The following is a 56,709-nucleotide window of genomic DNA, read 5'->3' as shown; positions in this document are numbered from 1 at the left end:
TGCTGGACTGGCCCATGATGACCTTCTCCAGGATCTCGCGCTCGCGTGCCGTGAGCGTTTTCAGGCGCGCCTTCAGTAGCTGGCGGCGCTCGCGCGCCTGCATGTTGCCGGCCACGTGCTTGAGCGTCATCTGGATGCGTTCGAGCATCTGCTGCGAGTTGTAGGGCTTTTCCAGGAAGTCGACCGCGCCATTGTGCAGGGCGCGCACCGACATGGGGATGTCGCCATGCCCCGAGACGAAGATCACGGGGATGTCGGCCCCGATTTCCTTGAGGCGATCCTGCAGCTGGAAGCCGCTGATCTCGGGCATGCGCACATCCAGAATCAGGCAGGACAGGCTGTTGGCGTCATAGGCCTTGAGAAAGGCCTCGGGACCCTCGAAGCATTCGGTCCGGATATTGACCGAGCTCAGCAGCCAGGCCAGCGAGGTCCGAACGGCCTCGTCATCGTCGACGATGTAGACCACCGGCGGGTTGGTTTCCATCTGCACTCCTCGTCTCGTCAAAATGGAGCCGGCTTGCACCGGCACTATTTCCGACCCACTCGATGTCTTGATGGACTGGTCGGCACAAATCAAATCCTTGCGCTTTGACTTATGCAAAAAACAGGCCTGAAATTCTTGGGATCAGCGCCACTGTAAAACCCTCCTCCTGACGATGGTCTAGGTATTTTTACCTAGATCTTTTGCCGCAATCCCCTGTGGGGCGGGCGTGTGGCCCGGATTGTCTGCACCATGCTCATGCCTTAACCTGCTGTCATCGAGCGCCGTGCTTCATCGGCGTGCATCACAGGGAGATTCCATGCACAGCACCGCCATCCAGAAAGAAAAAACCGCCGCACCCATCGCCCGCGCCGCCCTTGCGCCCGAGCAACTGGAATTTCGCAATGCCATGGCGCATCTGCCGGCGGCGGTGTCCATCATCACCACCGATGGCGAGGGAGGCCGTTGCGGCATCACTGCGTCGGCGGTCTGTTCGGTCACCGATACCCCGCCCACGATCCTGGTCTGCATCAATCGCGGCAGTGCCATGCACGACGTGTTCAAGAAGAATGGTCGCCTGTGCGTGAACGTGCTCTCCGACGAGCTGGAACAACTGGCCATGCACTTCTCCGGTGCTACCAAGGTCCCGATGGAAGAGCGCTTCGGCTGGGATATCTGGGAAGAACCCGGCGAACTGGGGCAGCCGGTGCTGGCCGACGCGCTGGTCAAGCTGCAGGGACGCATCCGCGAGTTCAAGGAGGTGGGCACGCACTCGGTGATGTTCGTGGAGCTGGCCGAGGTCAAGGTCAATGAGAAGAAGGACAGCCTCATCTACTTCAACCGGCTGTTCCACAAGGTCAAGCGTACGGCGCTGTAAATTCTTTACCCGTCATCAAAGATGAATGCCATTCAGCACAATGCTGAATGGCATTCATGCTTTTGCGTCCGGCTATTTGAGAACAGTGTGCGCGCAGAGTGTGCGAAAAACCGTTCTGACCAGGACAGACGCCAGTGTGTGCGTCAAAGATCCAGCACCAGCATCCCCGACCTGGCCCGCGAGACACAGGTGCAGATCTGGTCATTGGCCGCCTTTTCCTTCCTGGACAGGCAATTGTCGCGATGATCCGGCTCGCCCTCCAGCAGCGGTACCACGCAGGTGCCGCAGATGCCTTCGCGGCAGGAGGTATCGATGACGATGCCCTCGCGCGCCAGGATATCGACGATGGGAATACCTACCGGAATCTGCACCACCTTGCCCGAGCTGGCCAGCTTGACTTCGAAGGCAGCATCACCACCGACTTCGGCAGAAGTGGCCGGGGCCGCCGGTGCGGCGAAGTGTTCAAGGTGGATCGCCTCTTCGCTGCGGCTGGCCGCTGCGCACTTGACCACCGCCTCCATGAAGGGCGCCGGGCCACAGGTGTAGACGTGGGCTTCCTTGCTGCCGGCTTCCAGGCAAGCCGTGAGGTAGTGCGCCATCTGCGCCGGCATCACCGCATAGTGGAAACGCACCTGCGCGGCGAAGGGGGCATTGTCCAGCAGATCGGCAAAGGCCGCATGCTCGCGTGCCCGCACGAAGTAATGCAGTGTGAAGGGCTTCTGGTCAGCCCAGAGGCGATAGGCCATCGCCAGCAGAGGGGTCACACCGATGCCTGCACCGAAGAGCAGATGTTCCGGTGCGCTGGTGTCGAGCGCGAAGAGGTTGCGCGGCGTACCCACTTCCAGTTCCATGCCCGGCTTGACGGCATCATGCAAGGCCGCCGAGCCGCCGCGCGAAGCCGCTTCACGCTTGACCGCGATGGTATAGCCGCAGCGGTCTTCCAGCGGGCCGCACAGCGAGTATTGGCGCATGATCCCGGTCGGCCCGGTGACGTCGATGTGGGCCCCCGGCTCGTAGGCTGGCAGCGGGGCGCCATCGGCGCGCACCAGGCGGAAGGAACGGATGTCGCCGGTTTCATCGGTGAGGGTGTCTACGATCAGTTTCATGAGGCCAATACTCGTCGGTTCATTTCAAGTGCGAAAGTGCGGTGCGCAGGCTCAGAGCAGGAAGCCCAGCGCGTTGAGGCTGTCCATGGAGTTGATGAGGCGGATCACCTTCTGCTCGATCTTCGGACCCTGGGGCGTGAAGCGCAGGCGATGCGTGAGGTTGGCCACGAACATCGTGTGCTGCTGGCGCTTGTAGCCCACCAGCACCTGGGCCGAGGTGATTTCGACCAGCTCCTCCGACAGGTGCACCGGGACGAAGCGCGACACCGTGCGCACGGTCGCCGCCGCATCCACGGCCGACATCGCGTGGCCCGAGGTCAGGCGTTCGATGCGGATCTTGCGCATGTGGGCATTGTCGTAGGCGTAGTTCAGCGTGGCCGCATAGTCGGTGGTCTCGGGATCGATGGGCACCACGTAGTAACCGTCCTCGGTCCACAGGGACTGCCAGGCGGCATAGTCCTTTCGGTCCAATAGTTCAGCTTCCTTCCAGATGAAGGCGATGGCACGCGCCATGGGCGCGGGGATGCCTTGCAGAGTGTCTTGTTGGTTCATATCGATCATTTCTCCATCATCTTTTTCCACATGGCATAGGCTTCGCGCATGCCGGTTTCATCGGTCGAGTGCGACACCTTGTCGCCGTTGTCGTCCACCCATTCGCGGTTCAGGCCGCGATTGACCAGGATGGGCGCATTGCGACCGGCGTAGGAGCCGGTCTGTACGCGTTCCCAGGCTTCGGCGTCATCGGGGCTGCCAAAGCCGAACGGACCCTGGAAGTGTTCGTGGATGCGCAGGCGTTCGCGGTTGGCGATTTCGGGGCCGCCGTCCATGCCCAGGGCCACGTGGCGGATCTGTGTCTCGCCCACCGACACCGGATGCAGCACCCGGAAGAAGGACATCGACATGGCCACATTGGGGAACAGGTTCAGGTTGAAGCCGGCGCCGTGCAGCGAGCGCACGATGCGGCGCACCTGTTCGGGCGGCATGGTCCTGGAGAGTTCTTCGGTGACGTGGGCGAAGCGCTCCTGCAGTTGTTCGCTGCCATCGTCCACATCCAGGTCCACGTGTTCCGGCACCATGATCATGACGCTGTGGCCATTGCCCAGCGAGCGGGTGATGGACTGGTCATCGGTCATGAAGGAGAGCATCTCGGAAGTTTCTTCATCGACCGACGACAGGAAGGTCTTGTGCACCACCGGGAAGTGATAGCCGTCAGTGGTGTTTTCCAGCTGGATCTTCCAGTTGCCCTTGAAGCTGAACTTGTGCTCGCCCTGGACCTTGATGGGGAATCCGGCCCCTTGCTTCATGAACAGGTCGATCCATTTCTTGGCATGGCCGAGAAAGTCCGACAGCGGTTCGATCTCCTGGTTGAAGGAGGCGAAGATCATGCCGTTGTAGCTCTCCGCACGCAGGCTCTGCAGGGGCAGGTCGGCCTTTTCGATGACCTCTTCATAGCCTTCCGGATAGGGCAGGCCGCGCAGCTTGCCATCCAGGCCATAGGACCAGCTGTGATACGGACAGGTGAAACCGGTGGCATTGCCCTTGTGCTTTTCGCACACGGTGGCGCCGCGGTGGCGGCAGCGGTTTTCCAGCACGTTGACCTTGCCGGTCTTGTCGCGTACTACGATGACCGGCTGACGGCCGATCTGGGCAGTCTTGAAGTCGCCCGGGTTCCTGATCTCGCTTTCATGGGCGACCCAGATCCAGGTCTTGTAGAAGATCTTGTCCATCTCCGCTTCGAAGATGGCCGGATCGGTGTAGAGCGAAGGATCCACCACCGCATCCTGTACCAGATCGGCATAGGAGGAATCGGTCTTGCGCGGGTGGAAGCGTAGCGGTGCATTCATGGCTTTCTCCAGTGGCTTGCAGTCGTTGTCAGTGTTGATCTTGGCGAGCTGATGTGATCGGTGATGCTCATGCCTGCTGGCTGAGCACGCGCTCCAGGTGCAGGCCGAGCGCGCAGATGCGTTCGTCATCGCCCTTGCGGCCCACCAGTTGCAGCCCGGCCTTGAGCGGGCTGCCGGCGATGGGCACCGGAATGCTCAGGGCCGGATGGCCGGACAGGTTGAAGGGCCGCACCAGCGAAGACAGCATCAGCACCGAGGCTCCCTGGCCGATCGCCGCCAGCGTCGGCGGCAGGGCCGGCAGCGTCGGCAGCAGCAGCGCATCGGCGTCAGCCAGCGCAGCATCGACTTCGGCGCTGAAGGCGGCGCGCACGGCTTCGGCCTGGGCCACGGCTTCATCGCTGGTGGTGGCCGCCGCCGAGAGGCGTTTCTCGATATCCGCCCCCAGCTTGCCCAGGCCCAGCAGATGACCGAAGGCATCATGGGTCTCGCGGTTGATGAGGGTCATGCCGGCTTCAAAGGCGGCGTGCATGTGGTGCGGGGTCCAGGCAGCGCCTTGCCAGCCGCTGGCGGCGAAGGCGGCGGCGACGGCCTCTGCGATCTCGGGATCGGCCTGTACCGTCACCAGTTTTACGCCGGCCTGTGCTACCGCTGCGGTAGCGGCAGCGCGGTCGAAACCGGGGGCGATGCTGGCCATGGCGCTGATAATGAGGTCCATGCTGCGCGCAAACGGGCCCACGCAATCCAGACTGCTCACCGTCGGATACGCCCCGGCGCGGCTGACGCGTCCAAAGGTCGGCTTCAATCCGATCACGCCGCAGCAGGCTGCGGGCAGGCGGATCGAGCCGCCGGTATCGCTGCCGATGGACATATCCACCAGCCCCGCGCCCACGGCCGAGGCCGAGCCGCTGGAGGAGCCACCGGTCATGCGGCTTGCGTCCTGTGGATTGACGGCGGTGCCGTTCCAGTCATTGATGCCGGTCATGCCATAGGCCAGTTCGTGCATGTTGGCGCGGGCGGTGATTTGCCAGTCGGCCTCCAGCAACTTGCGGACCACATCGGCGTGGGCCGTGGCCGGTGGTGCGTCGGCCAGCGCGGCGCTGCCGCCGCAGGTGGGTTGGCCGGCGATGTCGATGCAATCCTTGATGGCCACCGTCGGGCCGCTGCCCCCCAGGTGGAAGCGCGAGAGCAGGGCGTTGCCGGTGCCGGGGACGGTGCGCGGGGTGGCGTTGCTCATCCTGCGGCTCCCAGGCAGACGATGCGGGCCTGTTCTTGCAGGGTGGACTGCTCGCGGCGCTTGCGGGCCGAAACAGGGGCTGACACTGTCGTCTGCCGGGGAGAGGAAGACATGGGCTGAGGGTTCATGGCGCTGCCGTTCAAATGGGGGCGTACAGGCTGGCAATCCACGCGGGAAGCGGGATGCAGGCGGGTTCCTTGGCTGATATGAAGCATTCTAAAAGTCGCCTTAAAATAGATCAAATTGATGTAAAATATTTTTCACATAAGCGGCATGGATAGTGATGGCCGCTTTTCCTTGATATCGCTGATCGGCCCCAGGCCCTGCGCGACCCCTTCCGGAGACTGCTATGGCGACCTTCAACAACATGGACCTGAACCTGCTGCGGGTCTTCCAGGCCATCGCCGACGAACGCAGCCTGACTCTGGCCGGCAATCGCCTGCACCTGTCACAGCCAGCGGTGAGCTACGCCCTGGGACGGCTGCGCCAGATCTTCGATGACCCGCTCTTCATCCGCACCAAGGAGGGCATGCAGCCCACCCCCGCCGCGCTGGAACTGTCCAAGCCCATCAATCGCGCGCTGCAGGCAGTGCAGGATGCGTTGCGCTATACCGAGCGCTTCGATCCGGCCGCCAGTACGCGCGTCTTTCGCGCCTCGATGACCGACGTGGCCGAAATGATGTTCCTGCCGCAGCTGTGCGAACTGCTGACGGCGCAGGCACCGCACACGCGACTGCAGGTGGAGCAGGTGTCGCCGGCGCATCTGGAAGAAGCCCTGCGCACAGGACAGCTCGATTTCGCCTTCGGTAACCTGCCGGCCCTGAAGGCGGTGACCTGCCACGAACTGCTGTTTCGCGAAACCTATGTCTGCATGATGCGCAAGCGGCCTGCGCTGCCTGCGCGGGAACAGTTGCAGCTGGACGAATTCCTGTCGCTCTCGCACGTACTGGTGGAGTCCGCCGAGAGCAGTCATCACCAGGTCGAGAACTCCTTCCGCAATCTCGGGGTGCAGCGCAAGATCAGCCTGTCGATCCCGCACTTCACGGTGCTGCCGCGCATCCTCGGCAAGTCCGATCTGGTGGCGACCGTCCCGGCGCGTATCGCCAGGCTCTTTCACAGCGAACACCCGGATGTATTCCTCTCCTACGAACTGCCGGTCAAACTGCCGGCGGTGGACATCACCCTGCACTGGCACCCGGCCTTCGATGCCGATGCCGGCAACAGCTGGTTGCGCCAGATCGTCATCGACATGCTGCAGAGCTACGGTCGCAGCAGCTGATCGCCTCCCGTGCAAGGCAGAAGGCCCGCCAGTGCGGCGGGCCGTTCTCCTGCGGGAAGACCGCCGGATGTCGGCCGCGGTCTTCCCTCCTCAAGTCGTCCGTCGTCGTCCGTCGTCGCTCGTTTCAGAAGCGATGACGAATGCCCAGGCGCACTGCGCTCTGGTTGCCGGTCGATGACTGGATGCCGCCACCGAAGACCGGATAGGCGTTGTAGCCCTTGTCGCGGTCATACACGGCGCTCAGGTACAGGTCGGTGCGCCTGGAGATCTTGTAGTCCACCGTCGCCACCAGCGCCTGGGCATTGCCCACGGCCTGGTTGCGCTTCTGGAACTGGTAGGCCGCTGCCAGATCCCACAGCGGCGTCAACGCATAGACCGTGCCCAGTTCATAGGTGGTGGCCTTGGCACTGGTGCTGGTGTTCTTGACCTGAGTGAGGACGCCGAAGGGTGTGAAGGCACCGATCTGGTAGCGCGCGCCGCCGCCGTAGATGCGCGTGGAGAAGCTGCCGGTGCTGTCCTTGACGTCGGTGTAGGCCAGTGCACCGCTGAAGGCGCCGCTGTCGTACTGGCCCACGGCGCTGACGGTGCGGCCCGCATTGTTGTTGCCAGCCGTTTCGCCCAGGCCGACCATGGCACCGAAGCTCAGGCCACCGAACTTGGCGCTGTTGTACTTGATCGAGTTGTTGGTGCGGTCGCCGCCATAGATGTGGTTGTTCAAGGCCGTGCCGTGGGCGGCATCGGCATGCAGGCCCCAGCCCAGGGAGCCGGCCGGCGACAAGGCGCCCATTGCGTACTGACCACCGATATTGGCCATGAAGTCATACTGGCGGCCCACGCTGATCGATCCCCATTGCTTGCTGCCCAGGCCGACGAAGGACTGGCGGCCGAACAGCAGGCCACCCTGGCCGAGACTGCCGTCATCGGCACCGAAGCCGGTCTCCAGCGTGAAGAAGGCGTTGAGCCCCCCGCCCAGATCTTCTGTGCCCTTGAAGCCGATGCGGCTGCCCTGGGCGATGCCGCTATCCATGCGCAGCAGCGAAGCGCTGCCGCCGCCGGACTTGGTGGCGTTGGAGTAGTAGGTCAGGCCCAGATCGATCAGGCCATAAATGGAGACGCTGCTCTGTGCATGTGCCATCCCCGTGCCGGCCGCGAGCAAGGCGGCGGCCAGTAGTTTCTTCTTCATGTGACAAGGCTCCCTGTGGTGTTGCGGTGTGATGGTCGCGCTGCGTGTCGGAGCAAGCCGATCAGCAGCGACGAACGCAGCCTGTAGTGGTGGAGGTCTGCGTGGCGTGCATGACATCTCGTCATGTGCAGCCATCATAGGAAGCGCATTTGCGTCAGATCAAATTGATGCAGCCGATAGCGGGAATAAGCGTCATTCATGCACGCGGCCGATGTGGCATCGACTCTCGAATCCGGTGCATGAATCGGCCTTCAGGCGGGACAATCGTGCAGAACCTCACCATGCAAGTGCGCGCAATCACCAAGCCGGCGCGTCGCTTGTGAACCCTAAAGCTATCTTTAGGTGTGGCGTTGGACCAACGGCAGCGTGAAGCAGAAGCGAGTGCCGCGTGGCTTCTCCTCTTGCACGTGCGCTGCTGCACCCTGCACCTCTCCGGGTTGTGCCCAGATGTCGCCGCGATGGCGGGCAATGATGTTCTTGCACAGTGCCAGGCCGATGCCGTTGCCGCTGACCTTGGAAGAGAAGAAGCCATCGAAGAGCCGCTCGCGATGACCGGCATCGATACCGCGTCCTTCGTCGGCCACGGTCAGCAAGGCATTGCCGCCGCTACGGGCAGTACCGATGCGTACATGGCGCGCACCCTCGGGGAATGCCGTCATCTCCTCGATGGCATTGAAGGCGAGATTCAAGATCACCTGGCCGATCAGCACCTTCTCGCAACTCACCATCAAGGGCTGCGTCTGCGTTTCGATGTGCAGGTGTACCTTGCTTTCGGCGGCTTTCATTTCGATGAACCAGCGCACCTCCTCGAGGACCGCGTTGAGGTCGATGAGCCCCTCGCTCTGCTCCAGTCGAACCACGTATTCGCGCACGCTCTTGATGATGGTGGCCGCGTGGTCAACCTGGCGGCTGGCGCTTTCCAGTCCCCACACGATCTGCCCGGCCTGTTCGCCCAAAGCCTGGCTGTGGCGGATGCGCAGGACCGAGCCTTCGAGGAAGTTGCGGATCGCCGCCAGCGGCTGCGACAGCTCATGCGCGATGGCCGTCGCCATCTCGCCCATGGCATTGTGACGCGCCAGGTATTCCAGCGCGGCCTGGTCGCGGCGTCGCGCCTCCTCGGCCTCCACCTGGTCCGTGATGTCATGGAAGTGCAGCAGGTGGCCCTTGAGGTCGTTTTCGATCTCGATGTAGCGGCACACCGCATGATGCCAGCGCACCAGCCCATCCTTGCGCAGGATCTGGTAGCGCAGCGGGAAGCTGATCGCGTCCGGCAGCGACAGCGTGAGCAACTCCAGCAATTCCTCGCGCGACTCCGGCAGGCATTGCTCGACGAAGTTCTTGGGCGGATTCTGGCCCGGCCGCACCCCCAGCAGCTTGCGCCCGGCGTCGCTCAGGTATTCGATGCCGCCGTCGGAACGCAGGACCGTCACGCCCTCGTCGGAGTCCTGCATGAATTCCTTGAGGCGACTCTCGAGCTTCTTCATCTCGCGCCGTATCTGTTCCTCGCGCGCAATATCGCGGAACTGCACCATGATGACGTCGCGCTCGGTCAGCGGCACCAGCGTGGCAATGGCTTCCGACAGGATCTCGTCACCGTTCTTGGCGCGGTAGCACCACTCGACCATGTTGCTGCCATGGAGCACGGCATCGTGCAGCCACTTGCGGCCGATCTCGCGGCGGTATTCGTGCGACTGCCGGCTCATGTCCGGGGCCTTCAGGGGCAGCAGTTCTTCCAGCGTGAATCCCAGCACCTGGCAGGCCGAGGGATTGGCCCAGAGGATGGACTTGGTGCGGGCGTCATGCAGGATGATGCACATGGGCAGCGCCTCCATCATGCGGCGGAAATCGTCGAGCCCGAAGCGGATGGTGTCCTCGGGCAGAGCAGGGGAAGGTGGGGCGGCGGATTGTTCGGACATCGCTTCTCTCGGTCATCGCTTCATGATCTGCCGGAGGGTGTTTGCTCCATGGATGCGTTCACGCAAACAAGGGCACACCGGCTTCGCAGTTCGGGAACAGGCCTAGGGGTTTTCTTTAGAAGACTTCACCTATTCCCCTAAAAAAAACTGCAGCGCTCCCGATTGAACCGGGAGGGGCCGCTCCCTACACTCGACTTCATTCTGATGCAAGCCACCTGGAGAATGCAATGTCCGTGATGGAAAACCCGGCCGCGCTGGCGGTCCGTGAAGAAGATGCCCTGGTCCCGCTGCTGGCCGAGATCCGCGCACGCCGCGACGAATTCGCCGCGCAGCGCTTCGTGCCCAGGGATTTCATCGCGCAGTTGAAGAAGGTCGGGGTCTATCGCGCTGCCACCCCGCAGTGCTTTGGCGGCAGCGGCATGTCGCCCATGGATTTCCTGCAACTGATCGAACGGATCTCGGTGGCCGATGCGTCGGTGGGTTGGGTCGCCAGTTTCGGTTCGGCCTCGGTCTACCTGGCCGCCTTGCCCAAGCAAACGCAGGCCAAGTTGTACGCCAACGGCCCGGACCTGACCTTCGCCGGTGGCCTGTTCCCGCTGCAGCCAGCGACCCAGGTTGACGGCGGCTGGATGGTCAATGGCACCTGGAAATTCGGCAGCGGCTGCAAGGGCGCCGATGTCCTGGGCGTGGGTATCGGAGCGGCCATGCCCGGCCAGGCCGGCTCCAAGCCGCGCACCGCCGTGCTGCCGCCGGAGCAGGTCGAGATCATCGACAACTGGGACGTGATGGGACTGGTCGGCACCGGCAGCCATGACCTCAAGGTCAGCCAGCAATTCGTTGCGGATGAGTGGACCTTCATCCGTGGCGGTGCTGCCACCATCGATGAACCGCTGTACCGCTATCCGACCATCGCCTATGCCGCGCAGGTGCTGGCCGTGGTGAACCTGGGCGTGGGACGCGCCGCCATCGACGAGATCAACCAGATCTCCGGCGGTCGTGTGGCCATCACCGGTGCGCCCAAGCTGGCCGACCGTTCCTATGTGCGCATCGAGGTCGCCAAGGCCGAAGCGAAATTGCGTTCGGCGCGCGCCTTCCTCTATGACGCCACCAGCGAAGTCTGGAATTGCATCCTCGCAGGCAACCCCGTCACGCCCGAGCAGGTCAGCCTGCTGCGTCTGACCGCCGTGGAAATTGCCAAGGTCGGCAATGAAGTCACGCAGGCCATGTTCGGCCTGGCCGGCACCACTGCCATCTACAGCAACCACCCGCTGCAGCGCTACCTGCGCGATGCCGCCGTGGTCAAGCAGCACGCCTTCCTGGGCGAGGGCATCTATGACGGTGCCGGTGCGGTCACGCTGGGCGTGCCGCCGATGCCGGGCTTCCTGTAAGCCGCTGCCTTCTCGCATTTTTATTCTCACGTTTTCAGCCCGGAGCCTCCATGAGCCAAATTCCAGACAATGACAAAGAACCGCTGCGCGTCCTCTTCTGTGTCGGCGTGACGCAAAACTTCTTCGACCTGCCCGCCACCGAGACCGGTCCGGTGTGGCAGGCCTATGGCCAGATGATGACCGCCCTGGCCACCATGGACGGCATCAAGGTGCTGGGCACCATGGATGACGATCGCCTGATGGTGGGCAAGTCCGACGACGCTCCCTGGACCTTCTACATCATGGCCGACGTGGTCGACCTTGATACGGTGGTGGCTGCCTGCAACCTGTTCCGCACCACCATGGTTGGTGAACACCGTCTGTGGAAGTACGGCAAGATCGAAGCCCGCGTGGGTCGTGCCCTGATCATTCAGGGCGGCTGATCATGGACAAGAAGATTGCCCTGGTCACCGGCGCCGCACGCGGCCTCGGTGAAAGCATCGCGCGCAAGATGCACGCGGCCGGCTACAAGGTGGCGCTGGCCGACATCGACCTGGAGCAGGTTTCGGCAGTGGCCGCCAGTCTCGACGCAAGCGGCGCCACCGCCATGCCGCTGGCGCTGGATGTGCGCCGCAAGCCCGACTTCATCGCCGCCTGCGATGCCATCGAACTGCGCTGGGGCGGGGCGGCGGTGCTGGTCAACAATGCCGGCCGCTCGCGCGTGGCACCACTCATGGAGATCACTCCCGAGGAGTGGGACGAGGTCACGGCCATCAACATGAAAGGCACGTTTCTTGCGTGCCAGGTGTTCGGCAAACGCTTTGCCGATCGCGGCTACGGACGCATCATCAACATCGCCTCGCTGGCCGGACAGAACGGCGGTACCGCCACCGGTGCGCACTATGCCGCGGCTAAGGGAGCGGTGCTGACGCTGACCAAGGTCTTTGCACGGGAACTGGCGGGGGCGGGGGTGACCGTCAACGCCATCTCGCCGGGTCCGCTGGATTTGCCCATCGTGCGCGAGATCGTCCCGGCCGACAAGCTGGCCGCCACCATCGCCACCATTCCGGTCAAGACGCTGGGCGAACCCGACTTCATCGCCGACGCGGTCCTGCTGCTGGCGTCGCCCGAGGCGGGCTCGGCCACCGGTGCCTGCCTCGACATCAATGGCGGGCTCTACATGCGTTGAGCGGAGCGGCCCTGCGCCGATGTCAGATTGCTGTCCCAGATCGGTGGCGTAGTGGGAAAGCCCGCCATCATCTCAACCAACAAGGGAGAAACACATGCTGCACAAACGTCTGATTGCCACCGCCGCCACTGCCGTCCTGGCCGCTGCCGGAACCCTCGCCAGCGTCGCCGGCAATGCTGCCTTTGCCCAGGTCAGGATCGGGGTCGTGACCTCCTCGACCGGGCCGGTTTCGCTGGTGGGTATTCCGCAAAAGAATACCGTGCCGCTGCTGCCGACCAAGGCCGGTGATCTCAAGATCGAATACATCTCGCTGGACGATGCCAGCGATCCGACCAAGTCGGTCACCGAAGTCAAGAAGCTGATCTCCGAATACAACGTCGATGCCATCATCGGCCCCAGCGGTTCGCCCAATGCCATGGGCGTGATCTCCTTTGTCGCCGAGGCGGGCGTACCCCTGCTGGCCCCGGTCGGTACCGCCGCCGTGGTCCTGCCGATGACGGAGCAGAAGAAGTGGGTCTTCAAGACCACCCAGAACGATGATCTGATTGCCAGCGCGCTGGTGGCGCAGATGGTCAAGAGCAAGATCAGGACGGTGGGTTTCATCACCATCAACGATCCCTTCGGTGAGAACTGGGCCAAGGTCTTCAGTGAGCTGGCCGCCAAGAACAACATCAAGATCGTCGCCAACGAGCGCTATCAGCGCACCGATACCTCGGTGACCGCGCAGACCCTGAAGATCCTCGCGGCCAATCCCGATGCGGTGCTGGTGGCCGCACCGGGTGCCGCCACGGTCCTGCCGCAGACCACGCTGTATGACCAGGGCTACAAGGGCAAGATGTACCAGACCCACGGCGCGGCCTTGCCGGCCTTCCTGCAACTGGGCAAGAACAAGGTCGAGGGCACCATCCTGGCGGCCAGCCTGATGCTGGTGCTGCCGGAGATCCCGGACAGCAATCCCTCCAAGAAGGTCGCCACCGACTACATCGACGCCTACAAGAAGATGTACAACGCCGTGCCCGCCACCTTCGGCGCCAACGTGTATGACGCCGGCCTGCTGCTGGAGAAGGCCATTCCCGTCGCCGCCAAAAAGGCCAAGCCGGGCAGCAGGGAATTCCGGGCCGCCCTGCGTGATGCACTGGAGAATACCAGGGAAGTGGTAGGCACCCAGGGCGTCTACAACATGAGCCCGGCCGACCACAGCGGGTTCGATGAGCGCGGACGCGAACTGATCACCGTCAAGGGTGGCAACTGGACCCTGCTCAAGCCATAAGGACCTTGCCTGCTCCGTCGGCCCCGGCCTCCACGCCGGACCGCCGGAGCGTTTCACCTCCACACGCATCCCGAACCTGGCGCGTCGTTTCCGCTGGATGGCAGCGCGCGCCGGCTCCACAAGGAAGTCGCAATGAATCTCCAAATCGTGGCGCTGCTGGGACAGGACGGCATCACCAACGGCGCCATCTATGCGCTCCTGGCGCTGTCCATTGTCCTGGTCTTCACCGTCACCCGTATTCTGCTGATCCCGCAGGGAGAGTTTGTCTCCTTCGGTGCACTGACCATGGGCATGATGCAGAACGGCCAGCCGCTGACCGTGGCCTGGCTGCTGGTGGCCATGTGCCTGGGCGCCTGCGCCTTCGATCTCTACGACATGTGGCGCACCAGCCGCCGTCGGCCCGGTCTGTGGCTGCCGGCCAAGCTGGTCTATGCCCTGGTCGTGGCGGGTGTCGCCCTCAATGTCAACTTCTCCACCCTGCCCATGCTGGCGCAGATCGTCATGACCCTGCTGCTGCTGGTGCCGATGGGGCCGCTCATGTACCGCATGGCCTTCCAGCCCATCGCCTCAGCCTCGCCGCTGGTGCTGCTGATCGTCTCCATTGCCGTGCATGTGGCCCTGGTCGGGGTGGCGCTGCTGGTGTTCGGCCCCGAAGGCGCACGCACTGCTCCCTTCACCGACGCCAGTCTGGAAGTGGGCAGCCTGCGCTTGTCCAGCCAGGCGCTGTGGGTGATCTGCGTATCGCTGCTGTTGATCGTCGGGCTGTTCCTCATGTTCGAGCGCACGCTCTATGGCAAGGCTCTGCGCGCCGCAGCGCTGAACCGCATGGGCGCGCGCCTCATGGGTATTTCCCCGGTGTTCGCGGGCAAGGCCATGTTCCTGCTGGCCTCGCTCATTGGCGTAATGTCCGGTGTGCTGATTGCCCCCATCACCACGATCTACTATGACTCGGGCTTCCTGATCAGCCTCAAGGGCTTCGTCGGGTCCATCATCGGCGGGCTGGTCAGCTATCCGGTGGCAGCCCTCGGTGCGCTGGCCATCGGTCTGATCGAATCCTTCTCCACCTTCTGGGCCAGTGCCTACAAGGAAATCATCGTCTTCGTGCTGATCATCCCCATCCTGCTATGGCGTTCTCTGTCGACCCGTCACGTGGAGGAAGAAGAATGAAACCCGCTGCTTCCGCCTCTTCTTCCAAACGTCCGCAGGCACGCTTGTCCTCGCGCATGGCGCTGGGCCTGTTCGTGGTCCTGCTGGCGACCGCCCCGTTCGTGCTGCCGCCGTTCACCATGACCTTGTTGAACAACATCGGCCTGGCCTCGCTGGTGGTGCTGGGACTGGTGCTGCTGACCGGTGTGGCCGGCCTGACCAGCTTCGGGCAGGCGGCTTTCGTCGGTCTCGGTGCCTACTTCTCGGCGGCGCTGTCGGCCAAGATCCTGCCGCTGCCCGCGGCCCTGTTGTGGATGCAGTCGCCCTGGGTGGCCCTGGTGGTGGCACTGGTGCTCACCGCCTTGCTGGCCTATGCCGTGGGCAGCGTCACGCTCAAGCTCTCCGGCCACTACCTGCCGCTGGGCACCATCGCGTGGGGCATCAGCCTGTATTTCATCTTCGGTACGCTGGAGAGCATGGGCGGCCAGACCGGCATGTCCGGCATTCCCTCCATCAGCTTCTTCGGCATCGTGCTCAGTTCCGACCGCGCCATGTTCGGTCTGATCTGGGTGGCCGTGCTGTCGGGCGTGGCGGCCTTGAGCAATTTGCTGGATTCGCGCGAGGGCCGTGCCATCCGCGCGCTCAAGGGTGGCATCGTGATGGCCGAGGCCATGGGCATCGATACGGCGCGCATGCGTATCGTGGTGTTCGTCATCGCGGCCGTGCTGGCGGCGCTCTCGGGCTGGCTGTACGTGCACATGCAGCGCTTCGTCAATCCGTCTCCCTTCGGCCTGGGCTTTGGCATCGACTACCTCTTCATGGCGGTGCTGGGCGGGGCCAGCCATGTCTGGGGTGCGGTGCTGGGTTCCACCCTCATCGTGGTACTCAAGGAGTGGCTGCAGGGCATCCTGCCGGTGGTGCTGGGGCGCTCTGGCAACTTCGAGACCATCGTCTTCGGGCTCTTGATCGTGGTGCTGCTGCAGCGTTCGCGCGATGGCCTTTGGCCTTATCTGGCGCGGCTGGTGCCGGTGCGCAGCCGGCGGCTGGAGATCGATCCGCAAGCCGAAGCGCTGCCGCGCCGCCCCATGCCTGCACCGCAGGAGGTGGTGCTGGATGTGCGGGAGGTGACCCGCAAGTTCGGCGGCCTGGTGGCCAACAACAACATGAGCCTGAAAGTGATGGCCGGTGAAGTGCTGGCCCTGATCGGCCCCAATGGCGCGGGCAAGTCCACGCTCTTCAACCAGATTTCCGGTGTCGATACACCGACCTCGGGCAGCGTGCAGTTCCGTGGCCATGAGGTCACCGGTCGCGGTTCGCGTCATATCGCCGGGCTGGGCATGAGCCGCAGTTTCCAGCACGTGCGCCTGATGCCGCGCATGACGGTGCTGGAGAACGTTGCCATCGGTGCCTACCTGCGCGGCCAGCGTGGGGTGCTTGCCTCCATGCTGCGCCTGGATCGCCAGGAAGAAGCCCGCATCCTGGCCGAAGCCGCCCGCCAGATCGAGCGGGTCGGCCTGAAGGCGCAGATGTTCGAACAGGCGGGTGCGCTCTCGCTGGGTCAGCAGCGCATCCTGGAAATCGCCCGTGCCCTGGCCGCCGATCCCTGCCTGCTGCTGCTCGATGAGCCCGCTGCCGGCCTGCGCCTGGGAGAGAAGCAGGCGCTGGGCGAGCTGCTGCGCAAGCTGCGCGGCGAGGGTATGGCCATCCTGCTGGTGGAGCACGACATGGATTTCGTCATGGAACTGGTGGACCGCATCGTGGTGATGGACTTCGGCCAGAAGATCGCCGAGGGCCTGCCGGAAGAGATCCAGAACAACCGCGCCGTGCTGGAAGCCTATCTGGGCGTGGCCGACGAGGAACAGGCTGCGCCCGCCGACACGGCCATGGGCCAGGCCATTGCAGCAGGAGCACATCATGGGCAATAAGGTATTGGAAGTGCGCGATCTGTCGGCCGCCTATGGCCGGGTGCAGGTACTGACCGGGATCGACCTGTCGGTGGAGCAGGGCAAGATCGTCACCGTGATCGGCCCCAATGGCGCGGGCAAGACCACGCTGCTCTCGGCCATCATGGGGGTGCTCCCCTCGCGCGGCGCGATGGCCTTTGACGGGACCATCCGCCATTCGCCGGAAGTGGAAGAGATGGTGGCTGCCGGCATGACCCTGGTGCCGGAGAAGCGTGAGCTGTTCGCGGAGATGAACATCGAGGACAACCTGATGCTGGGCGCTTTCCAGCGTTACCGCACCGGCCAGCGCGATCACGCGGCCACGCTGGAAGAAGTCTATTCGCTCTTTCCGCGCCTGCGCGAGCGCCGTAGCCAGCAGGCCGGCACACTCTCCGGCGGTGAGCGCCAGATGCTGGCGGTGGGCCGTGCACTGATGGCCAAGCCGCGCCTGTTGATGCTGGATGAACCGAGCCTGGGTCTGGCGCCGCTGATCGTGCGCGAGATCTTCCGCATCATCGCCGAGCTGCGCCGGCGGGGCGTTTCCATCCTGCTGGTGGAACAGAACGCACGGGCTGCGCTGCAGGTGGCCGATTACGGCTATGTGCTGGAAAACGGCGAGATCCGCATGCACGGACCGGCCAGCCAGCTGGCCAACGACCGTCGCGTGATCGAGGCTTACCTGGGCTTGTCCGGCAAGCATCAGGACAAGCTGGCTGGTTGAACATCTTCCTGATTGATTGAGTGATTGCCATGAGCAATGCAACTTTCCCCTCTGCTGCATCACCTGTTGCGCCCTTGCGCATCTGCGTCGCCGGTGCCGGCGCCATCGGCGGCACCCTGGCCGTACGCCTGTCGGCAGCCGGTCATCAGGTCAGCGTCTTGGCGCGCGGCCAGACGCTGCAGGCCATCCGCGAGCGTGGCCTGAGCCTGCATGACCTGCACGGCACCACGCACGCCCGTCCGGTTGCCAGTGACGTCCCGGAGTTTGGCCAGCAGGACGTGATTTTCCTGTGTGCCAAGAGTCAGGACATGTCAGCCTTGCTGCCCCGGATCGCGTCCATGGTGGGCGAAGAAACGGTAGTGATCCCGACCAGCAATGGCGTGCCGTGGTGGTATTTCCATCGCGAGGGCGGGCGCTTCGAGGGCGAGACCGTCAAGGCGGTTGATCCCGACGGGGCTCTTGCGCGTGCCGTTGCGCTGGACCGCTTGATTGGCAGCGTGCTCTTCATCACGGCCGAGGTCGAGAGCCCGGGCGTGATCCGTTGTGTCAATCCGCACCTGATGGTGCTGGGCGAGCCTTCCGGCGAGATGAGCGAGCGGCTCATGCGCGTGCGTGCGGCGGTGGAGGCCGCCGGGATCGAAGCCCGCGCTACGGATCGCATCCGCGACAAGCTGTGGACCAAGATCATCGCCAACATCAGCACCAATCCTTTATCGGTCATCACGCAAGGCACCTTGCAGCAACTGTACGGCTTGCCGGAATTGCGCGAGGTAGTCAGCCAGATCATGCGCGAGACCCTGCTGGTGGCCTCCAGCCATGGTGCACGGGTGGATATCGATCCGCTCACCTTCGTGCAACTGGGCGAGGCCATGGGGGCGTTCCGTACCTCGATGCTGCAGGATCTGGAACGGGGCCGGCCATTGGAACTGGCGGCCATTGGCGATGCGGTGCTGGAGATGGCCGAGCGTTATGGCATCCCGATGCCGATCACGCGCGCCATCGTGTCGCTGGCGCGTTTTCGCGGCGAGGCGGCGCAGCAGCATAAAGAGCAGACAGGACAACAGAGAGCGCAGCAGACACAACAACCGCAGCCGGCGGCACGGGCCGCCTGAGCGCGATCACCTCATTTACGGATTCAGGAGTCAAATCGATGAATATCATGCAATTCAGCTATGGCGCAGATAAGCCATCCCACTGCAGCGACGAGGAATGGGCGCTGCGCATCCAGCTGGCGCACTGTTACCGGCTGGTGGATTACCTGGGCTGGACGGAGATGATCTTCAACCATATCTCGGTGCGCGTGCCGGGGCCGGAGCATCATTACCTGGTCAATCCCTTTGCGCTGAACTACAACGAAGTGACGCCGGCCAATCTGCTCAAGGTAGGGCTGGATGGGCAACTGGCCGAACCCTCGGACTACAAGGCCAATCCGGCGGGGTTTGCGCTGCACAGTGCCATCCATGGTGCACGCGATGACTTGCGCTGCGTGATCCATACGCATACCACGCCGATCTCGGCGGTGACGATGAAGAAGAGCGGCTTCGAGCACAACGATTTCTATGGGGCGCAACTGTTCGGGCGGATCGGGTATCACGAGTTCGAGGGGATTACGCTGTTTGCGGAGGAGAAGGAGCGCATGCTGCAGAGCCTCGGGGACAAGCACATCCTGGTCTTGCGCAATCACGGGGTGGCGGTGTGCGAGAGCGATATCCAGCGCGCCTTCTTCCTGTTGTGGACGGTGCAGCGGGCGGCCGAGATCCAGGTGGCGGGACGGTCGATGGCGGGTGAGGATCAGCTGTTGCCGGATGAGGTAAGGCAGAAATGCGCGGACCTGACGCAGCAGCTCATTCGCAATGACGGGTTTGCGGTGATTTTCTTTGAGGCGATTGTGCGCAAGATGTTGAAGGGGGTTTATCAGGTCGGTTGATTTTTGAGGCGGATTAATGGGGCGGCTGGGCTGGTGGATCTGGACAGCCAAGCGTTGGTGCAGGCCACTGCGGCCGCCCTTTGTTCGAATTCGCTTTGACTTTTTCCAAGGTTATTGACTCGATTTTTTGTTGACCCTGTTTCCTACCTGGATCCATAAAGCTTTAACGTCCGAGAGTTTCGTTATTTGCTTGCGTTTTACGTGGTCTGATAAGTGAAACAGGCTGTAGATGAAGACGCCTTTTCGCATCTCATACAAAGCGTTGTGGCATGTGCTCGTGGCGCGATAAACGGGACCATCCTCCATGTAGCAGTCCGATTCTGCGGCGTAATTCTTGATCGGCTTCAGGATAAATGGCGTCATTGGGTAGAGGGAGAGGGGCGTGACGCGCCAATAGCCGACTTCATATTTGCTTCGGTCGGCCCAGTCTTCTTCTTCGGGGACTTCATCGCGAATTCCTACATCAGAAATATATTCCTTGTTGATGGTCAGGCACAATTTTCCGATCCATTGTTTTGTGATCTTTGAATGGAAAATCGCACAGTAAGTATTTGGATAATTTTGATTCTGTTGCTTCATGCTCTTTGCCAAGCGCCATGTATTCGGGATGGTCATGTCTCGCATTAGCTCGGTCGCCTCCGCCAGGGTGATGATTTGGGAAAATGCAGGTTGAATGCTTATCAGCAGATAAAGAAAGACAAGTATTTTGATGGCTTGCATATACGTCCGGTTCGTTGTCTGTGGCGTGCGCTGTCTTGGGTTATCGTCTGGCGCAGAGGGGGGCGGGGCTGCCCATTTCTTCATTCATGGCTTGGATCTTTTGCTGATCTTCTTTCCGACGTGAGTCCACAGGTTTTTGATGTCCGAGACATAGGCCTTGCGTTGGCGATTCACGTCATCGGAAATATGGAAGACGCTGTGCAGGAAGACACCCTCGCGCAGTTGATAATAGGCGGTGTGGCAGGTGCTGGTTGGCCGATTCCCCCGCTCATCAAGACTACAATCCACCTCGGCCGCATAATTCTTTATGGGATCGAGGATGAATGGCGTCATCGGATAGATGAACATGGGGGTGACGCTCCAGTAACCAATTTCTTCTTTGCTTCGGTCACCCCAATGCTCTTCATCAGGTACTTCGTCCCAGACACCCATGTCAAAGCGAGCCTCTTCGCTAGAAGAAATGCAGAAATTTCCAAGCCATTTTTTTCGCTCTTTTGACAAGAAGACCGTGCAATATGTATCGGCGGACCTGGTGTTCCATGGAGAAGGTTTTTTCGAGATGATCCATGTCTTGGGAATATTCAGGTCTTTTTTCACCAAGGTCAGATCGTCGGGAGACAAAGTCGCAGTTTTGCCGGAATTCATTAGGGAGATCCCGAGAAGAAGCAGGGAGTACGTGGACGTGCGCATTTGATTTTTTAGTTGCTAATTGTTGATGGCGTTTGCCGAGAAGGACTTGATCGACAGAGGGGATTTGTAGAGCCTGCTGAATGTGGTATCAGCGGCTGGATTGTTTTCTTGCCTTATTTCCCACCTGAAACCAGAGGGCACGGATGTCCGAAATTTTTACCTTCTGCTTGCGCTTCACGTTGTCAAATACGTGAAAGATGCTGTAGATGAAGACCCCTGGACGCATCTCATAAAGCGTGGTGTGGCACATGCTGGTGGCGCGATAGACTGGACCGTCTTCCATATAGCAGTCCGATTCTGCGGCGTAGTTCTTGATCGGCTTCAGGATGAATGGCGTCATCGGGTAGATGGAGAGTGGTGTGACGCGCCAGTAGCCGACTTCGTATCGACTGCGATCGGCCCAGTCCTCCTCCTCCGGGACTTCGTTCCAAATGCCCATGGTTTGGATGAAATCTTGGTTTGATGTGAGGCACAGTTCGCCGAGCCATCGTTTGCTCTTCCGTGATGAAAAAACTGTGCAATAAGTTTCGCGAAATTCCTTTCCTAGTGGTGCCATATTTTTTTTAATATGCCACGTGGCTGGAATATGCAGATCGTGCCTTAGTAGGGCTGAATCCTTTGTGGAAAGTTCTTTTGCCGAAACTGGTGGAACAAACGCCGCGAGGAGAGTGAAGAAGAGAATTCGAATTCTGTTCATTGTTTGTCATCCATCAATATGTTCTGTGCCCAGATAGTCTCCTTCAGGCGCTCGTCCAGTTGATTGGGCTTTCCAGTAGTTTTGTTAATTCCGTTGATCGCCGCTGCCACAGCTTGGACGGTCGTCTGACTGATAGTTGAAGTTGTTAACTTCAAGTTGATGGTCTTGAATTTGTTGTCCTGTGCACCAGCCGTCCAATACCATCCGCCTGAATCCACTGCGTTATAGACATTGATCGAAAGTCTTTGCGGGGCCGGGATTTTCGGCGCCTTTTGGGGCTCGGATGGTTTCCACCAAGTTGTCGAAAATGAGGTGGGAGATAGCCATCCCCGATACACCCAATACTTCCCGTAATTCTCCCTTCCCGTCAGTTGCTTGATCCCACGCCCTCTGAACTTGGGCCCATCTTCGGGCTCGATATTGCCGAGCTTTCCCGCCAGATATTTGAGATAGCCGGGTTCCTTGGGCGCATAAAACCCTGCGTCCTCAGGCTGAAAGCTTTCATGCGTCGGATTCTTGGCGAAGCTCACCGATCCCTCCGCCATCATCACGAGATAGTTGCATTCAACCGCCCCTTCCCCGAGAAAATGCGTCATCCGCACCGGTGAATTGATCAGGTACTTGCGCATCACCTTGTTGATGTCATTCCGGTAGGTTTCCCGAATAGAGGCCGGGGTGCGCTGGCGTCCCTCTGCCTCCAGCGCCTTCAACGGATATTTCTCATCCGGATAGATGCGCGCTAGGTCCTTTGCGGTCAACCAGGCGCATTTGCGGAAGTGGCGAATGAATTCCTTCGGATGCCAGTGCCAGTGATTTCTGGGCAGCTCAGTACCCCCGGGCCAGAAGGCAAGGGCGCTGATATGTGCACGCAAGGCGTCAAAGTCCGTGTTGCTCAACGGCGTTGGATTTTCTGCGGTGCTGGTCTTCAACCATCCCCAGCGCGCCTCGATCGTGCTGCTATCCCACTCAGTTGGAAACCGCGCAATGACCCGGCGCAATCTGTAGGCCATATCCGCTTCGGCCAGCCTGGACCTGGCTTCTGCCGGCTGGATACGTCCATCCTTGTCGGTATCGAGCCAGCCCCGGATCGTCCGCGAACCACAGCGGCTATCCTGGTCGGTATCGTCATGGATGAGGCGCCACTGTTTCCAATCCGGAAAATCGGCATCGCTGAACTTGCGGACGTTGGCGGCATTCAGGTTGATCCAGCCTTCTCCGCCAGGATAAGACAGCTTTCTCCAATGGGGCAGGCTGGCGGATGGCAGCTTGTCCGGCCCGATCACGCGGCCAAAACGCAGCAGTTCATACACGGCGCTCGGGGCAGGGCGCTGCGCTTCGAGACAGGCGTTGGCGATCCGGACCGCATGCTTGTAGAGATCGGCTTCGCCATCCTTTTCCCTGAGGGGCGTGCCAGTCCTCGTCCCGTCCATCGCGTAAGTGGTGAGCACCGCTTCCCCGGTGCTGGCGACGTTGCCCTCGGCGCCGGGATAGCACACGCCCAGGATCATGTCACTCGCGGTGATGTGCGCGGCAGAGAGCGCAACAGGGGGATCCGGCTCCTTGTCGCGCGATGGACGGATCGGTTTCGGTGGGGCCGTCAATGCCTGCGCGGAGTGTGCCAGCGGCGGTTTGTCGTAGACCGGCGTCCCGGCAGGGATATGAAAATGGATTTCGCCAAAGATCACGTCGCTTCGTCCGTCCGACGTGAGCGGCAACGGACCTGAAGCGCGGCCCGTGAGCCTGGCGAGATTGGCATCGTCGCAAATGATTTCGAAGTGCATGCGCCCCATCTCTCCATCGATGTAGCCTACGTTGCCGATGACCTCCTTTCGATGCAGGAAGCGATTGACGCGCGCGGCCGGTGCGATGGCATGCAGGTGCATGTAGAGGCTGAAGAAGACGACACGTGCCTGTTCCCCTTCGCCGATCTCCGCTTCATGCCTGATGACGACCACGCCATCGCTGGTGGCGCCGTTGTACATGAGGGGATGCTCGGACGGCAGGTTGGGCAAGCCTTTCGTGGGCGGACGCACAAACACGATGGTGCCATCCGCAATGGCCCGCACGGGTTCATGGGCGTTGCCTGTCTTCGGAGCGCTCAGATGTATTCCGCCATGCCACCCGAGATTGAAACTGACCGGGAAAGCGCCCCGGCCGGGCGCATCGCCGTTCATGGCCATATCAAGCCATTCGTCTTCGGTCTGTTGCTCCGTGCGCGGCGGCAGGAAAGGGGGACTGATCAGCATGATGCCCTCGTTGAAGAAAAATTTACTGCGAATAGGGATAGCGTTTCGGCAGATTCAAGTCACTCGCGGGCAGCAAGGGCATCGCATACGACAGGCGCGCCGGACCCGTCATCGCATGCTGCGATGCCTTGGCTTCCCATGTGCCAGCTGTTCCGTGCGTGATTCCGGAGGCGTTGATCCGGATGAAGGAACCTCCTGCCGAAATCACTACCTCGTCTTTCGCATGAATCTCGACGCGCCCGCTCGTGGACAGCAGCCGGGCCACCTTCTCCGCGATGAGATCCAGATCGTCGCTCTGCGCCTGTACCTCCACCTTGCCCTTGGCGGAGAACAGCTTGATCCCGGCCTTGAAGGCGAACAGGCCGATCTTCTCGGCCACGCTGGCCAGCAGGCTCTTCCCGGCTGCGATGCTGGTATCCGTTCCCGATGACAACGTGAGCTCCGCACCAGCATGCGCATGTACGCCTTTGGACGTAGTCAGGCCAATGCCATCCGGCGAGGCCGCCAGCAGAATGGCCTGCTTGAAACGATTGGCCTGCGCCTGCGACGGATCCTCGTAATCCGCCTGGGTGGCATCGATGAAGTCGCGCAATGACTCATGCCCCGCGAGTGCTTCAGCGCCCGCTTTCGCTGCCGTCTCCGACAAGGTCCTGCTGAGGGTTGCGCCGGACTTCAGCTGGCCGGTAGCCTCCCTTGCATCAAGTTGCGTTCCCTGTGCGCCTGGCCGTCCATAGGTGCTGATGTACAAGCCCTTGTGCGTGACGATGGCGCCGTAGGCATCGGTACTGAGCGCGAAGCCGCTACCGAAGAAGTGGCGGCGCTCGTTGCCGGTCTGGCTGACCAGATGGCCGAGATTCAATTGCGCATGGGTATTGGTGCTGTAGAGATGAATCCGGTTCTGCTCAGGGGTGTCGTCCATCACCATCTGGTTGAAGCCGGTGCCGCCGAATTCCTTGGACTTCACACCCGATAGCCGACCGTTGCTGTGCCACTGCGGACGCTGTTCCCCATTGAACAAGCGCCCGGTCACCACCGGCCGATCCGGGTCGCCGTTGAGGAAGGACACGATGACTTCCTGCCCGATGCGCGGTACCTGGATGGCACCCCAGTACTCGCCGGCATTGGGGTAACTCACCCGCATCCAGCAGGACGCTGCCTCGTTGCCAGGATTGATCCGGTCCCAGCGGAACTGGACCTTGACGCGATCGAGCTGATCGGTATGGACCTCTTCTCCGGCAGGCCCGACGACGATGGCGGTTTGCGGCAACATGAGCGGCTTCTGATGAGTACGTGCAGGGCGAAACGGCAGCTTGCGGCGTTGTACCTCGACGCGATTGAAGCAATGGCCGGTGTGCTCATTGCCCTCTTCGCCGATGTCCCGTTCGCGCCCGATGGACTGCTTGAACGTCTTCAGTGCAGGACTCAGGCTGCCCGGAAAGTCCAGCGCCTGATGCGACAGGGGAAGATTGTTCTCGATGAACCAGTCGATGGCGAGGATGACGAACTGGCGTTCGCTCTGCGCCTCCTTCCGGTGCAGCGGATGCTCCTCCAGGCTGAACCAGCGTCCACAAGCCAGATTGCGCACACCTGAGACGGCAGCGTAGCGCTGCATGGAGGATTCCCACTGCTCCACTTGCAGGTCGGCCTGTCGATTGCCTTGTGCCTGCTGCGCAAAACTGTAAGCACCGGTGTACTCATACATCTCCAGCTGTGCGGGCAGCTGGCCGTATTCGGGCATCACCTGTTCTTCGGCCTCCTTCTGCATGCGAGGCGATTTGTAGTCGTCGCTGCGGCCCCGCCAGGATGTCGAGGCGAGCGTGCGGCTCGCGCTCCAATGCAGGATCTTGTCGAGCTCGTCGCGCGGGCCGGCGCGGTGGAAGGCAAGGTCTTGCTGCGGCAATCCGGGCAGGCTCCACGTATTGTCGGTGATGACCAGAACGTGGCCGCTGCCGTCTTCCCGCTGCTCATGATGGGCGAACCAGCCTTCTTCTTCCATGAGGCGCTGGACGAAATGCCAGTCGGTTTCGTACTGGGTGCAATAGGATCGGGTAAGAGAAGGCCGCTCCAGTTCAAAGCGATACTGCCCCCGCGCCTGTGGATGGCAGTCGAAGACGTCCGCAAGAATGTCTTCGGTGGTCTTGTCCTGCCAGATGCGCGCATCCTTGCGAAAGCGCAGGAAATGCAGCCAGGACGAAAACGCAAGCTGGCAAAAGTCGATGTCGCCGTCACTGCCCAGGCGCCTTGCGCTATGCACGTAGCCATGCAGGGGCAGCGTGTGGCCCTGGTGTTGTCTGATCCATAGGGTGACGGGCTGGGCAATCAACTGCTCCAACGCTATGCCGACCTCCGTGGCCAGTACATCGATGCTGACCTCGTAGCCATGACTCAGGCGCTCAGTGGCGATGAGCCGTTGTGGCAGCAGGATGTCGGTCCCGAGCGGCGAGTCCAGCTGGAGCAGCCGGCGATGCTGCGTCATGCGCGCTTGGGAGCGAGATGAATCTTTCTGCGAGGGGGAGGGCATGCGATGCGACTTCCAGAGCGAATTTGCGCATTCCGAAACATGCCAGTGAACAAACAGGAGAAAACGCACTACCTCTTGCGAAGTGCGTACACGCTCTGCTTGAACGAAGAGGTTCCGGATGCGGCCTATGCCCGTGGACTCATCGATGCAGCAGAGGCCCCGAGCGACGAAGGCGACAGTCTCCGATGCACGAAGCGCTTTCTCAATGGAAGAAATTCTATTTTTCTGATGATTAGCATTGCTGCTTTCAGTGCGTAACAGTCAAGATAGATCGTCGCTTTTGATGAAATGACGATATGTGTTGAATGGTAACGCCCATAAAAAATCGCGCCGCTCCGAGGGAGGGCGCGATGCCTGGTACGTCAGCAAGCAAAAGACGCTTACTTTGTCCCGGTCTTGTTCCTCCAGTCGGCCGCCTTGTCCGACGCCGCTCCCGCCACCGAGTACAGCGCGCCTGGTGCATTGCGCGTCTTCTGGAATTCTTCCAGCGACTGCCCGCGCATGGCCGCGTAGATATGCAGGTTCGATACGCCGACCACCGCGCCCAGCTTTTCCAGCAGGAAGAAGATCACGCCATAGCGGATCATGGCCTGCCAGTCGCGACGGCTGATCATGTCGCTTTCTTCCTGTGTCAGGCCGGCTTGCTCATAGGTCGCCTGCGGATCAGCCAGGAAGCGCTCACGGAACGCCGGCTGGATCAGCTGGTACAGGTAGCGGTTGATGCGGTAGCGGGTGTTGGCCGTTTCCAGCGTGAAGGGGTAGGTGCCGGCAAGCTGCTCTATCCCTTTCAGCTGGTGTGCCACGTGCTCCCGATGGCGCTGCGTTTCGGCGGCCTGCAAGGCCGTATCGACCATGACCGCCGGTTCATAGACGGCCACCGCAATACCCGTCATGGAGGGCAGGTAATACTCGCGATGCAGGCAGTTCACACCCGCCGGCATGGCGCCGCGCATGATGAGCCACATGATGACCTCGGCACTTTCCAGTCCGCCCAGGGTCGCCAGCTCGGCATGGGTCAGGCGGGTCAGGGCTTCCGGGTCGTGCTGCAGCAGGTCCAGGAACTGGTGGTCCCACGGGGTATTGTTGAAGCCGGCGCGCTCGCCATGCACCTGATGCGACAGCCCGCCGGTGGCGACGATGACCACATCGAGGTCTTCCGGATAGCTTTCGATGGCGCGGCGCAGACCCTGGCCCAGCTTGTAGCAGCGGCGTGCGGTCGGGATCGGGAACTGCAGCACGCCGACCTGCAGCGGGATGATCTGGCCGGGCCAACCCTCCTGGTGCGGCCACAGCATCGACAAGGGCGAGAAGCACCCATGGTCCAGCGGCTTGTTCTGGAAGAAGGCCATGTCGAATTCATCGGCCATGAGCGAGCTGCCGATATGGCGCGCCAGCGCGGCATGGCCACCAACGGCGGGCAGCTTGCGGGCACCCCCGCCTTCGTCGGCGACCTGGTACTCGCTGCCCACCCCCAGGGCAAAGGCGGAGTAATGGTCGAAGAAGAAGGAGCTCACGTGGTCGTTGTAGACCACCAGCAGCACGTCCGGTTGCTTCTCTTTCAGCCATTGCTGCACCGGCTCGTAAGCCTTGAAGATGGGCGCCCAGACCGCATCGTGCTGCTTGTTGGCATCCAGCGCGAAGCCGATGGTCGGTGTGTGGGAGGTGGCGATGGCGCCGACGATGTTGGCCATGACGATTTATTCCTGTAACAGATGAATCCGATGTGATTGATGCAGCGGCTTGATCAAACCGCAGCCGCCGGACGCTGCCCCATCTGGATGAAGACGATGATCAGCGCCGCCAGCGTAGCGGGGACAGCGAGAATGGCGATGACGGCACCAAAGCCCCAGCCCATCGACAGCAGCACGCCACCGGCAAAGGAACCCAGGATGCTGCCGAAGCGGCCCACCCCCAGCATCCACGATACGCCGGTGGCACGCACCACGGTCGGATAGCAGGAGGGGGCAAAGGCGTTCAGTCCGGTCTGCGCGCCGCTCATGCAGAAGCCGGCCAGCAGCACGTAGGCCGCAAACATGCCCGACTGCACACTGCCGCAAGCCAGCAGCAGGATGAAGACGGCACCCGCGATGTAGGCCGCGGCGATGGCACGACTGGGCGACCAGCGGTCCATCAGGAAGCCTACCACCAGCGCGCCGACGGTGCCGCCCAGCTGGAACAGGGCGGTAATGCTGGCGGCCTTTTCGATGGGCAGGCCGGCATCCTTGATCAGCGTGGGCAGCCAGCCGGAGAGCAGGTAAATCACCAAGAGGCCCATGAAGTAGGTGCCCCACAGCGACAGCGTGGTCTTGCGATAACTGTCCGAGAGCAGTACCTTGGCCGGCTGGCCACCCTTGACCGGCGGTTCACTGACGCTGAATGTCTGGTCGGCGGCGAAGCTGCCACCGCACACGCGCGCCAGGGTGCGGGCAATGCGCTGGGCAGGATAGTGGCGTACCACCATGAAACGGGCCGACTCGGGGACCAGCCACAGGTAGAAGGGCAGGCAGCACAGCGGAATGGCACCGCCTACCATCAGCACGCTGCGCCAGCCGTGCTCTGGCAGCAGGGCGGCGGCCAGGAAGCCGATCAGGCCGGAACCCAGATTGAAGCCGGTGAACATGATGGCCAGCAGGGTGCTGCGCGAGCGCTCGGGGACGTATTCCGAGAGCAGGGTGGTGGCATTGGGCATGGCTGCACCGAGGCCCAGGCCGGTCAGTAAGCGCAGGGCGGAGAGCGTGACCACGTCGTGCGCGAAGGCACAAGCCAGGCTGCACACGCCGAACCAGGCCACCGCCGTCATCAGCAGCTTCTTGCGGCCATAACGGTCCGACAGCGGACCGACCAGCAATGCGCCAATGGCCAGGCCGATCGGCGCGGCACTCATGACCACGCCGAAGGCGGCGCGCGAGATGCCCCACTCCTTGGTGATGGCCGGTGCCAGGAAGCCCATGATGGCCACGTCCATACCGTCGGTGGCCACGATGAGGAAGCACAGGATCAGCAGCAGCCATTGATAGCCGGACATCTTGCGTCCGTTGATGTGCGAACGCACGTCCAGCGATTGTGCTGTATTCATTAAGTCTCCGTGATGGTGTCGATTTGTCGGGATCTGCCGGCTTGTATGCACGCGGCTTGGGGATTGCCCGTCAAGGTGCGATCAGGGCTCCTTGACTTGCCGCAAAGTGTAAGACGGGGATCAATGGCGAGCATTGCTTTCGGCTACCTGAGCGTTGCCATTTGCTAATCACGGTGGATTTCAAGAAGATCCGCGAAGCGCGCCCGCAGCGCCCTCCGGTGAGCCCCATGCCGCCTTCCGGCGTGCTTCAGTCCATGCCGGTGGCGACCGCTTCGATGGCTTCCTGCAGGGCGCTTGCGCCCGGAGACAGATGCGCTCCCTTGCGCTGCATGAGTCCGATGCGACGTTCCATGCCACGCATGGCGAAGGGCAGGGTGGTGAGCTGGCCGGTGGCGATTTCGTGTTGCAGCTGATGGGCCGAGATCACGGTGAGCATCTCGCTGCCCACCAGCAGTCCACGCAGCAGCGCCAGGTCGCCGGTCTCCACCGCCGGGCGGGGAGCTGGCCAGTGACTGTCGCGGAAGAATTGCTCGATGGAATCGCGCAGCGGCGTCCCGGCCCGCGAGAGCACCCAGGGATAGCCGTCGAGATCGCGCAGGGACAGTTTCTTGCGGCTGGCCAGCGGGTGACCCGCGCGTGCAATCAGCGCGGCACTGTCAGCCACCAGCGGGCGCATGTCGAAGGTGTCACTGGAAAAGGCGCGCAGGGCGCCGACGATGAAATCGATACGCCCGCTCATGAGACCGGCCGCCAGCTCTTCATAGGGGCTTTCCAGCGAACGGATCTGCAGGCGCGGATGCCTGGCCAGCACGCGCGTCATTGCCTGGGGCAGCAGCTGCGAGCGCGCCAGCGGCAGGGCACCGACGGTCACTGTCCCTTGCACCACGCCATCGAGTGCGGCGATATCTTCCGGGATATGGCGCAGTTCGGCCAGGGCGCGACCAAAGCGCTCGGTCCAGCGACGCCCGGCATCGGTGGGCAGCATGCCGTGCGCGGTGCGGAAGAACAGCGCCTGTCCCAGGATACCCTCCAGCATCGACAGCGCCTGACTGACCGCCGAGGGGGAGACTTCCATCAGGCGCGCCACGCTGGGCATGTGATGCGTCTCGGCCAGCAGTGCGGCTGCCTGCAGGCGCCGCTCGTTGAACAAGGCATCGAGGCTGCCCACCGGCTTGCCGTTGCGGTCGCGCAGGCGCAGTGCATCATCGCGCACCTCGCGCAATTCGGCTTCGATGCGCTCCACCCTCAGCCGAACAGCCTCGCCGGCAGCGGTGGGCAGCATGCCACGCCCCTTGCGCTCGAACAGTTGTGTGGCCAGGCTGTGCTCCAGTGCTGCCACCGAGCGTGCTACCGCAGAGGAGGCGCGCAGCAGCGTGTCGGAGGAACGGCGTACGCCGCCGGTGGTGGCGACGACATTGAAGACGTGCAGGTGACGCAGGTTGAGCAGGGTCATGACGGGTCGTTTCAGGTCGGTTGAATTCTGAGCGCGATTAGAAAATTAGAACAGAGGAAGGGCCACAACGCAACCAAGCCGGGAGGGCGCTCACGCATACTCGGCGCCATTGTCATCAACGGTAAAGAACCTTGTCCGACCTCGACCTTCACTGCCCTGGCGAGCCTGAGGCATCCGACCTCCTGGCCATCCCCTGCACCCTGATGCGGGGCGGCACGTCGCGCGGCCCCTTCTTCGTGGCCGATGATCTGCCGCAGGACAGCGCTGCGCGGGATCGCGTGCTGCTGGCCGCACTGGGCTCGCCCGACCGGCGCCAGATCGACGGTCTGGGCGGCGCGCATCCGCTGACCAGCAAGGCCGGTATCGTCAGTCGCAGTCGCGTCACCGGCGTGGATCTGGATTTCTTGTTTGCACAGTTGCAGCCCGAGTCGGACCGGGTCGATACCACGCCCAATTGCGGCAACATGCTGGCTGCGGTGCTGCCCTTTGCCATCGAACGCGGACTCATTGCCGCCGGTCCCGAGACCACTACTGCCCGCATCCTCACGTTCAACACCGGCATGCAGTGCGACGTCACCGTCCAGACACCGGGTGGCCGCCTGCGTTACCGGGGCGATACCCGCATCGATGGCGTGCCGGGAACGGCAGCGCCGGTGCGCATCAATTTCCTTGATACCGCCGGTTCGGTGTGCCCGACGATGCTGCCCACCGGCCGCGTACTGGATCGCGTGCGCTATGCAGTGCCCGGCGGCGAGCAGCGCGAAATCGTTGCCACGCTCATCGATAACGGCATGCCCATGGTACTGGTGCGCGCGGCTGATTTCGGCCTGGCCGGTGATGAAGGTGTGGCCGTCCTCAACGCTGACGAGGTCCTCAAGCAAAGGCTCGAAGCGCTGCGCCTGGCCTGCGGTCCGCTCATGGGCCTGGGCGACGTGACCGACCGGAACTATCCCAAGATGTGCCTGCTGTCGCCGCCGACGGCAGGCGGCACGGTCTCGACCCGCTGCTTCATTCCGCACGTCTGCCATGAAGCCATCGGGGTACTGGCGGCCGTTACCGTCGCCACGGCCTGCGTGCTGGAAGCGTCGGTTGCGCAAGGCCTGGTCGCCACCGGCAGCGGCTTGCAACGTACCGTCTCGGTGGAGCATCCCAGCGGCGAATTCAGCGTCGAGCTGGAGCTCGATCCGCACGACCAGCAACAGATCCTGCGTGCCGCGCTGCTGCGCACGGCGCGTCCCATCCTGCGCGGGGAAGTGCTGATTCCCGCCGAACTCCTGACAGAACATCCCTGAACCCCATGCGAGACTCTCTCATCATCGACTGCCATGGCCACTACACCACGGCCCCCAAAGCGCTGGAAGACTGGCGCAACCGGCAGATCGCCAACCTGAATACGCCCGAACTCGGTCCCAAGGTGGCCGAGCTCAAGATCAGCGATGACGAACTGCGCGAGTCCATCCAAAACAACCAGCTGCGTCTGATGCGCGAACGCGGGGCGGATCTGACCATCTTCTCGCCGCGCGCCTCCTTCATGGCGCATCACATCGGCGATCTCAACACCAGCCAGACCTGGGCGGGCATCTGCAATGAACTGTGCCATCGGGTGGCGCAACTGTTCCCGGATCACTTCATCGGCGCGGCCATGCTGCCGCAGTCGCCGGGGGCCGATATCCGCACCTCGATTGCGGAGATGGAAAAGTGCGTGCGGGAATATGGTTTCGTCGGCATCAATCTCAATCCCGATCCCTCGGGCGGGCACTGGACTGCGCCGCCGCTGTCGGACCGCTCCTGGTATCCGCTCTACGAGAAGATGGTGGAGCTGGAGGTGCCGGCCATGATCCACGTGAGCACCAGCTGCAATGCCTGCTTCCACACCACCGGCGCGCATTACCTCAATGCCGATACCACCGCCTTCATGCAGTGCCTGAGCTCGGACCTGTTCAAGGATTTTCCGACGCTGAAGTTCCTGATCCCGCACGGTGGCGGTGCTGTGCCGTATCACTGGGGGCGCTTCCGTGGCCTGGCACAGGAGATGAAAAAGCCGCTGCTCGAAGAGCATCTGCTCAACAACATCTTCTTCGATACCTGCGTGTATCACCAGCCGGGCATCGACCTGCTCACGCGCGTGATCCCGGTGCAGAACGTGCTGTTCGCCTCCGAGATGATCGGCGCGGTGCGTGGCATCGATCCTCAGACCGGCCACTACTACGACGACACCAAACGCTACATCGAGGCCGCCGCACTGAGCCCCGAAGAGCGCCACCAGATCTACGAAGGCAATGCCCGTCGCGTCTATCCGCGCCTGGATGCCGCCCTCAATGCGAAAGGACTGAGCCAATGAGCACCCCCCTGATCAACCAGCTTGGCGTGGTCAAGCGCCATATCGAACGGGCCGAGGCGGGCGCCGTGCAGCAGCTTGGCCAGTTCGGCGTGGCCACCGTGCATGAGGCCCAGGGTCGTACCGGCCTGTTGAAGCCCTACCTGCGTCCCGTCTATCCCGGCACCACCATCGCGGGCACGGCCGTGACGGTGCTGCTGCACCCCGGCGACAACTGGATGATGCACGTGGTGGCCGAGCAGATCCGACCTGGCGATATCGTGGTGGCGGCCATCACGGCCGAGTGCACCGATGGCTATTTCGGCGATCTGCTGGCCACCAGCTTCATGGCGCGCGGTGCGCGGGCACTCATCATCGATGCCGGTGTGCGCGACGTGAAGGTATTGAAGGAAATGGGCTTTCCGGTGTGGAGCCGGGCCATCAGTGCCAAGGGCACCATCAAGGCCACGTTGGGATCGGTCAACGTACCGGTGATCTGCGCCGGGGCGCTGGTCAATCCGGGCGACGTGATCGTGGCCGATGACGATGGTGTGGTGGTCGTGCCCGCTGCCGACGCCACGCGCGTGGCCGGGGTGGCGCAGCAGCGCGAAGCCCTGGAAGGCGAGAAGCGTGCCCAACTGGCCGCCGGCGTACTGGGGTTGGACATGTACAAGATGCGCTTGCCGCTGGAAGCTGCCGGCCTGAAATACATCGACTGATCTTGTTTGACCCGCAGGCTGAACCTGGCAAGGAGCAGCGAGGGGAAGAACAGAGCGCCCACGCAGAAGAGGCGCACACCGATCTGAACTGACATGCGAGCTATCCGGCAGCGCGCCCTTGATGCACGCCATCGACATTGACAAGAACACTGGATCAACCAGACCGATTTACCCACAGGAGGAGATTCCTTATGCAGTTGCAACATCCCATCCGTCTCATCCCGGCAGCCCTGCTGCTGGCTGCTGCCCCCGCTGCCTTCGCGCAGAGTTCCGTCACCATCTATGGCGTAGTGGATGTTTATACGGCCTACCAGAAGAGCACCGTCGGCGGCAAGGACACCTCGCTCTGGGCCATGGGCAACAATGGACAGATGACCAGCCGTCTCGGCTTCAAGGGCGTCGAGGATCTGGGCGGCGGCTATCGCGCCAGCTTCAATCTGGAAACCGGTTTCGATCCTAGTACCGGCGGCCTGCAGAACAGCTACCGCTACTTTGACCGCCAGTCCTGGGTCGGCCTCGGCGGCGGCTTCGGCGAAGTGCGCGTGGGGCGGCAGAACAGCGTCATGTTCCTCTACTCGGGCAATATGGATGCGTTCGGTGCGGCCACTTATGGCTCGGCCTACAACAACTTCGCCAACTGGCTGGCGCGGGTGGACAACGACATCAGCTACATCTCGCCCAAGTTTGCCAATACCACGCTGGAGCTGCATTACTCGGTCGGCGAGCGCGCCGGCAGCACCGCCGGCAATGCGGTCTACCAGATCGGCATGCAGACCCAGCAGGGGCCGCTCTACGTGGCCAGCGCCTATCTCAACGCCAACAACGCCACCAACACCAACAGCGTGAAACAGTTCATGCTGGGCGGCAATGTTGAGTACGGCAGCGGCAAGGTCTACCTGGCCTTCTTCCGCACCAATGAAGTGATCTCGGCCACCACCGGCAATGTCTTCACCAATCCGGCTGGCAAGTACGATCCGACCGGTGCCGTGGTCGGCAATACGGCGGGCGACTATCACAACACCTACAGCCTCTCGGCCGACTACCGCATCAATGCGCAGACCACCGTCGGTGCAGGCGGCGGCTACGTCAAGGACAGTTCGCGCTACAACAACAACGCGCGCCAGTTCAGCCTGATCGTGAACTACGACCTCTCCAAACGCACGCGGCTGTATGCGGTGGCCTCACGCCTGATCAACCAGAATACCGCCGCCTATCGCATGACCGGTGCCAGCTTCACGGCCAGCCAGGCCTTGAGCCCGGATGCCGGTGCCAGCGAGACCGGCGTGCAATTCGGGATCCGGCATACCTTCTGAGGACCGTCGTTCTCAGTCCGAAGGCATGGCGTAGGCCGCGAGGAAGGTCTCTACCGCGCGGCCTACCATGCGCTTCATGCGCGGCCGCGAGATACTGGTTTCCAGTCCCAGCATCATCGGCTTGACCGTCTCGCAATCGAGCAGGGCGCACAACTGCTGGGTCGCCAGCATGGGGTCGGCCGGTCGCAGGCGACCGGCTGCCATCTGCTTCTTCAGGAAGGCGGCGATACGCTCCATCCCCATCTTCGGTCCCTCTTCGTGGAAGCGTCGGCCGATGTCACTGCGGCCGGCTTCGGCCACGATCATGCGGTGCGTCTGCAAGGTGCTCTCCTGGCACAGGAAACTCACCGCCTTCTCGCCAAAGACCTGCAAGGTCTTCGCCAGATCGTCCACCTCCTGGTCCAGTGCGGCCAGGGCAGGCTCCATCTGCTTCTTGGCCTCGCCGTGGGTCACCGCCACGAACAGCTCCTCCTTCGACTTGAAGTAGCCATACAGCGTGGCCTTTGAGCCACCGATGCGGGCCGAGATCTCGGCCATGGACGCACCCTCGAAACCCATCTCCTTGAAGACGTCGGCCGCCACGGCCAGGATGGCCTCGCGCCGGGCAGGGGTCTTGACTCTCATTGCTGGTCTCCGTGATTTCTTTACAAGTGTCTTTTTCGTACAGATGTGTTCAGTATTGCTTGACCGGGAAAGAACTGTCAATTAATAATACTGTACAGTTCGGTATCGTTATAAAAATCTTCCTTCTTTTCCGGAGAGTCCTTCATGCGCACCCCACCCCTACTACGGCCCGTCGCTGCACTGGCCATCCTCAGTGTTCTCAGTGCCTGCGGCAAGCCGCCGGGCGGGCCGCCACCGGCAGCGGGCACGCCCGTACTGGGGGTGATGACGGTGCATGCGCAACCGGTGGAACTGCACACGGAACTGCCGGGGCGGACCTCGCCCTACCAGATCGCCGACGTACGGCCGCAGGTCAACGGCATCATCAAGACCCGCAGCTTCCGTGAGGGCAGTGACGTCAAGGCGGGCCAGGTGCTGTACCAGATCAATCCGGCCAGCTATCAGGCCGCCTATGACAGCAGCGTGGCGGCGCTGGCCAAGGCCGAGGCGAGCGTGAAGACGGCGCGCCTGAAGGCCAGCCGCTACAAGGAGCTGGTGGCCATCAGGGCGGTCAGCCAGCAGGATTACGATGACGCCGTCGCTTCGCTCGGCGAAGCCGAGGCCGATGTGGGTTCGGCCCGCGCCAACGTGCAGACCAGCCGCATCAACCTCGATTACGCCAGAGTCGACGCGCCCATCTCCGGGCGCATCGGCAAGTCCAGCGTGACCCCGGGTGCGCTGGTGACTGCCAACCAGACCACGGCGCTGACCACCATCCAGCAACTCGATCCGATCTACGTCGACGTCACCCAGTCCAGTACCACCTGGCTCAACCTGAAGGAAGCGCTGGCCAATGGCCAGCTGCAGAAGTCGGGCAATGGCGCCAAGGTCAGGCTGGTGCTGGAGAATGGCCGCACCTATGCGCAGGAGGGGACGTTGCAGTTCTCGGACGTGACGGTCAACCAGGACACGGGGGCCATCACCCTGCGCGCGGTGTTCCCCAATCCGAAGACCGATCTGCTGCCGGGCATGTATGTGCGCGCCGTACTGGAGGAGGGGGTGCGCCAGCAGGGCCTGCTGGTGCCGCAGCAGGCAGTCAGTCGCGATGGTGCCGGCAAGCCGGTGGCCTTCGTGGTCAATGCAGCGGGCGTGGTGGAACAGCGCGCACTGGTGACCGATCGCGCCATCGGCAGCCAGTGGCTGGTCAGCAGCGGTCTCAAGGAAGGCGACCAGCTGGTGGTCGATGGCCTGCAGCGCGCCACCCCGGGGGCCAAGGTGAACGTGGTGCCGTGGTCGCCCAAGGCCACGGTGGCCACGGCCAGCGGCACCGGCACCCACACCAACTGAAAGGCGGGAACAGATCATGGCTCGCTTCTTCATTGACCGCCCCATCTTCGCCTGGGTCCTCGCCATCATCGTCATGCTGGCCGGCGCCATTTCGGTGCTGACCCTGCCGATTGCGCAGTACCCGGCCATCGCGCCACCGGCCATCGCCATCACTGCCAACTATCCGGGGGCGTCGGCCAAGACGCTGGAAGATACCGTGACCCAGATCATCGAGCAGAAGATGAAGGGGCTGGATCGTCTCAGCTACATGGCCTCCACCAGTGAATCGTCCGGCACGGTGACCATTACGCTGACCTTCGAGAACGGTACCAATCCGGATACGGCCCAGGTGCAGGTACAGAACAAGCTCTCGCTGGCCACGCCCCTGCTGCCCTCGGAAGTCCAGCAGCAGGGCATCACGGTGACCAAGTCGGCCACCAACTTCCTCAACGTGCTGGCCTTTACCTCGGAAGATGGCAGCATGAGCGGCTCGGACCTGTCGGACTACGTCGCGGCCAACATTCAGGATCCGATCAGTCGGGTCGAAGGGGTGGGCGATACCACGCTCTTCGGTTCGCAATATGCCATGCGCATCTGGCTCGATCCCGACAAGCTCAACAGCTACAGCCTGACGCCGCTGGACGTGAAGAACGCCATCCAGGCGCAGAACGTACAGGTGTCTTCCGGTCAGCTGGGCGGCTTGCCGGCGGCCGAGAACCAGCAGATCAACGCCACCATCACGGCCCAGACCCGCCTGCGCACGGCCGAGCAGTTCCGCAACATCGTGCTGCGCACGCTTACCGGCGGGGCCCAGGTCAAGCTGGCCGACGTGGCCCGCATCGAACTGGGCAGCGAAAGCTACACCTCGGTGGGTCGCTACAACGGCAAGCCCGCCGCCGGCCTGGCCATCAAGCTGGCCACCGGCGCCAATGCGCTCGATACCGTCAAGGCCATCGATGCGCGCGTGGCCCAGCTGGAGAAATTCTTCCCCGCCGGGATGAAGGTGCAGAAGCCCTATGACACCACGCCCTTCGTGCGCATCTCCATCGAGGAAGTGGTGCGCACCCTGATCGAGGCGGTGGTGCTGGTGTTCCTGGTGATGTACCTGTTCCTGCAGAACTTCCGCGCCACGCTGATCCCGACCATCGCCGTGCCGGTGGTGTTGCTGGGAACCTTCGGCGTGCTGGCCGTGTTCGGCTTCACCATCAATACCCTGACCATGTTTGCCATGGTGCTGGCCATCGGTCTGCTGGTGGACGATGCCATCGTGGTGGTGGAGAACGTCGAACGGGTGATGTCCGAGGAGGGCTTGCCGCCCAAGGAGGCCACCCGCAAGTCCATGGGCCAGATCAGTGGTGCCCTGGTCGGGGTGGCGCTGGTGCTGGCGGCGGTGTTCGTGCCGATGGCCTTCTTCAGCGGTTCCACCGGGGTGATCTATCGCCAGTTCTCCATCACCATCGTCTCGGCCATGACGCTGTCGGTACTGGTGGCGCTGGTGTTGACGCCGGCCCTGTGCGCCACGCTGCTCAAGCCTGCGGCCAAGGGGCATGCGCTGGCGAGCACCGGTTTCTTCGGCTGGTTCAACCGTCAGTTCGATCGCGGCAACCTGCGCTACCAGGGCATCGTGCGCCACATGCTGGGTCGTGGCTGGCGCTACATGGCGGCCTATGCGGTGCTGCTGGCACTGGTGGTGACCGGCTTCATGAAGTTGCCGGTGGGCTTCCTCCCGGATGAAGACCAGGGCACGCTGTTTGCGATCGTGCAGTTGCCCTCCGGCGCCACCAAGGCGCGTACCGACGAAGTGATCCGGCAGGTCGAGCATCATTTCCTGGTAGACCAGAAGGATGCGGTATCGGGCATCTTTGCCGTCTCCGGATTCAGCTTCGCCGGTAGCGGGCAGAACATGGGCTTTGCCTTCATCAAGCTCAAGCCCTGGGATGAGCGCAAGGGCCCGGGGCTCTCTGTGACCGACGTGGCAGCCAAGGCCGGTGCCGCCTTCGCCCGCATCCGCGATGCCCGCGTGTTTGCCTTCGCCCCGCCGGCGGTGTCCGAGCTGGGCAATGCCACCGGTTTCGACCTGATGTTGAAGGATGAAGCCAACCTCGGCCATGCTGCCCTGATGCAGGCCCGCAACCAGTTGCTCGGCATCCTGTCGCAGGACAAGCGTCTGGTGGCGGTGCGCCCCAACGGGCTGGAAGATACGCCGGAATTCCGCCTCCATGTCGACACCGACAAGGCCGGTGCGTTGGGGGTGTCCATGTCCGACATCAATGACACCATCGCCACCGCCTGGGGCAGCAGCTACGTCAATGACTTCATCGACAAGGGCCGCGTGAAGAAGGTGATGCTGCAGGCCGATGCGCAATACCGCATGCTGCCCTCGGACCTGGACCGCTGGTATGTGCGCAACAGCGCCGGCACCATGGTTCCGTTCAGTGCCTTCTCCACGGCCAGCTGGGCCTCCGGCTCGCCGCGCCTGGAACGCTACAACGGCGTGCCGTCCATGGAGATCCTCGGCATGGCCCTGCCGGGCGCGGCCTCCAGCGGTCAGGCCATGGCCATCGTGGAAGCGGCCCTGGCCAAGATGCCGCCCGGCATCGGCTATGAATGGACCGGACTGTCCTTGCAGGAAAAGGCTTCCAGCGGCAAGACCGGCATCCTCTACTCGATCTCGATCCTGATCGTGTTCCTGGCGCTGGCGGCGCTCTACGAGAGCTGGGCGGTGCCGTTCTCGGTGATCATGGTGGTGCCGCTGGGCGTGTTTGGCGCATTGCTGGGCGCGATCCTGACCTGGAAGATGAATGACGTCTATTTCCAGGTAGGTCTCCTGACCACCATCGGCCTGGCCTGCAAGAACGCCATCCTGATCGTGGAGTTCGCCAAGGATCTCTACGAGCACGGCAAGAGCCTGGTGGAAGCCACCATGGAAGCGGTGCGCATGCGTCTGCGTCCTATCCTCATGACCTCGCTGGCCTTCATCCTCGGCGTGCTGCCGCTGGTACTGGGCAGTGGTGCCGGCGCCGGTGCCCAGCATGCGCTGGGGACGGCGGTGATCGGCGGCATGCTCTCGGGCACGGTGCTGGCGATCTTCTTCGTGCCGCTGTTCTTCGTGATCATCATGAAGCTGTTCGCCCGCAAGCCGTCTTCCGCGCCGCAAGGCCAACCCGCGATTTCTCCGGAGCACTGACATGAATTCCTTTCCGACCACCCGCGCCGCGCAACGCCCCCGTCTCCTGATGACGCCGCTGCTGCTGGCCACGCTGCTGGGCGGCTGCACCCTGATGCCGGACTACCAGCGTCCCGCCGCGCCCGTCGCCAGCCGCTTTGCGGGCGACCACAGTGCAGCGCCCGCCGGCACCACGCCGGCGCCGGCCGTTTCTGATATCGGCTGGCGTGATGTTTTCACCGATCCGACATTGCAGGAAGTGATAAGTCTGAGTCTGGCCAACAATCGTGACCTGCGCGTGGCCGTGCTCAACATCGAAAAGGCGCGCGCCCAGTATGGCGTGGAGCGTGCCGCACTGTTCCCGACCATCAACGCCGCCACCAGCGAATCGGCCAGCCGCACGCCGGCCGACCTGTCGACCACCGGCCGCGCGCTGACCTCACGCAGCTATACCGCCACGCTGGGCTTTAGCGCCTATGAACTGGACCTGTTCGGACGCGTGCGCAGCCTCAAGGAACAGGCGCTGCAATCCTTCCTCTCCACCGCCGAAGCCAGGCGCAGTACCCAGATCAGCCTGATCGCCGAAGTGGCCACGGCCTGGCTGACCCTGGCCTCCGACCAGGATCGCCTGCGCCTGGCCAGGGACACGCTGGCCAGCCAGAGCAGCAGTTATGCGCTCACGCAGCGCAGCTTCGAGCTGGGCTCGGCCTCGGCACTGACCTTGCGCCAGGCGCAGACCAGCGTGGAAAGTGCGCGTGTGGATGTGGAGAGCTACACCGCCCAGGTCGATCAGGACCGCAATGCCCTGGTGCTGCTGGTGGGCAAAGACCTGCCGGACCGATTGTTGCCGCAGGGCCTGCCGGATACCGCCCTGGCCGCCGCCAGTCCGCTGGCGAGCATTCCGCCCGGGCTGCCCTCGGAACTGCTGCAGCGCCGCGCCGACATTGTCGAGGCCGAGCGCTCCCTGCGCGCGGCCAACGCCAATATCGGCGCGGCGCGTGCGGCCTTCTATCCCAGCATCAGCCTGACTGCCGATGCGGGAACGGCCAGCGCGCGGCTGGCCGGCTTGTTCAAGGGCGGCTCGGGTTCGTGGAGTTTCGTGCCGCAGATTTCCTTGCCGATCTTCGATGGCGGCGCCAATCAGGCCAATCTGGATATCGCCACCATCAGCCGCGACATCAGCGTGGCCCAGTACGAGAAGGCCATCCAGACCGCCTTCCAGGAAGTCTCGGACGCGCTGGCCCAGCGCAATACCCTGGGCCGCCAGCTCAAGGCCCAGGAGGATCTGGTGGAAGCCAGTGACGCCTCGTATCACCTCTCGCAGGCACGCTTGAACAGTGGTGTGGATAGCTACCTGGACGTGCTCGATTCGCAGCGCACGTTGTATTCGGCACAGAAGACCCTGATCGGTACGCGTCTGTCGCGCTGGACCAACCTGGTGACCTTCTATAAGGCGCTGGGCGGCGGCTGGGTGGAACGCACCGGCACCCCCGTGGCGAGCGATCCGGCCACCGCCGCGCCATGAGCCCGCGCGCCGACAAGACCCGCGCCATCCTGCTCGACGCGGCACTGGCTGCCTTTGCCCGGCGCGGGGTGCGCGCCACCACGCTGGAGCACGTGGCCGCCAGCGCCGCCTTTACGCGCGGGGCCGTGTACTGGCACTTTCCGGACAAGGTGGCGCTGGTCAAGGCGGTCTTCGATGAACTGGTCTGGCCGTTCGACATCGGTCCCGAACTGGCGGTCTATCGCCAGAGCGAGCAGCCGCTGATGTTGTTGCGCGAAGTACTGTGGTTCAAGCTGCTCGATTTCCTGCGCAATGTGCGCCAGCGTCGGCGCATGGAGGTGGTGCTGCGCTATCGCGGCACGCCCGAGCTGCCCGAGGAACTGGGCGAGCGCATCGAGTCACTGAGCCTGCGCGCCTTGCAGCATCTCACCGCCGTTCTCAATATCGCCTATGAGCGTGGCCAGTTGCGGCGCGGGCTGACCCCTATCGACGTGGCACGTTGCCTGGTGGCGGCCTGCATGGGCGTCATCGCCGAGCACATGGAAGATCCGCAGGCGCGCCTGGAACATTCCTTTCACCTGGCACCGCTGCTGGTCCTGCAAGGTGCCGGCGCGCTGCTGGAGGAAGACGCCTAGGGGCTGCTGACATTGAATCGCTCCCGCAGATTGAATGTGAACAGGCCCTAATGCCGTGCGCTGGCGCGCGCAATCAGGGTGTTGAGGAAGGCGCGGGCGGCATCGGGCAGGGTGCGTCCGGCCAGGGACTGGATTTCCAGCTGCAGGGTATTCATGTCCTTGTCGCGGATGGGCAGGGCCGCCAGCTGCCCTTCACGTACCAGCCTGCGGATCGGCAGCGCGGCCGAGAAACCGATGCCCTGGCCGGCCATCACGAAGCACAGCAGGGCGCTGATGGAGTCGGCCGCCAGCGTCGGTTCCAGCAGGACGTTACGGCGGCTGCAGCAGGCATCGATCAGGCGTCGCATGGTGATGTTCTTCTGCGGCATGGCCAGCGGGTAGGGCGCCAGCTCCGACAGGCTGACCTGCCTGCGATGGGCCAGGGCATGGTCCGGTCGCATCACTGCCATGATGGGGGCGCGCTGGGCGAACTCCACCTTGATGTCCGGATCCGGTGCCATCGTGAAGGTCAGGCCCAGGTCCACTGCTCCTTCGCGGATCTGCTGCGCCACATGGACTGCGTTGCCCACCGACAGCTGGAAACGGATGCCCTTGTGCTGAGCGCAGAACTGTTCGATGGCCACCGGGACGAATTCCAACGCGAAGCCTTCGGTGGTGGCCAGTTTCACTTCCCCGCGCCGCAAGCCTTTCAGGGCGGCCAGTTCATTGCCGATGCGCTCGGCTTCCAGTTGCTGGCGCAGCGCATGCGCGGCCAGCAATTCTCCTGCGGCATTGGGCCGCATGCCGCGCGAGACGCGCTCGAACAGCGGGGTGTCGAGCTCGGCTTCGAGGCGGGCAATCTGGCGGCTGATGGCCGAGGAGGCTACGTTGAGGGTATGGGCCGCTTCGGTAATGGAGCCGCGCCGCACGACTTCAAGGAAGTAGCGTACGGCGGTCTCCTGCAAGATGCGGGTAGGGATATGGGACATGCAGCGATTGTAAGAACGGTTTGCCGATTCGGCAATCACTAATTCGAAAACTTGTACTTGTGGCAAACCATGCGCGGGCTTAGGATTGGCTCACCGATCGGCGGCAAGCTTGCCCGCCATCGCGTTGCGAGGGAGGCTTCATGGATGCTGCAAGGGCTGCAATGACGAAGGCGCAGGGCGAGGGACGCTACCGATACCTGGTGCTGGTGTTGCTTTATCTGGGTTGGTGCGTGTCCTATATCGACCGCGCTGCCATCACTTTCGCGGCGACCCAGATCGCCGGTGAATTCCAGCTCAAGCCCTCGGAGCTGGGCATCCTGCTCTCCAGTTTCTTCCTCGGTTATTCGTTGCTGCAACTGCCCGGCGGCTGGCTGGCCGATCGTTACGGTTCGCGGCCCGTGATCGTCGTTTCCATCCTGTTGTGGTCGGTCTTCACCGGTATCACCGGCATGGCCTGGTCGATCACCAGCCTGGTGGTGATCCGCTTCATCTTCGGCCTGGGCGAGGGCGCGTTTCCGGCGGCCAGCGTCAAGGGCGTGGCCGAACATTTCAGCCGGGCCGAACGGCCCAAGATGTCTTCGCTGCTGATGTCGTCCAACTACATCGGCAGCATGCTGGCACCGCTGCTGATTGCCCCGCTGATCCTGCATTTCGGCTGGCGTCCGGTGTTCCATACCATCGGCATCGTCGGGCTGGTGTTCGCGCTGGTGTACTGGTTCTGTGTGCGGCCGGTGCTGCCCGGCAAGGATGGCCCCAAGGCCATCAACAAGGAGGCTTTTACGGCCCTGCTCAAGATGCCGTTGATGTGGAAGATCGTGGGTGTGTGGTTTGGCCTGTCCATCATCAACAAGGGACTCGACAGCTGGATGCCGACCTATCTGATGACCGTACGCGGGCTGAACCTGAAGGCGGTGGGTTTGTTGTTGCCGCTGCCCTATGTCATGGCCGGGCTGTCTACCGCCATTGGCGGCTGGGTCATGGTGCGCTTCTTCGATGGTCGCGAAAAGCTGCTGCTGATCGGCTCCTCCCTGCTCACGGCCATCTTCGTCTACTGCATGTACACTGCCCGCAGCGTGGAAGGTGTCATTGCCTGGCAATGCCTGGCGTATTTCTTCAAGTCCTTCGTACTGGCCACCTGCATCGCGCTGCCGACCAAGCTGCTGCAGGCCCAACTGGTCGGTAGCGGCGTGGGCATGGTCAACCTGGGCGGACAACTGGCGGGCTTCATTTCGCCGCTGGTGATCGGCTTCCTGGTCAGCGCCTTTGCCAACTACGATTACGCCTTCAGCTTCCTGATCGGCGCGGCCTTGTTCTCGGTGCTGGTCAGCCTGTTCATCCGCACCAGCAAGAGCACCGAGCAGATACAGCCGGCCTGATCCCACTTCAAGGAAATTCATGTCTGACATCCTCGTCGAAAAAAGTGCCGTCGAACTGCGCCAGCTGATCGGCAGCAAGCAAGTCTCTCCGGTCGAATTGCTGGACGCCTGCATCGCCCGCATCGAAGACCTCAATCCCCATATCAATGCCGTGACCGCCACCTGCTTCGAGCGCGCCCGCCAGGAGGCGCGCGCGGCCGAGCAGGCCGTGATGGACGGTCGCCCGCTGGGCCTGCTGCACGGGCTGCCCATCGGCATCAAGGATCTGGAAGAGACAGAAGGTCTGCTCACCACCTACGGTTCGCCCATCTATCGCAGCAATGTCCCCGCGCGCGACAACGCGCTGGTAGCCCGCCTGCGTGCCGCCGGTGCCATCGTGGCCGGCAAGACCAACGTGCCGGAGATGGGGGCGGGCGCCAACAGCCGCAATACGGTGTGGGGCGCCACCGGCAATCCCTTCAATCCGTTGCTCAATGCCGGCGGTTCTTCCGGTGGTTCGGCCGCAGCGCTGGCGGCGGATCTGCTGCCACTGTGCTCCGGTTCGGATACCGGCGGCTCGCTGCGCATTCCGGCGGCCAAGTGCGGCGTGGTCGGTTTTCGCCCGTCGCCGGGGCTGGTGCCGAGCCAACGCAAGCTGCTGGGCTGGACACCGATCTCGGTGGTCGGTCCCATGGGCCGCGATGTGGCCGACACCGTGCTGCAATTGCGCGCCACGCTGGGGCTGCATGCCAGCGATCCCTTGAGCTATGCGGTCGATGAAGGGGCCTTCGCAGCGCTGCCACCGGTGGACCTTTCACGCTTGCGCATCGGCTATACCGAGGACTTCGGCGTGTGCGCAGTAGACGATGGCATCCGCCAGGTCTTCCGCCAGAAGATGGCCGCCATCGGGCGTTTCGTGCAGGTCTGCGAACCGGTCGAGGTCGACATGGGCGAGGCCCATCGCGCCTTCGACGTGATCCGTGCCGAAGCCTTCGTGGCCGGTTTCGAGGCCGCCTATCGGCGCGACCCTGCCTCGTTGGGCCCCAATACCCGCGCCAATTACGAAATGGGGGCGGCCATGAGCCTGTCCGACTGTGCCTGGGCGCAGAGTGAGCAGACCCGCCTGTTCCGCCGCTTCCAGCAGCTTTATGCGCGCTATGACCTGATCCTCTCGCCGACCACGCCGGTCTCGCCCTTCCCCTGGAGCGAGCTGTACCTCAAGGAGGTCAACGGCGTGGCGCTGGAGAATTACTATCGCTGGCTGGCCCTGACCTATGTGGTCACGCTGGCGACCAATCCTTCGATCTCGCTGCCGTGCGGACGCGATCATCGCGGCATGCCCTTCGGCCTGCAGGTGACCGGTGCCTTCCGCGACGATGCCCGCCTGCTGGCCTGGGCGGGAGCACTGGAGGCGGCGTTTGCGGGCGAGGAGACATTGCGCCGGCCACGTCCCGATCTGCACAAGCTCAAGACCGTCCACGCACCGTTGAACTCCATCGTCACCCATCCGCCTGTCCTGGATGGCGGGGCGACGGCGGTGGCGGCACAGTCTGCGGTATAAAACATTTATATAATTTTTAGAATTTATATCATTCCATTTCTTCGAGATTCCATGAGCACGATACAACGCTTCAACACCAATGCCCGCATGAGCCAACTGGTGCTGGCCAACAATTTCGCCTTCGTCGCCGGACAGGTACCCGACCACGCGGGTGCGCCCATCGCGCAGCAGGCCAGCGAAGTGCTGGCCAAGGTCGATGCACAGTTGCAGGCGCAGGGCATTGCGCGCGAGCGTATCGTCAGCGCCAATGTCTGGCTCTCCAGCCCGGAGCACTTCGCCGCCTTCAATGCGGTGTGGGACGCCTGGGTGCCGGCCGGTCACGCGCCCACGCGCGCCTGCGTGCAGGCCTTGCTGATGGCGCCGGGACTGGATGTGGAAGTGGCCGTCATTGCCGCGCTTTGAAGCTGCCTCAGGAGCATGTCCATGAATGAGCACGGCCGCGTCGACTATCTCATCATCGGCGCCGGCATTGCCGGTGCTTCCATTGCCTACTGGCTGGCGCGTCACGGCAGCGTATTGCTGGTGGAGCGCGAATCGCAGCCGGGCTATCACAGTACCGGCCGTTCAGCCGCGCTCTACATGGAAAGCTACGGCCCGCCCCAGGTGCGGGCACTGACCTGTGCCAGCCGCGCCTTCTTCGATCATCCGCCCGAAGGCTTTGCCGAACACGCGCTGCTCACGCCGCGCGGCGCCTTGTTCTACGCTACTGCTGCCTTGCGGGAACAGCTCGATGCCCATGAGGCGCTGGTACGTTCGGTCTCCGACAAGGTTCAGCGCCTCGATGCGGACCAGACCCGTGCCATGGTGCCGGTCTTGCGTGAGACCGACCTGATCGGATCGGTCTATGAGGAAGACGCCAGCGACATCGACGTGCATGCCCTGCACCAGGGTTTCCTGCGCGGTGCGCGGGCCGCGGGTACGCGCGTGCTGTGCAATGCCGAGGTGTTGTCGCTGCAGCATGTGCCGGCTGAGGGCCACTGGCACGTGCACACCAGTCAGGGAGAGTTCAACGCCGGCGTCATTGTCAATGCTGCCGGTGCCTGGGCCGACGAGATCGGCGCTCTGGCCGGGGCGGCGCCCATCGGGCTGGTACCCAAGCGACGCTCGGCCTTCACCTTTGCCGCACCGCCAGACAGTGCGCACTGGCCCATGTTCATGCCGGTTGATGAATCCTTCTACATCAAGCCGGATGCCGGCCTGTTGCTGGGTTCGCCGGCCAATGCCGATGCGGTCGCAGCGCACGACGTGCAGGCCGAGGAGCTGGACATCGCCATCGCCATCGACCATATCCAGAACGGCACGACGCTGGAAATCCGCCGTCCGGCCCATGTCTGGGCCGGCCTGCGATCCTTCGTCGCCGATGGCAGTTTCGTCGGCGGCTACGATGCGCAACTGCCCGCCTTCTTCTGGGCGGCGGGGCAGGGTGGTTACGGCATCCAGTCCTCACCGGCCGCCGGCGAAGCCTATGCCGCCCTGGTCAGGGGCGAACCCGTGCCAGCGCATATCGCCCGCTTCGGTGTGGAGGCGGCAGCATTGAGTCCGGCGCGCCTGCGCTGAGCACGCGGCAGCCGATCAGGTCGTGCCATCGCGGGTGGCTGATGCGTCCTGTTGCTTGCCCAGTACCACCGGTCGCGGCAACTGGCAGTCCTCGACCCGGTCACGGCCGTTTTCCTTGGCGCGGTACAAGGCCCGGTCCGCGGCCTTGAAGATGTCCCCGATCTGCATGTCCGCACGCGCTACGCAGCTCATGACGCCGGCGCTGATGGTGACCACGCCGCCGGCATTGCCTTGGTGCGGGATCTTCAGGGCGCGCACCGCATCGAGGACCTTCTGTGCGATCCGGTGTGCGGCAGCCAGGTCCGTGTCGGGCAGCAGCAGGGCGAATTCCTCGCCCCCGTAGCGCGCTGCCAGGTCGCCGTGGCGACGCAGCACGGCGCGCAGGGTGCGGGCGATGTCCTGCAGGCAGTAGTCGCCCTGGATGTGACCGTACAGGTCGTTGTACTTCTTGAAGTAATCCACGTCGAACATCACCAGCGACAGCGCGCTCTTGCTGCGACTGGCATTGTGCATGACCTGCTGCAGCTGTTCGTCCAGGTAGCGGCGGTTGGGGATGCCGGTCATGCCATCGAGCATGGCCTGGGCCCGCAGGTTTTCGGTGAGCAGCTTCAGGGAAAGATTCTTCTTTTCGATTTCTTCCTCGGCCAGGTCACGCATGCGCACCACCCGCAGCAGATAGACCGTCAGCAGACTCACCAGCAGCACCGCCGAGATCACCACCAGCAGGTGGGCGCGTTGCGCCTCGCGCCAGTCGGCCAGCATGTCGTCATGGGACAGCGCAGCCGTGACGAACAGCGGATAGTCCGGCACACGCGTGAAGTAGTTCAGCCGCACCACGTCATCCTGGGCCGACCGGATCATGGCCCAGCCGGAGCGCCGCTGCTGCGCATTGTCGCGGTAGAGCGGCAGATCGGCCATGCTCTTGCCGAGAAACTGGGGGCCGTAGGGACGGCGCAGCAGCATGGTGCCTGTCGTGGTGGCCAGCACCAGCGAACCCTGCCTGCCGATATCGACCTCATTGAAGAGACCGATGAAATGATCCAGGCTGACCCCGACCCGGACCAGGCCGGCAGGATGGCCGTCGCGTTGGCGCAGGCGGGTCAGCGGAATGATCCAGCGTCCGGTCACGCTGCTGATGACGGGCGTACCGATCTGCAGCTCCGTGGGCTTGCCTTGGAGGTCCTTGCGCAGGGTTGAAGGAGTCGATAGCGGCTCCATGCCCGGCACCACCTCCACGGCTTGCAGGGCCGGCCAGCGTTGCAGTGTGTGTCCCTGTTCATCAATGACCAGCACACTGTCCATCTCCGGAAACAGCCGGCTCTGGCGCGCCAGCAAGTCTTGGATCAGGCGCTGCAGCTCGACGGCGGGCAGCTGGGGCTGGTGCTCCAGCGCCATGATCTCCTGGATCAGCAGGTCGGCAGCGCGAAAGCTCAGGTTGACCTGGATCGACAGTCCGGTGGCGATATTGAGGGTGGCAGTCTCGCCGCTTTTGAAAGCCGCTTCCCGGCTGCTCAGGCTGCCATTGAGCAGGGCATAGCCGAACAGCGCCGTGCCAAGGATGGCCAGCACCAGCGAGATGATCCTGACCTTGTTGTTGAGACGTCTGAGGGGCATGGCAGGACTCCGGGCTGACTTCTGCTGAGTCAAGGCTGTCTTGAAACAAATTTATCAAATTTAACATTTGTATTTTAATGCAAATTGTTTTTGGTTTATTTTATTGCAATAGTTTTCCTCCCCTTAAACACGTGAAGCTTGATGTGGATTAAGTCGTGCCTTGCCTGTGGGAATCTGTTCAATTGCGCTGAAATCACAATTGTTTCCGCCTGGAATGGCATTTTCCGGCAGGCAATGCTCACTGTTCTTCACGAGCGCGTGAATGACTCGGCAACTGTGGCGCTGAAATGCGACGAAACGCATGAAGTAAAAGATCTTTTTACCGAATACGTTAAATAAATCGTTTATATTGCTTTCAATCAGCTGACAGCGGTCGGTTGGGCGAGGTGTTGCCTGGGCTTGCTCAGGTTCAAAAATGAAAAGGGGATCGTATGAAAATGTCGGATATCAAGATCAGTGTCCGGTTGGGCGTCTGTTTCGCCGCACTCATTGCCGTGATGTGCGTGATCGGCGTGGTGGCGGTCAAGAATCTGTGGACGGTGAGTGCCATCACCGATGAAATCGTCAATGACCGCTACGCCAAGGTGGTGCTGGTCAACCAGATCAACGACAGGGTCAATTCAGCCGCACGGGCGTTGCGCAATGCGATCATCGCCCCCGATCAGGCCGCTACGAACAACTATGTGGAGCGCTCGCTGAACAATACGCGCGAGATCAACGAACAGATGGCCGATCTGGAAAAGCGCCTTGCTACCCCTCAGGGCAAGCAATTGTTCGCCAAGGTCAAGGAGGTGCGTGGTGAATATGCCAAGCCGCGCGACAAGCTGGTCGAGTTGCTGCGCCAGCAGAAGAAGGTCGAAGCGGGAGAAGTTCTCTTCCGCGAAGTGATACCTGCACAGGACAAATACTTTGAGGTCCTCAAGGAACTGGTCGCCTTCCAGGTGGCGCTCATGGATCAGAGCGTGGCCCAAGGGGATGATGCTTCCGCCAACGCGGTCAACACCGTGATCGTGCTCTCTGTCGCAGCCATTCTGCTGTCGGTGCTGTGTGCCTTGCTCATTACCCGTTCCATCACCCGTCCGCTCAATGAGGCGGTAGGCGTGGCCACGGCGGTGGCGGCGGGCGACCTGACGGTGCGCATCGAGGCCACTTCCAAGGACGAGACTGGCACCCTGCTGGCGGCCCTCAAGGCCATGAACGACAACCTGCACCGCATCGTCACCGAAGTACGCCAGGGCAGCGATACCATCAACACCGCCTCCAGCGAGATTGCCACCGGCAACCTGGACCTGTCCGCGCGCACCGAGCAGCAGGCCGGCGCGCTGGAAGAAACGGCCTCGGCCATGGAGGAACTGACCTCCACCGTCAAGCAGAACGCCGACAATGCTCGCCAGGCCAACAGCCTGGCCGAGACCGCCTCCCAGGTGGCGATCCAGGGCGGCAGCGTGGTCGGTGAAGTGGTGCAGACCATGGGGCAGATCAACGATGCGTCGAGGAAGATCGTCGACATCATCAGCGTCATTGACGGCATCGCTTTCCAGACCAATATCCTGGCCTTGAATGCCGCCGTGGAAGCGGCGCGGGCCGGCGAGCAGGGGCGCGGCTTTGCGGTGGTGGCCTCGGAGGTGCGGACCCTGGCTCAGCGCAGCGCAGCGGCGGCCAAGGAAATCAAGACCCTCATCGACGCCTCGGTGGAGCGTGTGGAAAACGGCAGTCGCCTGGTCGAGCAGGCGGGCAGCACCATGGATGAAGTGGTGGCCAGCGTCAAGCGCGTCACCGATGTGGTGGCCGAGATCACTGCTGCCAGCGGCGAGCAGAGCGACGGCATCGAACAGATCAATCAGGCCATCGTGCAAATGGATGAGGTGACCCAGCAGAATGCCGCGCTGGTGGAGCAGGCCGCTGCCGCCGCGCAATCGCTGCAGGAGCAGTCGGGCCGCCTGGTGGAGACGGTCGGGGTCTTCAAGCTGGGTGGTCATGATGTACGGCGCCCGGCCGCCGTCAGTGCCCAGCGTACGGTGGATGTGACCGCACGTACAGCGACGCTGCCGCGCCAGCCGGCACCCAAGGCAAGTGCCCCCGCCAAGGCCTTGCCGGCGGCACAGCCTGGCCTCAAGCCGGCCGCCGCAGAAGGGGACTGGGAACAGTTCTGAGGTGGCGGACGGCCTGGCTGGTCAGGCCATGCAGCAGTCAGCGCGTCCAGAGGGCGCGCTGTTTTTTTTCGGCCAGGCGTAATGAATCACGGCCGCAATGCGGGCCGTCATCGCGTGCTCTATTGCTCCGGAATGTTCTTGGGAGTGCGTGCCTGGGCCAGTGAAATCCCCTTGAAGCGCGCCAGCTTCTGCAGTGCATCTTCCAGCGGCAGGCGGGCGCGTCCGGCGGCGATGCGCAATTCGCGGTGCAGGTCGGCTTCTGCGACGGAGTCATCTTCGCACTGGCGGCTGTAGCGCTCGAAACCGACCAGTGCCGTCAACAGTTCGGCCAGATGACGCGGACATTCGCACTGCATGCGATCGGATTGCTCCGACACCGAGGCCAGGGTGCTCTCGCTGAAGCGCGGCGCCGGCAGCAGGTCGTCGTCGCCGGGGGGATGAGCGGCCATCGGCTCCATGCGCCGGATCATCTCGCAAAGCCATTCCACATCGATCCCCTCTACCGTCTTGCGCACGACCCGATGCCCGGCCTCGGTCAGGCGCGCCACCATGTCCGGGGCCCCGAAGCGATAGAGGATCAGCACCGGTACCTGGATGAAGGAACGGCGCAGGCTCTCCAGGCGCAGATCGAGATCGCTATCCAGGACTGTGCTCTCCAGCAGCAGCAGGTCGCCGTCGAAATGTTTGAGGTCCAGTTCGTCGAGGGTCTCGACTGCGGCAGTGACGCTCAGTTGCCGTTGCGCCAGCGCCTGTCCCACCGCCTTGGTGGCAATCCAGGGACCGACCAGCGCCAGGCGCATCGGCAGGCTGGCCCGGCGCTCGAGGGGGGCGGCGACTTCGCCAGGCAGGCCCAGCGCCAGGGCCTGCAAGTCCTGCGGGGACAGCGCGGCCAGCTTGCCGATGCGATGCCCGGCATCCACCAGGGTCTTGATCCAGACGAGGCGTTGCAGGTCTTCCTGTGAATACAGGCGCTGGCCGCCGCCGCTGTGCTGCGATGAGCTGATGCCGTATCGATGTTCCCAGGCGCGCAGCGTCTCGACCGACATGCCCAGCTGGCGCGCCACCGCACCAGGACGCAGCAGCGGCAGATCGGAAAGCTCGGCCGGTTCCGAAGAGGCCGTGACCGCCGGAAGAGGGGATGAGTTTTGTATTTTCGACATTGTCCTATGTCCTATGAAAATTTTTTTGTAAATGTACGGATATATTTTCCGTATATCTGTTCAGAGTCGTTGCAATGAAAATTCGTTGCATCGTTATTCAGAAATATTGCCGTTTGTTTTAATGATTTTTGGCAGTATGTCACGCTTTCTCGGAAGTGTGAAATGTCTTGCATCAAACAAGATCTGGCGCATTCCGTGCAGGCGTGCGCCGGGCGTCATCAGAGAACCTTGCAGTCCCTCCGGAAAGAACCATCATGAAATTATCGGACCTGAAAATCGGTACTCGCCTCCATATCGGCTTCGGACTGGTTTCGGCCATCCAGCCGAGCCTGGCCCTGCGCCCCGCCGTGCGCCAGTGCCGTGAAGACATGAGCAAGCTGGTCACCTTCTGATCAGGGCCACTCCATGCACGCCGACCTTCTCCGTCTGACCAGCCCGCTGCCCGGGCATCTCGGTCACGACCAGTCATCCAGGGATGAGCAGCAACGCCTGGCCGTACTCGATACCTTCTGTGTGCTTGATACCCAGGCTGACGTGCTGTGTGATCTGTTGACGGAGCTGGCCGCCACGCTGTTCGGGACCGAGATTGCGCTGGTCTCGCTGGTGGCCGAGAACCGCCAGTGGTTCAAGGCACGGCACGGACTGGATGCGCAAGCTACGCCGCGTTCACAGTCCTTTTGCAGTCACGTGATCGAGCAGGACCAGGTCATGGTGGTGCTTGACGCCACCCAGGATGCGCGCTTCGCCGACAACCCGTTGGTGACCGGTGAACCGGGGATTCGCTTCTATGCCGGCGCCCCGTTGCAGACTGCCGACGGTGTGCGGCTGGGGACCTTGTGCGTGATCGGCAAGTCGCCACGCACGCAGTTCGGTCGAGCCGAAAGGCTGACGCTGCGACAGCTGGCGGCCATCGTCATGGCCCGCCTGGACACGCTGCGCGTCTCCAGTTACGTGGACAGCCTCACCTCTCTGCCCAATCGCAGCCGCCTGACGGCCGACCTGCACAGCCTCGCATCCCTGGGGCAGGGCACGCAGGCGCTGGCTGGCAAGCTGACGGTGGTGGCCATCGATCTCTGTGATCGTGTCTACCTGCGCGACATGATCAAGGCACTGGGCTGGGACTATGTCGAAGGCTTCCTGATCCAGGCCAAGGAACAACTGCGCCAGGCGCTGGGCGAGGTGGCGCTCTATCGCATCGGTACCACCACCTTCGCCTACCTGGAGCGGCGCGATATCTGGCAGCAGCAGATGGAGCAGGTCGAGCGCGCCTTTGCCGAGACCGTCCAATACCAGGGTATTCCGCATCGCCTGGAGATTTCGGCGGGCATCATGCCGCTGGCACAGTGCGATGACATCAATGAACTGGTGCCATCGCTGCTGACCGCCGCCGACAATGCGCGTGAGCGCGGCAATCTGTATTGCCGTTATGAGCAGCCGCTGGGGCGTGAGCAGAAGCATTTTTTTGAACTGCTCTCGGCCCTTCCCGCAGCCTTGCTCTCGAGCGAGCAGTTGTGGCTGGAATACCAGCCCAAGGTGGCCCTGTCCTCCGGGCAGTGTGTTGGCGTGGAGGCGCTGCTGCGCTGGCGCCATCCGGTACATGGCGTGATCTCGCCAGGGCTGTTCATTCCGCTGGCCGAGAAGACTGCGCTGATCCGCCAGGTGACCTTGTGGGTGCTGCAGCATGGCATCGAACAGGCCGCGGCCTGGGCGCGCCGTGGGCGGGCCATTCCGGTGGCCATCAACGTGTCGGCACGCGACTTCGACAATGACGACCTGGTGCAGACGCTGGTGTTGCTGTTGCGGCAGCACCGCATTCCGGCCGGGCTCATCGAGATCGAGTTCACCGAAAGTGCGATGAGCAAGAATCCCGAGAAACTCTACGGCAGGATCCAGGAGATCAAGCGCCTGGGCGTGAAGGTGGCCATCGATGACTTCGGTGCCGGATTCAGCAATCTGAGCTACCTCAAGAACATTCCGGCGGATTATCTCAAGATCGACCAGTCCTTCATCCGGACCATGGAAAGCAATTATTCCGACCAGCAGATCGTGCCGTCGATGATCCATCTGGGACAGAAGCTGGGATTCGCCGTTGTCGCCGAAGGCGTGGAAACCGAAAAGTGCCGGCGCATCCTGCACCACCTCGGTTGCGAATACGGCCAGGGTTATGGCATTGCCCGACCGATGACGGCAGGTGACACCTGGGACTGGATCGCGGCGCGCGACTGAGTCGTTGCCCTCGTGCAGTACCGCCCGGGTCTCCAACGGTAGCTTGAACGCCTGTGCCAGCAGGAGCGTGAGCCTGCTGACGGCCTCAAGAGGGCAGAAGGATTTCGTGCCACGCATCTGGGCCGTATCGGCCGACCGCACGGGAAGGGATCAACGCACCAGGGCGCAAGGTATGGCTTGCAGTGAGGATTGGTGAGGCGTATATTTCCGTATAGAAATATAATTTTGGAGACTTTCCGTGACTGTCCGACCGGTCCCCTTACCATTGGCTTCGCTCGCCATCCTGACCCTGGCGGTGGTGCTGCCGCTGACCTTGGGGGCATGCAGCCGTTCGCCCAAGGAGCAGCAGGCGTTTGAGCATGCCGAGGAGCAGTACCAGATCAACCAGCGCAACGCGGCACTGGCGCGCACCCAGCCCGAGGGCGAGTCAGCGGGTGGGGATGAACGCAGTCGGGAGCGCAACTGATCCGCAACGGCGCGCCGTCATCGATACAGCGCCAGGGCTTGCGCTGCCCAGGCGTTGAGGCTCATGCCACGCGCTTCGGCCATCGTGGCCGCATGCGCATGCACCTCGGGCGAGACGCGAACCATGAATTTTCCTGAAAACGGCTTTTGCGGTGCCTTGCCCGCCTTTGCGCAGGTCTCCAGATAATCATCAACAGCCTCTTCGAAAGCGGCCTTGAGGGTGGCGACAGAGTCGCCGTGAAACCCGACGATATCCTGAATTCCGGCGATACGACCGATGAAGCTTTCATCTTCGTCGCTGTATTCGATGCGGGCAGCATAGCCCTTGTAGATCATTGTTCCCATTGCGTCATTCCTTTCTCAATGCGCACCCCTGCGTTGAGCAGGAAGCTGCGGGCATCGCGGATCTGATACGGTTTCACATCCTTGGATGGATGGGGGCGGTGGAATGTCCCGATCACATCGCCGATCATGAAGCGCACACGCGATCCGCGTCCCTCGATGACCTGCGCACCCATGGCGATGAAAAGCAATTCGATCTGGCGCCACTCCAGTGAGCGGGGCAGCGGGTCGCTGAAGATGCTCAACAGGGTTCTTCGAGGCGTGCTTTTCATGGCGCGAATTGGTATCAAAAAATGATATCATATATGTCGCATATTCCAAAAAATAACGGACGGTGCAAGTCGCGATCGAATCTTCAATCTTTTCGATCAGCCTGTCGGCACAGGGCCTCCAGTCCCGACAGATCGCCCGTCATCAGCAGTTGCCGGGCCGTGGCTTCGAAGTTTCTGCAGTCAGGATACTGTTGCAGCGCCTCGCACCAGTCGAGCAGATCCGACACCGCCCCCATCTCGACGAGCGACAGGGCCTGCTGCAGCTCGGCCTGAGGTGGCCGCTGCAGGGGCGGTGCGGCGGCTTGCTCCGGTTCTGAATCCGGCTGCTTCTGCAGGTCCAGCAAGCGGCTGATGGTCTCCTGCAGTTCCAGGAAATTGACCGGTTTGAGCAGACAGGCATCGAAATGCTCGCCATCCTCTTCGTCCCGTTCCGGTTGCAGCGTGGCCGACAGCAACAGCACCGGCACTTGCGGAAGATGCTGGCGTGCGGCCTGCAGCACGGCATCACCATGCAGACCCGGCAACTGGTAGTCGGTCAGCACCAGCGCCACCTCAGGAGCATCTTGT

49 protein-coding genes (2 of these 49 only partly in view) are annotated in these 56,709 nt (G+C 62.7%); 27 read left to right on the top strand and 22 right to left on the bottom strand.

Translation table 11 applies throughout. The features are described from left to right. Positions 1-484, bottom strand: the 5' portion of a protein-coding gene (locus tag ACODSZ_RS01490; protein ID WP_008326707.1) for a response regulator transcription factor. 149 nt of this gene lie to the left of the window's left edge; only the first 484 of its 633 coding nucleotides appear in the window; the start codon lies at positions 482-484; the stop codon falls past the left edge of the window. A 316-nt stretch (positions 485-800) separates the two neighbouring features. Between ACODSZ_RS01490 and hpaC the strand changes: the two genes are divergently transcribed. After that, positions 801-1,358: a 4-hydroxyphenylacetate 3-monooxygenase, reductase component gene (gene hpaC / locus ACODSZ_RS01485; RefSeq protein WP_175344071.1), complete on the top strand. Its 558-nt coding sequence runs from the start codon at positions 801-803 to the stop codon at positions 1,356-1,358. 143 nt (positions 1,359-1,501) lie between these two features. On the opposite strand, the gene ACODSZ_RS01480 is transcribed toward hpaC, so the two are convergent. The 4 genes from ACODSZ_RS01480 to ACODSZ_RS01465 form a co-directional block, all read right to left on the bottom strand. Then, on the bottom strand, positions 1,502-2,464 hold the full coding sequence (locus ACODSZ_RS01480; protein WP_008326711.1) for a PDR/VanB family oxidoreductase: 963 nt from the start codon (positions 2,462-2,464) through the stop codon (positions 1,502-1,504). A 51-nt stretch (positions 2,465-2,515) separates the two neighbouring features. After that, positions 2,516-3,016 carry an aromatic-ring-hydroxylating dioxygenase subunit beta gene (locus ACODSZ_RS01475; protein WP_034349976.1) on the bottom strand — a complete coding sequence of 167 codons (501 nt, stop codon included), beginning with the start codon at positions 3,014-3,016 and terminating at the stop codon, positions 2,516-2,518. A 5-nt stretch (positions 3,017-3,021) separates the two neighbouring features. After that, positions 3,022-4,308, bottom strand: coding sequence for an aromatic ring-hydroxylating oxygenase subunit alpha (locus ACODSZ_RS01470; protein WP_008326714.1), 1,287 nt, complete (start codon positions 4,306-4,308; stop codon positions 3,022-3,024). A 67-nt stretch (positions 4,309-4,375) separates the two neighbouring features. Continuing rightward, entirely contained in the window at positions 4,376-5,542 is a 1,167-nt protein-coding gene (locus ACODSZ_RS01465; protein WP_488926884.1) for an amidase family protein, read from the bottom strand. A gap of 349 nt (positions 5,543-5,891) precedes the next feature. Here ACODSZ_RS01465 and ACODSZ_RS01460 point away from each other — a divergent pair, with 349 nt between their 5' ends. Then, entirely contained in the window at positions 5,892-6,821 is a 930-nt protein-coding gene (locus tag ACODSZ_RS01460; RefSeq protein ID WP_008326720.1) for a LysR family transcriptional regulator, read from the top strand. 124 nt (positions 6,822-6,945) lie between these two features. Here the strand turns inward: ACODSZ_RS01460 and ACODSZ_RS01455 are convergent, their stop codons facing one another. After that, on the bottom strand, positions 6,946-8,004 hold the full coding sequence (locus ACODSZ_RS01455) for a porin (RefSeq protein ID WP_488926883.1): 1,059 nt from the start codon (positions 8,002-8,004) through the stop codon (positions 6,946-6,948). Between the two features lie 338 nt (positions 8,005-8,342). Then, positions 8,343-9,920, bottom strand: a complete 1,578-nt coding sequence (locus tag ACODSZ_RS01450) for a PAS domain-containing sensor histidine kinase (protein ID WP_175344067.1) — start codon at positions 9,918-9,920, stop codon at positions 8,343-8,345. A gap of 227 nt (positions 9,921-10,147) precedes the next feature. On the opposite strand from ACODSZ_RS01450, the gene ACODSZ_RS01445 reads away from it, so the two are divergent. The 9 genes from ACODSZ_RS01445 to ACODSZ_RS01405 all read left to right on the top strand — a co-directional run bounded on the left by ACODSZ_RS01445 (position 10,148) and on the right by ACODSZ_RS01405 (position 19,483). Further along, positions 10,148-11,308 carry an acyl-CoA dehydrogenase family protein gene (locus ACODSZ_RS01445; RefSeq protein WP_488926882.1) on the top strand — a complete coding sequence of 387 codons (1,161 nt, stop codon included), beginning with the start codon at positions 10,148-10,150 and terminating at the stop codon, positions 11,306-11,308. Positions 11,309-11,358: 50 nt separating this feature from the next. Further along, complete coding sequence (locus ACODSZ_RS01440) at positions 11,359-11,730, top strand: hypothetical protein (protein ID WP_008326725.1); 372 nt, start codon at positions 11,359-11,361, stop codon at positions 11,728-11,730. A 2-nt stretch (positions 11,731-11,732) separates the two neighbouring features. Continuing rightward, a complete protein-coding gene (locus ACODSZ_RS01435) occupies positions 11,733-12,476 on the top strand; it encodes an SDR family NAD(P)-dependent oxidoreductase (protein WP_008326726.1) in 744 nt (247 codons plus the stop codon). A gap of 94 nt (positions 12,477-12,570) precedes the next feature. Beyond that, positions 12,571-13,746 (top strand): ABC transporter substrate-binding protein, encoded by a 1,176-nt coding sequence (locus ACODSZ_RS01430; protein ID WP_008326727.1) that lies wholly within the window; start codon positions 12,571-12,573, stop codon positions 13,744-13,746. 132 nt (positions 13,747-13,878) lie between these two features. Then, complete coding sequence (locus ACODSZ_RS01425) at positions 13,879-14,913, top strand: branched-chain amino acid ABC transporter permease (RefSeq protein WP_175344066.1); 1,035 nt, start codon at positions 13,879-13,881, stop codon at positions 14,911-14,913. Further along, positions 14,910-16,817: a branched-chain amino acid ABC transporter ATP-binding protein/permease gene (locus tag ACODSZ_RS01420; RefSeq protein ID WP_175344065.1), complete on the top strand. Its 1,908-nt coding sequence runs from the start codon at positions 14,910-14,912 to the stop codon at positions 16,815-16,817. Before ACODSZ_RS01425 ends, ACODSZ_RS01420 begins: the two co-directional genes overlap by 4 nt. Beyond that, on the top strand, positions 16,807-17,556 hold the full coding sequence (locus tag ACODSZ_RS01415) for an ABC transporter ATP-binding protein (RefSeq protein WP_175344064.1): 750 nt from the start codon (positions 16,807-16,809) through the stop codon (positions 17,554-17,556). The genes ACODSZ_RS01420 and ACODSZ_RS01415 overlap by 11 nt, the downstream gene beginning before the upstream one ends. A gap of 29 nt (positions 17,557-17,585) precedes the next feature. Then, a complete protein-coding gene (locus tag ACODSZ_RS01410; RefSeq protein WP_488926881.1) occupies positions 17,586-18,668 on the top strand; it encodes a ketopantoate reductase family protein in 1,083 nt (360 codons plus the stop codon). 38 nt (positions 18,669-18,706) lie between these two features. Beyond that, positions 18,707-19,483, top strand: a complete 777-nt coding sequence (locus ACODSZ_RS01405) for a class II aldolase/adducin family protein (protein ID WP_175344062.1) — start codon at positions 18,707-18,709, stop codon at positions 19,481-19,483. A gap of 111 nt (positions 19,484-19,594) precedes the next feature. On the opposite strand, the gene ACODSZ_RS01400 is transcribed toward ACODSZ_RS01405, so the two are convergent. From ACODSZ_RS01400 to ACODSZ_RS01365, 8 genes are all read right to left on the bottom strand, one after another. Then, on the bottom strand, positions 19,595-20,203 hold the full coding sequence (locus ACODSZ_RS01400; protein WP_488926880.1) for a hypothetical protein: 609 nt from the start codon (positions 20,201-20,203) through the stop codon (positions 19,595-19,597). Positions 20,204-20,287: 84 nt separating this feature from the next. After that, complete coding sequence (locus ACODSZ_RS01395; RefSeq protein WP_488926879.1) at positions 20,288-20,848, bottom strand: hypothetical protein; 561 nt, start codon at positions 20,846-20,848, stop codon at positions 20,288-20,290. A 133-nt stretch (positions 20,849-20,981) separates the two neighbouring features. Beyond that, a complete protein-coding gene (locus ACODSZ_RS01390) occupies positions 20,982-21,590 on the bottom strand; it encodes a hypothetical protein (RefSeq protein ID WP_488926878.1) in 609 nt (202 codons plus the stop codon). Next, positions 21,587-23,836: a M23 family metallopeptidase gene (locus ACODSZ_RS01385; RefSeq protein WP_488926877.1), complete on the bottom strand. Its 2,250-nt coding sequence runs from the start codon at positions 23,834-23,836 to the stop codon at positions 21,587-21,589. The genes ACODSZ_RS01390 and ACODSZ_RS01385 overlap by 4 nt, the downstream gene beginning before the upstream one ends. Before the next feature lie 22 nt (positions 23,837-23,858). Then, positions 23,859-26,312 (bottom strand): type VI secretion system Vgr family protein, encoded by a 2,454-nt coding sequence (locus ACODSZ_RS01380; RefSeq protein ID WP_488926876.1) that lies wholly within the window; start codon positions 26,310-26,312, stop codon positions 23,859-23,861. A gap of 425 nt (positions 26,313-26,737) precedes the next feature. Continuing rightward, the gene (locus ACODSZ_RS01375) at positions 26,738-28,048 is read right to left on the bottom strand and encodes a gallate dioxygenase (protein WP_488926875.1); all 1,311 of its coding nucleotides are present in this window, start codon (positions 28,046-28,048) and stop codon (positions 26,738-26,740) included. A gap of 53 nt (positions 28,049-28,101) precedes the next feature. Continuing rightward, entirely contained in the window at positions 28,102-29,433 is a 1,332-nt protein-coding gene (locus ACODSZ_RS01370) for an MFS transporter (RefSeq protein ID WP_175344462.1), read from the bottom strand. 247 nt (positions 29,434-29,680) lie between these two features. After that, positions 29,681-30,886 (bottom strand): LysR family transcriptional regulator, encoded by a 1,206-nt coding sequence (locus ACODSZ_RS01365; RefSeq protein ID WP_488926874.1) that lies wholly within the window; start codon positions 30,884-30,886, stop codon positions 29,681-29,683. Between the two features lie 131 nt (positions 30,887-31,017). On the opposite strand from ACODSZ_RS01365, the gene ACODSZ_RS01360 reads away from it, so the two are divergent. The 4 genes from ACODSZ_RS01360 to ACODSZ_RS01345 all read left to right on the top strand — a co-directional run bounded on the left by ACODSZ_RS01360 (position 31,018) and on the right by ACODSZ_RS01345 (position 35,235). Then, positions 31,018-32,178 carry a 4-oxalomesaconate tautomerase gene (locus tag ACODSZ_RS01360; RefSeq protein ID WP_488926873.1) on the top strand — a complete coding sequence of 387 codons (1,161 nt, stop codon included), beginning with the start codon at positions 31,018-31,020 and terminating at the stop codon, positions 32,176-32,178. Positions 32,179-32,183: 5 nt separating this feature from the next. Further along, positions 32,184-33,227: an amidohydrolase family protein gene (locus ACODSZ_RS01355; protein ID WP_488926872.1), complete on the top strand. Its 1,044-nt coding sequence runs from the start codon at positions 32,184-32,186 to the stop codon at positions 33,225-33,227. An 11-nt stretch (positions 33,228-33,238) separates the two neighbouring features. Continuing rightward, complete coding sequence (gene ligK, locus ACODSZ_RS01350; RefSeq protein WP_175344508.1) at positions 33,239-33,922, top strand: 4-carboxy-4-hydroxy-2-oxoadipate aldolase/oxaloacetate decarboxylase; 684 nt, start codon at positions 33,239-33,241, stop codon at positions 33,920-33,922. A gap of 191 nt (positions 33,923-34,113) precedes the next feature. Then, entirely contained in the window at positions 34,114-35,235 is a 1,122-nt protein-coding gene (locus ACODSZ_RS01345; RefSeq protein WP_175344465.1) for a porin, read from the top strand. Positions 35,236-35,247: 12 nt separating this feature from the next. Here the strand turns inward: ACODSZ_RS01345 and ACODSZ_RS01340 are convergent, their stop codons facing one another. Beyond that, on the bottom strand, positions 35,248-35,859 hold the full coding sequence (locus ACODSZ_RS01340) for a TetR/AcrR family transcriptional regulator (RefSeq protein WP_175344466.1): 612 nt from the start codon (positions 35,857-35,859) through the stop codon (positions 35,248-35,250). A gap of 144 nt (positions 35,860-36,003) precedes the next feature. Here ACODSZ_RS01340 and ACODSZ_RS01335 point away from each other — a divergent pair, with 144 nt between their 5' ends. From ACODSZ_RS01335 to ACODSZ_RS01320, 4 genes are read left to right on the top strand one after another with little or no spacing between them, the layout of a single operon-like run. Next, positions 36,004-37,185: an efflux RND transporter periplasmic adaptor subunit gene (locus ACODSZ_RS01335; protein ID WP_008326772.1), complete on the top strand. Its 1,182-nt coding sequence runs from the start codon at positions 36,004-36,006 to the stop codon at positions 37,183-37,185. Positions 37,186-37,201: 16 nt separating this feature from the next. Then, complete coding sequence (locus tag ACODSZ_RS01330) at positions 37,202-40,351, top strand: efflux RND transporter permease subunit (protein WP_488926871.1); 3,150 nt, start codon at positions 37,202-37,204, stop codon at positions 40,349-40,351. 1 nt (position 40,352) lies between these two features. Beyond that, positions 40,353-41,855 (top strand): AdeC/AdeK/OprM family multidrug efflux complex outer membrane factor, encoded by a 1,503-nt coding sequence (gene adeC, locus ACODSZ_RS01325; RefSeq protein ID WP_488926870.1) that lies wholly within the window; start codon positions 40,353-40,355, stop codon positions 41,853-41,855. Further along, positions 41,852-42,469: a TetR family transcriptional regulator gene (locus ACODSZ_RS01320; protein WP_008326775.1), complete on the top strand. Its 618-nt coding sequence runs from the start codon at positions 41,852-41,854 to the stop codon at positions 42,467-42,469. The genes adeC and ACODSZ_RS01320 overlap by 4 nt, the downstream gene beginning before the upstream one ends. A 47-nt stretch (positions 42,470-42,516) precedes the next feature. On the opposite strand, the gene ACODSZ_RS01315 is transcribed toward ACODSZ_RS01320, so the two are convergent. Continuing rightward, positions 42,517-43,437 carry a LysR family transcriptional regulator gene (locus ACODSZ_RS01315; protein ID WP_034350002.1) on the bottom strand — a complete coding sequence of 307 codons (921 nt, stop codon included), beginning with the start codon at positions 43,435-43,437 and terminating at the stop codon, positions 42,517-42,519. A 140-nt stretch (positions 43,438-43,577) separates the two neighbouring features. Here ACODSZ_RS01315 and ACODSZ_RS01310 point away from each other — a divergent pair, with 140 nt between their 5' ends. The 4 genes from ACODSZ_RS01310 to ACODSZ_RS01295 are packed head-to-tail and all read left to right on the top strand — an operon-like array spanning position 43,578 to position 47,910. Next, positions 43,578-44,813 carry an MFS transporter gene (locus ACODSZ_RS01310; protein WP_175344468.1) on the top strand — a complete coding sequence of 412 codons (1,236 nt, stop codon included), beginning with the start codon at positions 43,578-43,580 and terminating at the stop codon, positions 44,811-44,813. A 19-nt stretch (positions 44,814-44,832) separates the two neighbouring features. Beyond that, positions 44,833-46,353 (top strand): amidase, encoded by a 1,521-nt coding sequence (locus tag ACODSZ_RS01305; protein WP_488926869.1) that lies wholly within the window; start codon positions 44,833-44,835, stop codon positions 46,351-46,353. 51 nt (positions 46,354-46,404) lie between these two features. Continuing rightward, entirely contained in the window at positions 46,405-46,755 is a 351-nt protein-coding gene (locus ACODSZ_RS01300; RefSeq protein ID WP_008326782.1) for a RidA family protein, read from the top strand. A gap of 21 nt (positions 46,756-46,776) precedes the next feature. After that, the gene (locus ACODSZ_RS01295) at positions 46,777-47,910 is read left to right on the top strand and encodes an NAD(P)/FAD-dependent oxidoreductase (RefSeq protein WP_488926868.1); all 1,134 of its coding nucleotides are present in this window, start codon (positions 46,777-46,779) and stop codon (positions 47,908-47,910) included. 15 nt (positions 47,911-47,925) lie between these two features. On the opposite strand, the gene ACODSZ_RS01290 is transcribed toward ACODSZ_RS01295, so the two are convergent. Beyond that, the gene (locus ACODSZ_RS01290; RefSeq protein ID WP_488926867.1) at positions 47,926-49,524 is read right to left on the bottom strand and encodes a sensor domain-containing diguanylate cyclase; all 1,599 of its coding nucleotides are present in this window, start codon (positions 49,522-49,524) and stop codon (positions 47,926-47,928) included. Between the two features lie 431 nt (positions 49,525-49,955). On the opposite strand from ACODSZ_RS01290, the gene ACODSZ_RS01285 reads away from it, so the two are divergent. Then, a complete protein-coding gene (locus ACODSZ_RS01285) occupies positions 49,956-51,677 on the top strand; it encodes a methyl-accepting chemotaxis protein (protein WP_488926866.1) in 1,722 nt (573 codons plus the stop codon). A gap of 119 nt (positions 51,678-51,796) precedes the next feature. Here ACODSZ_RS01285 and ACODSZ_RS01280 read toward each other — a convergent pair whose 3' ends face one another. Then, complete coding sequence (locus ACODSZ_RS01280) at positions 51,797-52,837, bottom strand: MerR family transcriptional regulator (protein ID WP_488926865.1); 1,041 nt, start codon at positions 52,835-52,837, stop codon at positions 51,797-51,799. A 254-nt stretch (positions 52,838-53,091) separates the two neighbouring features. Between ACODSZ_RS01280 and ACODSZ_RS01275 the strand changes: the two genes are divergently transcribed. The 3 genes from ACODSZ_RS01275 to ACODSZ_RS01265 all read left to right on the top strand — a co-directional run bounded on the left by ACODSZ_RS01275 (position 53,092) and on the right by ACODSZ_RS01265 (position 55,529). Beyond that, positions 53,092-53,229, top strand: a complete 138-nt coding sequence (locus ACODSZ_RS01275; protein ID WP_175344474.1) for a hypothetical protein — start codon at positions 53,092-53,094, stop codon at positions 53,227-53,229. 13 nt (positions 53,230-53,242) lie between these two features. Continuing rightward, positions 53,243-55,063, top strand: coding sequence for a putative bifunctional diguanylate cyclase/phosphodiesterase (locus ACODSZ_RS01270; RefSeq protein ID WP_488926864.1), 1,821 nt, complete (start codon positions 53,243-53,245; stop codon positions 55,061-55,063). Between the two features lie 238 nt (positions 55,064-55,301). Then, a complete protein-coding gene (locus ACODSZ_RS01265; RefSeq protein ID WP_488926863.1) occupies positions 55,302-55,529 on the top strand; it encodes a hypothetical protein in 228 nt (75 codons plus the stop codon). Between the two features lie 17 nt (positions 55,530-55,546). On the opposite strand, the gene ACODSZ_RS01260 is transcribed toward ACODSZ_RS01265, so the two are convergent. The 3 genes from ACODSZ_RS01260 to ACODSZ_RS01250 form a co-directional block, all read right to left on the bottom strand. Further along, on the bottom strand, positions 55,547-55,864 hold the full coding sequence (locus ACODSZ_RS01260) for a type II toxin-antitoxin system HicB family antitoxin (protein ID WP_237713516.1): 318 nt from the start codon (positions 55,862-55,864) through the stop codon (positions 55,547-55,549). Continuing rightward, complete coding sequence (locus tag ACODSZ_RS01255) at positions 55,861-56,115, bottom strand: type II toxin-antitoxin system HicA family toxin (RefSeq protein WP_217509946.1); 255 nt, start codon at positions 56,113-56,115, stop codon at positions 55,861-55,863. The genes ACODSZ_RS01260 and ACODSZ_RS01255 overlap by 4 nt, the downstream gene beginning before the upstream one ends. A gap of 110 nt (positions 56,116-56,225) precedes the next feature. Next, positions 56,226-56,709: the final stretch of a hybrid sensor histidine kinase/response regulator gene (locus ACODSZ_RS01250; protein ID WP_488926862.1), read on the bottom strand. 2,222 nt of this gene lie beyond the right edge of the window; the window shows 484 of its 2,706 coding nt (coding positions 2,223-2,706); its start codon lies off the right edge, out of view — the gene reads right to left on this strand; it ends in the stop codon at positions 56,226-56,228.

Source organism: Herbaspirillum sp. FG34, from assembly GCF_057809315.1.
Note: the sequence above shows the minus strand (reverse complement) of the source record. Positions and strands in the feature narration are given on the sequence as shown.

Excerpts from the sequence above, each read along its gene's own strand:
- hpaC (WP_175344071.1), top strand. The coding sequence starts at position 801 with ATGCACAGCACCGCCATCCAGAAAGAAAAAACCGCCGCACCCATCGCC.
- ACODSZ_RS01480 (WP_008326711.1), bottom strand. The coding sequence starts at position 2,464 with ATGAAACTGATCGTAGACACCCTCACCGATGAAACCGGCGACATCCGT.
- ACODSZ_RS01475 (WP_034349976.1), bottom strand. The coding sequence starts at position 3,016 with ATGAACCAACAAGACACTCTGCAAGGCATCCCCGCGCCCATGGCGCGT.
- ACODSZ_RS01470 (WP_008326714.1), bottom strand. The coding sequence starts at position 4,308 with ATGAATGCACCGCTACGCTTCCACCCGCGCAAGACCGATTCCTCCTAT.
- ACODSZ_RS01465 (WP_488926884.1), bottom strand. The coding sequence starts at position 5,542 with ATGAGCAACGCCACCCCGCGCACCGTCCCCGGCACCGGCAACGCCCTG.
- ACODSZ_RS01460 (WP_008326720.1), top strand. The coding sequence starts at position 5,892 with ATGGCGACCTTCAACAACATGGACCTGAACCTGCTGCGGGTCTTCCAG.
- ACODSZ_RS01455 (WP_488926883.1), bottom strand. The coding sequence starts at position 8,004 with ATGAAGAAGAAACTACTGGCCGCCGCCTTGCTCGCGGCCGGCACGGGG.
- ACODSZ_RS01450 (WP_175344067.1), bottom strand. The coding sequence starts at position 9,920 with ATGTCCGAACAATCCGCCGCCCCACCTTCCCCTGCTCTGCCCGAGGAC.
- ACODSZ_RS01445 (WP_488926882.1), top strand. The coding sequence starts at position 10,148 with ATGTCCGTGATGGAAAACCCGGCCGCGCTGGCGGTCCGTGAAGAAGAT.
- ACODSZ_RS01440 (WP_008326725.1), top strand. The coding sequence starts at position 11,359 with ATGAGCCAAATTCCAGACAATGACAAAGAACCGCTGCGCGTCCTCTTC.
- ACODSZ_RS01435 (WP_008326726.1), top strand. The coding sequence starts at position 11,733 with ATGGACAAGAAGATTGCCCTGGTCACCGGCGCCGCACGCGGCCTCGGT.
- ACODSZ_RS01430 (WP_008326727.1), top strand. The coding sequence starts at position 12,571 with ATGCTGCACAAACGTCTGATTGCCACCGCCGCCACTGCCGTCCTGGCC.
- ACODSZ_RS01425 (WP_175344066.1), top strand. The coding sequence starts at position 13,879 with ATGAATCTCCAAATCGTGGCGCTGCTGGGACAGGACGGCATCACCAAC.
- ACODSZ_RS01420 (WP_175344065.1), top strand. The coding sequence starts at position 14,910 with ATGAAACCCGCTGCTTCCGCCTCTTCTTCCAAACGTCCGCAGGCACGC.
- ACODSZ_RS01415 (WP_175344064.1), top strand. The coding sequence starts at position 16,807 with ATGGGCAATAAGGTATTGGAAGTGCGCGATCTGTCGGCCGCCTATGGC.
- ACODSZ_RS01410 (WP_488926881.1), top strand. The coding sequence starts at position 17,586 with ATGAGCAATGCAACTTTCCCCTCTGCTGCATCACCTGTTGCGCCCTTG.
- ACODSZ_RS01405 (WP_175344062.1), top strand. The coding sequence starts at position 18,707 with ATGAATATCATGCAATTCAGCTATGGCGCAGATAAGCCATCCCACTGC.
- ACODSZ_RS01400 (WP_488926880.1), bottom strand. The coding sequence starts at position 20,203 with ATGCAAGCCATCAAAATACTTGTCTTTCTTTATCTGCTGATAAGCATT.
- ACODSZ_RS01395 (WP_488926879.1), bottom strand. The coding sequence starts at position 20,848 with ATGAATTCCGGCAAAACTGCGACTTTGTCTCCCGACGATCTGACCTTG.
- ACODSZ_RS01390 (WP_488926878.1), bottom strand. The coding sequence starts at position 21,590 with ATGAACAGAATTCGAATTCTCTTCTTCACTCTCCTCGCGGCGTTTGTT.
- ACODSZ_RS01385 (WP_488926877.1), bottom strand. The coding sequence starts at position 23,836 with ATGCTGATCAGTCCCCCTTTCCTGCCGCCGCGCACGGAGCAACAGACC.
- ACODSZ_RS01380 (WP_488926876.1), bottom strand. The coding sequence starts at position 26,312 with ATGACGCAGCATCGCCGGCTGCTCCAGCTGGACTCGCCGCTCGGGACC.
- ACODSZ_RS01375 (WP_488926875.1), bottom strand. The coding sequence starts at position 28,048 with ATGGCCAACATCGTCGGCGCCATCGCCACCTCCCACACACCGACCATC.
- ACODSZ_RS01370 (WP_175344462.1), bottom strand. The coding sequence starts at position 29,433 with ATGAATACAGCACAATCGCTGGACGTGCGTTCGCACATCAACGGACGC.
- ACODSZ_RS01365 (WP_488926874.1), bottom strand. The coding sequence starts at position 30,886 with ATGACCCTGCTCAACCTGCGTCACCTGCACGTCTTCAATGTCGTCGCC.
- ACODSZ_RS01355 (WP_488926872.1), top strand. The coding sequence starts at position 32,184 with ATGCGAGACTCTCTCATCATCGACTGCCATGGCCACTACACCACGGCC.
- ACODSZ_RS01345 (WP_175344465.1), top strand. The coding sequence starts at position 34,114 with ATGCAGTTGCAACATCCCATCCGTCTCATCCCGGCAGCCCTGCTGCTG.
- ACODSZ_RS01340 (WP_175344466.1), bottom strand. The coding sequence starts at position 35,859 with ATGAGAGTCAAGACCCCTGCCCGGCGCGAGGCCATCCTGGCCGTGGCG.
- ACODSZ_RS01335 (WP_008326772.1), top strand. The coding sequence starts at position 36,004 with ATGCGCACCCCACCCCTACTACGGCCCGTCGCTGCACTGGCCATCCTC.
- ACODSZ_RS01330 (WP_488926871.1), top strand. The coding sequence starts at position 37,202 with ATGGCTCGCTTCTTCATTGACCGCCCCATCTTCGCCTGGGTCCTCGCC.
- adeC (WP_488926870.1), top strand. The coding sequence starts at position 40,353 with ATGAATTCCTTTCCGACCACCCGCGCCGCGCAACGCCCCCGTCTCCTG.
- ACODSZ_RS01320 (WP_008326775.1), top strand. The coding sequence starts at position 41,852 with ATGAGCCCGCGCGCCGACAAGACCCGCGCCATCCTGCTCGACGCGGCA.
- ACODSZ_RS01315 (WP_034350002.1), bottom strand. The coding sequence starts at position 43,437 with ATGTCCCATATCCCTACCCGCATCTTGCAGGAGACCGCCGTACGCTAC.
- ACODSZ_RS01310 (WP_175344468.1), top strand. The coding sequence starts at position 43,578 with ATGGATGCTGCAAGGGCTGCAATGACGAAGGCGCAGGGCGAGGGACGC.
- ACODSZ_RS01305 (WP_488926869.1), top strand. The coding sequence starts at position 44,833 with ATGTCTGACATCCTCGTCGAAAAAAGTGCCGTCGAACTGCGCCAGCTG.
- ACODSZ_RS01300 (WP_008326782.1), top strand. The coding sequence starts at position 46,405 with ATGAGCACGATACAACGCTTCAACACCAATGCCCGCATGAGCCAACTG.
- ACODSZ_RS01295 (WP_488926868.1), top strand. The coding sequence starts at position 46,777 with ATGAATGAGCACGGCCGCGTCGACTATCTCATCATCGGCGCCGGCATT.
- ACODSZ_RS01290 (WP_488926867.1), bottom strand. The coding sequence starts at position 49,524 with ATGCCCCTCAGACGTCTCAACAACAAGGTCAGGATCATCTCGCTGGTG.
- ACODSZ_RS01285 (WP_488926866.1), top strand. The coding sequence starts at position 49,956 with ATGAAAATGTCGGATATCAAGATCAGTGTCCGGTTGGGCGTCTGTTTC.
- ACODSZ_RS01280 (WP_488926865.1), bottom strand. The coding sequence starts at position 52,837 with ATGTCGAAAATACAAAACTCATCCCCTCTTCCGGCGGTCACGGCCTCT.
- ACODSZ_RS01275 (WP_175344474.1), top strand. The coding sequence starts at position 53,092 with ATGAAATTATCGGACCTGAAAATCGGTACTCGCCTCCATATCGGCTTC.
- ACODSZ_RS01270 (WP_488926864.1), top strand. The coding sequence starts at position 53,243 with ATGCACGCCGACCTTCTCCGTCTGACCAGCCCGCTGCCCGGGCATCTC.
- ACODSZ_RS01260 (WP_237713516.1), bottom strand. The coding sequence starts at position 55,864 with ATGATCTACAAGGGCTATGCTGCCCGCATCGAATACAGCGACGAAGAT.